The sequence below is a fragment of the Phenylobacterium sp. genome (genome assembly GCF_036264965.1).
Classification (GTDB): Bacteria; Pseudomonadota; Alphaproteobacteria; order Caulobacterales; family Caulobacteraceae; genus Phenylobacterium.
This window is the reverse complement of record NZ_DATAPY010000021.1, coordinates 1-50,149: the sequence shown is the minus strand read 5'-3', so window position 1 is coordinate 50,149 and position 50,149 is coordinate 1. Positions and strand designations below refer to the sequence as shown.

Sequence of the window (50,149 nt, the reverse complement as noted above, 5' to 3'; positions counted from 1 at the left end):
CCTTGTCCACCAGGAAGGCCGAGATCCCGCCGCGCGCCCGCTTCTCCTGGTCGGTCACCGCCATCAGGATCGTGAAATCTGCGTGGTCGGCGCGGCTTATCCAAATTTTTCTGCCGTTGATTACCCAATCATTTCCGTCTCTTACGGCCCGCGTGGTCATGCCGGCGGGGTCCGACCCCGCGCCCGGCTCCGAGATGCCGATCGCCGAGACCGTCTCGCCGGCCACGTAGGGCGCCAGATAGGCCGCCCGCTGCCGGTCGTCGACGGTCTGCATCAGCATGCGCAGGTTCGGGCTGTCCGGCGGCAGGGTGTAGGGCGTCACGCAGCGGCCCATCTCCTCCTCAACCCCGACCATGGCCACCATCGGCAGGTCCGATCCGCCGACGTCCTCCGGCGCGTCCAGGCCGAAGAGGCCGAGCTCATGGGCGATCTTGTCGAGGCGGGCGTGCTCGTCGGCGCCAACGCCCAGGCCCTTGCCGTCCGCCTCGCGGGCCAGCACGCCCGCCTCCAGCGGCATCAGCTCGTCACGGACGAAGTTGGCCACCAGGTCCTTGAGCATCCGGTGCTCTTCGGCGATCTCGAAGTCCATTGACCCTCCCGTCGCGATCCCGGCCGCGATCTTGTAGGGTGATCATAACGACCGGAAGCGGCGAGGGGAGTGCGAAGAGTGGCCAAGAAGAAGGAACTGGCGGGCAAGGCGACGGGGCCGCTGGCCGGAATCCGCATCCTGGACCTGACCAGCGTGGTCAACGGGGCCTACGGCACCCAGATCCTCGCCGACCAGGGCGCCGACGTGATCAAGCTGGAGGACCCCGGCGGCAACCGCGGCTCGGGCGGCGACATCATGCGCTGGGCGGGCCACGTGCCGGAGGGCGCGCCGCGCGACCTGGGCCCGGTGTTCCTGGCCATCAACCGCAACAAGCGGTCGATGGTGCTGGACCTGAAGAAGGAGAGCGCGCGCAAGCTGGTGCGCAAGCTGATCCTGAGCTGCGACGTGTTCGCCAGCTCCGTCCGCTACGACGGCCTCAAGCGCCTGGGCTTCGCCTATGAGGACGTGGCCGCGATCAAGCCGGACATCATCTACGCCCACGCCGCCGGCTACGGCTCCGACGGCCCCTACGCCGGCGAGCCCGCCTATGACGACCTGATCCAGTCGGCCTCGGGCCTCGCTGACGTCCTGCCGCGCACTGACGGCAACGAGACGCCGCGCATCCTGCCGACCCTGGTGGCCGACAAGGTCAGTGGCCTGTTCATGTCGCAGGCGATCACCGCGGCCCTGCTGCACAAGGCGCGCACCGGCGAGGGCCAGTTCGTCGAGGTGCCGATGCTGGAGTGCGTCACCAGCTTCCTGCTGGTCGAGCACCTCTACGACCACACCTTCGAGCCGGCGCTCGGCCAGTGGGGCTATCCGCGCGTGGTCAATCCGCACCGCAAGCCGTTCAAGACGGCGGACGGCTACATCGGCCTGCTGCCCTACACCGACAAGCAGTGGGATCAGTTCTTCGAGGTCGCCGGCTGGTCCGACAGCCTGGCCAAGGACCCGCGCTTCGCCGACTATTCCGCCCGCGCCAAGCACACCCACGAGCTCTACGGCCTGGTGGAGACCGTCACCGGGACCAAGACCACCGAAGAGTGGCTGGCGCTCCTGAAACCCCTGTCGATCCCGGTGGTGCGGACCAACCGCCTGGACGAGCTGGAGGCCGACCCGCACCTGGCGGCTGTGGGCTTCTTCGAGCAGTACGACCACCCGGACATCGGCGGCTACAAGCAGATGAAGCCGCCGGTGAAATTCACCGGCTCGCCGGCCAATATCCGCCGCCACCCGCCGCGGCTGGGCGAGCACACCGACGAAGTGCTGGCTGAGTTCGGCGTGGAGCTGGGCGAAGAGGCTTAGACCGCTCATGCGCGTCGTGGTGGTCGGCACCTCGGGCTCCGGCAAGACGACGTTTGCCCGCCACCTCGCCGACGCGCTCGGAGTCCCGCAGTTGGAGCTCGACGCGGTCAACTGGCAGGCCGATTGGCGCGACCTCAATACGCACGACCCCGCGGAGTTCGCCCGGCGCGTCGGAGACCTCGCCGCGCCCGAGGCCTGGGTCAGCGACGGCAACTATTCCAAGGTGCGGCATGTGCTTTGGCCCCGCGCCACACGGTTCGTCTGGCTGGACTATCCACGATCAGTGGTCATGCGCCGGGTAGTCTGGCGCTCGTTCAGCCGCGCCGTGACCGGCCGCGAACTCTGGGCCGGCACCGGCAATCGCGAGGAGTTCCGGCGCTGGCTCGATAAGGAGCATCCGATCCGCTGGGCGTGGGACACCTGGGCCAGGAACCGCCGGCGGTATGCCGAGGCGCTGGCCGGCCCGGAAATCGGCGAGCGCCCGGTCCACCGCCTGCGCCATCCGCGCCAGGCGAGGCCGCTGATCGAGGCTCTGGTCGCTGAGGCTCTTCCCATCTGACGGCGCAGGTCTATTCTCTAGGCAGCGCCGACCATCAAGAGCCGGCCGGAGGATGCATTGCCATGACCGCTCATTTCCCGATCCGATCCCTGACCGCTATTTCGCTGGTCCTGTCCCTGGCCGCGCCCGCCGCGATGGCCCAGACCTCATCGACCTATCACACGCCCAAGAACGGCTGGGGCCAGCCGGACCTGCAGGGCACCTACACCACTGCGACCATCACACCCCTGACCCGCGACCCGAAGCTCGGCACGCGCAACGTGCTGACCAAGGCCGAAGCCGACGCCCTGGAGCAGGCCACCCGCGACCAGATCGCCCGGGCCGACGCGCCGACGCCGCCGGAGGCGACGGTCAAGGATCTGAAGAACGCCGACTGCGGGCCGGACGGCATCTCCGGCTTCAACTGCGGCTATAACCAGGGCTGGAAGGATCCCGGCACCAAGCTGATCGACATCAACGGCGAAAAACGCGCCTCGATCATCACCTCGCCGGCCAACGGCCAGCTACCGCCCCGCGTCGCCACAGCCGGCGGCCAGCGCCGCGCGGGCCGCACGGACAATCCCGAAGGCTTCAGCCTGGGCGAGCGCTGCCTGCTCTCGTTCGGCTCGTCCGCCGGGCCGCCGATGCTGCCCCTGATGTACAACAACACCTACCAGATCGTGCAGTCGAAGGACGAGATCGCCATTGACGTCGAGATGGTCCACGACGTGCGCCACATCCGCCTGACCGGCGGTCACCTGCCGGCCAACATGAAGGTCTGGATGGGCGACTCGGTCGGCCATTGGGAAGGCGACACCCTGGTCGTCGAGACCACCAACATGCGGCCCGAACAGGGCCTGCGCGGCGGCTCGCCCAACCAGAAGGTCATCGAGAAGTTCCGGCGCATCGGGCCGAACTCGCTATCCTACCAGTTCACGGTGTCGGACCCGGACATCTACGCCGCCCCGTTCTCGGGCGAGGTGCAGATGCGCACCACCAAGGGGCAGGTCTACGAATACGCCTGCCACGAGGGCAACTACGCGCTCACCGGCATGCTGGCCGGGGCGCGGGCCGACGAGAAGAAGCAGGCCGAAGCGGGCGGCGCGGCGAAGGGCGGCGGGGAGTAGAGGCTCCAAAAACCTCCCCCGCTTGCGGGTGGAGGGGACCACGAAGTGGTGGAGGGGGCGCTGCCGTCGCACCGAGTCCGCCGCGCGGCCCCAACGCCCCCTCCGTCAGCTTCGCTGCCACCTCCCCCGCACGCTACCGCTACGGGGGAGGTTTTTGACGCTCAGGCCTCGCTCATCGTCTCCTAAACCAACCCGAACACCGGGACCGGCGGGCCGCCTTCGGTGTCCTGGAACCTCACCTTCACCCGCTGGCCGATGGCGAGCGCGTTCGGGGCCATGCCGAGGAAGTTGGTGAGGACCGCGGGGCCCTCGTCCAGGGTCACGTAGCCGATCGCATAGGGGCCAGTCGGCGAGCGGTGCATCACCGAGTAGGTGTAGATCACGCCCTCGCCCGGGCTCTCCTCCCAGACCGTCTCGGCCGAGGCGCAGAACGGGCAGATGGCGCGCGGATACCAGTGGGCTTTCTGGCACCCGACGCAGCGCTTGATCAGGAAACGGCCCTCCCTGGCCGCGTTCCAGAAGACCTGGGTCTCGACATTGACCGCCGGCGCCGGGATCGGCCGGCTCATCACTGCGTTGGGATCGCGTTGTTCCGACATCGTCTTAAGCCTCCCGTTCCAGGATCACCGTCGCCGAGCCGTGACGCGTGCCTAGCGACCCGCCGGTGCCGTGGGCGATGGCCAGGTCGCAGTTCGCCACCTGCACCTTCGGATGCGCCTCGCCGCGCAACTGGCGCACCGCCTCGATCACCTTGGTGATGCCGCCGCGGTTGGTGGGGTGGTTGTTGCAGAGCCCGCCGCCGTCAGTGTTGAACGGCAGCTTGCCGACGCCGGAGATCAGGTTCCCGTCGGCGACGAACCGGCCGCCCTGGCCCTTCTCGCAGAAGCCCAGGTCTTCGATCTGCATGAGGACGGTGATGGTGAAGCTGTCATAGATCGAGGCGTATTTGATGTCTGTGGGCTTCACCCCGGCTTCCTGGAAAGCCTTCGGTCCGGACCAGACGGCGCCCGAGTGGGTCAGGTCCAGATCGAGCCCGCCGCGCGGGCCCTTCGGCGCCTCGCCTGCGCCCATGACCCGGACCTTCGGGCGGTTCAGCGACCGGGCCACTTCCGGGCTGGTCACGATCAGCGCGCCGCCGCCGTCGGTGACCACGCAGCAGTCCAGCAGATGCAGCGGATCGGCAATCATCCGTGAGCTGACCACCTCCTCGACGGTGACCACGTTCGGCAGGAAGGCGTGAGGGTTCCACTGGGCGTGGTGGCTGGCGGCGACCTTGATCCAGGCCAGCTGCTCGGACGTGGTGCCGTACTCGTACATGTGGCGCATGGCGCACATGCCGTAGGTGTTGTGGGTCGAGCCGCCGTAGATGTTCTCGAATCCGGCCTCCGGCGCGGGCTCGCCGAAGCCGCCGCCGCGTCCGCCGCCGCCCCGCGCCTGCCGCGGTCGCCCCGCGAGAGTGATCAGCGCCACCGAGCACTTGCCCGCCGCGATGGCTTCGGCCGCGTGACCCACGTGGACGATGTAGGACGACCCGCCGGTCTCGGTGGAGTCGAGGTGGCGGACGTTCTTCAATCCCATGTAGTCGATCATCGACAGTCCGCCGAACCCTGGCGCGTCGCCGGCGCAGAAATAGCCATCGACGTCGTCGAAGCTGAGGCCCGCATCGGCCAGGGCGCCGCGCGCGCACTCGGCATGCAGTTGCGGCGTGGAGGTGTTCGGCGCGTCGCGGAGCGGATGCTCGAACGCGCCCATGACATAGGCCTTGCCCCGGATGCTCATGGTTCTAGATCCACCTTCAGCCGCGCGTCGCGCAGGGCGCTGCGCCGCACCTTGCCCGCGTCGTCCCGTAGCGGCTCGTCCACGAACTCGTAGCTGCGCGGCTGCTTGTAGCTGACCAGCAGGTCCGCCAGGTGCGCCTTCAGGTCGTCGGGGGTCACCGTCCCCTTGGCCTGGACGATGGCGTGGATGCGGTTGCCCAGGTCGTCGTCGGGCAGGCCGATCACCGCCACCGACTGCACCTGCGGATGCTCCTCCAGCGCCGCCTCGATCTCCGCCGGATAGACGTTGGAGCCGCCCACCAGGATCATGTCGGTCCGACGGTCGGCCAGGTAGAGATAGCCGTCCTCGTCGAACCAGCCGATGTCGCCCAGGCTCTCCCAGCCGCCGTCCATCACCTTGGCCACAGCCCCGCGGTACTGGTAGGTCGGCGGCGCGCCTTCGGGGCGGCGCATGTAGATCTCGCCGACCTCGCGGGGCGGCAGGTCGCGACCGTCCTCGCCCACCGCCTTCATCTCGCCCAGAGTCACCTTGCCCACCGAGCCGCGGTGCTCCAGCCACTCGGCGCCGGAGATGATGGTCACGGCCTGGGCCTCGGTGCCGGCGTAGAGCTCCATCACCACCTCGGGCCCGATCCAGCGGATGAAGGCCTCCTTCAGGAAGGCCGGGCACGGCGCGGCCAGGTGCCAGAGGGTCTCCAGGCTGGAGAGGTCGTACTTCTCCCGCGTCGCGTCGGGCAGATGCCAGATGCGGTTCATCATGGTGGGGACGACGTAGACCCAGGTCGCGCGGCGTTTCTCTATCTCCGCCAATGTCGCCTCGGGATCGAAGCGCGGCATCACCACCAGGTGGCAGCCCTGGCTCATCGCCGCCATCATCATGCCGAAGCCGGCGTTGTGGTAGAGCGGCGCCGGCAGGACGGCGATGCTATCGGCCTTCAGCCGCCAGCCGCCGATCTCCGGCGTCTCCTTCAGCGTCACCCCCGGCTGGCCCGCCAGGATCAGCTTCGGCCGGCCGGTCGAGCCGCCGGATGTCGGGGCCTTGGAGATCGGCGCGGTGGCGTCCGGCAGGTCCGAGTCATCGTCGGCCCCTCCTTGACTTGCATGGGCCGCGATGTCGGCGACGGTGACCAGCGGCCGGTCGATCTGGTGTTGGAAGTCAGCGATGACGATCGGCGTCTGGGCCAGCTCGATGATCGCCTCCAGCTCGCCCTTGGGCAGGCGGAAGGAGACCGGCTGCGGCGTCGCGCCCAGCTTCCAGATCGCATAGCAGGCCTCGACGAAGCCGATGCCGTTGGGCAGGCCCAGCGTCACGAGGTCGCCGTGCTTCACGCCGAGCGCGGCCAGGCCGCGCGCCAGGCGGTTGGTTCGCCGGTGCAGCTGCGCATAGGTGAGCGTGGTCTCGCCGCTCGACACCGCCGGCGCGTTCGGCTGGAAACGGGCGTGCTGCGCGAGCTTGGCGCCCAGCGAGATCATTTCGGCGGCTTCGATCGTCCCGAAGCTGGTCGCTCCGGAACCGGGGGTCTCTTCGGCCATAACGTCGTCCCAATGTCTGGCGGGTCTTTGGCGCCCGCCCGCTCAAGAAATCTTCGCAGGCCCGCCCAATGTTGGCGGGCGGCCACCTTCCCTATCTGATGGAGGCTCGGCAAGGCGCTTTTGAGGACGCAAGGATATGATGGACGGCAACGTCGCGGCGCTGTTCCAGGAACGCCAGGAGGGCACCCTGCCCGGCGAACTGGGCATCCAGTGGGACGAGGTGGCTGCCGGCCAGGCCAGCGGCCGCCTCACCGTCGAGCAGAAGCACATGGCGCCCAACGGCTTCCTGCACGCCGCCTCAGTGATCGCCCTGGTCGACTCAGCCTGCGGCTATGCCTGCGTGGCCAGCCTGCCGGAGGGCGCCGCCGGCTTCACCACCATCGAGATCAAGACCAACTACCTGGGCACCGCCCAGATCGGCGAGACCGTCGCCTGCACGGCGCGCCTGGTCCACGGCGGCCGCATGACCCAGGTCTGGGACGCCGAGGCGGTGAACCAGACCACCGGCAAGACCATGGCCCTCTTCCGCTGCACCCAGATGGTGTTGTGGCCGCGGTAGCTCTTAGATCCTCCCCCAGGGCGGAGCCCGATTGAGGGGGAGGTGGCTCGGCGCGTGAGCGTCGAGACGGAGGGGGTTCGAGCCCACGCTCGCGTGCCGCCGCCATGTTCCGCAGTCTTTCCCGATGTCGCTCCGGAGTGGGCTGCAACCCCCTCCGTCTCGCGGCTGCGCCGCGCGCCACCTCCCCCTCAATCCCGCTTCGCGCTGGGGGGGATCTGAGGGAACCCGGCTCTTGCTTCGGCGGGGTCGGATGAGTAGGTTCCGCGCCTCGCTCAGCGGACCCCCTTTCTAGCCGGGTCCGATACCGGCTCTGGAGAGGTGGCTGAGTGGTCGAAAGCACCGCACTCGAAATGCGGCGTGCCTTTACGGGCACCGTGGGTTCGAATCCCACCCTCTCCGCCAATCGTCAACCGATGAAATTGCAGTAGGGATTTCAGAGGTTTGTCGGGATGCCGCTGCAGCTGCGTACCCCGGCGAGTACCCCAATCGCGTACCCCGATCCGCCAGTTAGCGCTCCCCTCACTGGAGGTCGAACACCACACCGGCCGCCTGGAGAACTGCGGCCAGGGCGGCGAACCCAGCGGCCCTGCGGTTCCAGACAGCCTGAGCGCGCAGGTGACCAAGCTGGTCCGCCGTGTTGATCGTAAAGAAGCCCCCGGTGACCTCGGGTAGATTAAGGGGCGGCGGGACTTGGCGCGCTGACCTCCACCAGCAGAAACCTGCGCAAAGTCCAACCACTGTGGCGGCGACGTAGCATCCCATGCTGATCTTCATTGATGGCTTCCCTGGTCGGGCGAATGGGGCCGCCCGCAGCCGAGCGACCCCGTCCAACTCATCTGCTGCTCGACCGGATTTTCTGTTCGGCCTGGGCGAGCGCGGCCTTGGCCTCCATCAAAGCCTGGACCGCCTCCACCGCAGCCCGGCCGCTCAGGTAGGGCCCCACAGGAGGAAGGTCCGCCGCCGCCGCCGGGACAATGTGGTGGAAGGCGTATCCGTTGAGGACCTCGGCGACCCGGCCCGGATTGACCCCGAACCACGAGGCGATGTCATGCTGCCGGTCGCCCCGCAGTCGCATCCCCTTGATGATGGCGGCGTCGCTGCCCGTGAGATGGACGCCGCTCGGCTCGGCGCGGCGACGATAGGTTTCCCGCCCAGCCATCACGCGGCCGCCTTCTCAAGGGAGCGCTGTTCGGCGTCCGTCAGAGACATCCCCAGCTTGCTCTTGATGAACGTCTTGGTCGCGGAGCGGGCTTGGCGGTTGGAGACCACCGAGTTCGCCACGATGCAGACGTTCTGCCACTCCTTGTTTTGCTTGGACCAGTCGATTTCCTGGAGCGCGGCCAGCCGCTCTTTCCAGTTCGGATCGGCGGCCATGAGGTCAGCGCCAAGGCCGCCAAGCGCGCGGAGAACCGTGGAGTGCGAAGAGATGTGGGCGGCGCGAAGCTCCTGCGCGGACTTCTGGCCGTTCAGGACCTTTCGCCAATCCACCATGTTCTCGGCGACGGCCGACCAGTACTCTACCAGAAGCGTGGCGTTGGCCGCCTGCGTGGCGGCGCGCCTTTGGCGCGGCCTTGAGTTGCCCGGAGCGCCAAGCAAACTGGCTGCCATGAGATTTAAGCCGCCCTCTGCCGGGTCAACCCTTCCTCAACACCACTCAGACCAGTTCGATCTGCGCGTGGTGGTCGGCGGCTGCGGCCAGGCGTCGGTCGCGGGTCAACAGTGGCGCGTCGAGCGCCTCGGCCAGCGCAACATAGGTGGCATCATAGGCCGTCAGATTGTTCCGCAGATCCCAGATGCGCTGCAAAAGGAAGTCGTGCGGATATCGCCGTAGGGGCAGGTCCGCGAGGTCGGCGAGCGCCATACGGCCACGCTCGCCGTCGATGTCGCCGTTCGCGGCGTAGCGTCGGATCACCTGGGCGACTTCCACATCAAGCAGGTGCGGCGCGTGGAGCGTTTGCCCGGGGGCGAACAGGCGATCTTCCACGGCTTTTCCCGCCGGCGTGCGGAGCAGGGCTTCAAGCAGGGCCGAAGCGTCGACGACGATCACCCGCGGTCGCGCTCGGCTCGAACCGCTTCGGCCGGCGGCAGGGAAGGGGCCGTTTCCGAGCGGCTGCGCAAGCGCGCCCGCAATTCATCGATCGTCGGCCGTTCCGCCACCTGCCGGATCTCACTGAGCAGATAGTCGGACAGCGACATGCCGGCCAAGGCGGCGCGCGATTTGAGCTGGCGATGCAGCGCCTCAGGGACATTACGGATTTGGACCATCGATCCCATGTGCTGAGCATGCAAGCATGTGCCACACATGTCAACGCAAAGACCGCGCCCCGACCGGGCCAGCGCCCTCAGCGCGCCTCGGGCGCCTGTGAGTTGGCGACGGCTTCCAGCGCGGCCAGTTCATCGGCCGTCAGGCAGGCGGCGATGGACTCGATGGCGCGGTAGCGGTCGATGATCTCTCGCCCGAACGCGGTCAGCCGTGCGCCGCCCCCGTTGGAGCCGCCGACATGCGCCGCGATGACTGGGGTCTTGAACATGCGGTTGAGCTCGTCGAGCACCGTCCAGGCCCGCCGGAAGGTGAGGCCGTGCGCGCGGCCGGCGGCGCTGATCGAGCCTTTGGTCTCGATGAGTTCGAGCAGCCGGATGGCGTCGCCGCCGATGCGGGCCTCGGAGTCCAGCTCGATGCGAACGATGAGGCGCGCCACAGCGGGCTACTGAGGTTTGGGCTTGTCGGGCGCCGCCGAGGCCACGGCCCGCGTGGAGGGCAGGTCGTTCGAGGTCCAGCCGCCGCCCAGCGCGCGGACCAGGTTGACGCTGGCCTGCAGGCGGCGGTCCTCGACCTCAATGCCGACCCGCTGGGCCTGCAGGTCGGCGGCCTGGGCCGTGACCACGTCGAGATAGTTGGTGGCGCCCTCCTCGTAGCGGGCCAGCGCGGCGTCTTCGGTGCGCTTGGCGGCCAGAATCGCCGCGGACTGGTGGTTGGCTTCGACCGCCAGGTTGTTGAGGACCGCCAGGCTGTCCTCCACATCCTGGAAAGCGCGCAACACCTGGGCGCGGTAGGCGGCGCTGGCCTCGGACAGCTGGGCGCGGGCCGCCTCGACGCGGGCCTTGCGCAGGCCGCCGTCGAACAGGGTGAGGGCCGCCTCCGGCCCCAGCAGCCAGAAGGTGTTGCCGGGCGCCAGCAGGTTGGTGAAGGCGGTGTTCTGCCAGCCGCCGTCGGCCGCCAGGTCGATGCGCGGGAAGAAGGCCGCCCGCGCCACGCCGATGCGGGCGTTGGCCGCCGCCGCGCGCCGCTCGGCCGCCGCCACGTCCGGACGCCGCTGAAGCAGGGTCGAGGGCAGGCCGGTGGGTGTGTTCGGCAGGTTCAGGGCCACGGTCGCAGCTGGGATGGAGAAGCTCGACGCCGGCGTGCCGACCAGGCTGGCGATGGCGTGCTCCACCAGGGCGCGCTGGGCGGCGAGGTCGGAGACCTGCGCCTGGGTCGACTGCAGCTGGGTCTCGGCGCGGCTGACGTCGAGGTCGGAGACGAGGCCCTCGGTGAAGCGGTCGTGGGTGATGCCGTAGGCCTTGTCGTAGGCGACCACCGCGTCGTTCAGCAGGGCCGCTTCGGCGTCGAGGCTGCGCAGGCGCACATAGTCGTCGGCCAGGGTCGCCTGCAGGCTGAGGCGCACCGACTCCAGGTCCGCGGCGCTGGCCTGGGCCTCGGCGCGGCCGGCGGCGACCAGGTTGCGGACCCGGCCCCAGAGGTCCAGCTCATAGTCGGCGGCCAGGCCGATGGTGTCCCCCGAATAGATGTCCGGCTGGTTGGAGCCGCGCAGCGGACGATTGTTGGACTGGCGGTTGCGGGTGATCTCGACCCCGGCGCCCAGGGTCGGCAGCGACGCGGCGTCGGCCTGGCGGGCCAGCGCGCGGGCGGTGTCATAGCGCGCCACCGCCTCGGCCAGGGTCGGGCTCTCGGTCTCAAGCTGGGTTTCGTAGCGGTCGAGCAGCGGATCGCCATAGCCCTGCCACCAGGCGCCGCGGCGCAGCTGGTCGGCGGGGGTCGCCTGGGTCCAGGGGCCGGTCTCCTTGAAGGCGGTCGGCACGGTCACGGCGGGCGGGCGGTAGTCCGGGGCAAGCGAACAGGCAGCCAGCCCGGCCGCCGCTGTCAAAGCCAGGGCTGTGCGCAGTGGCCTCATCCCCGGCCGGCCTTGGCCGGCGCGGCGACGCGCACCTTCTCGCCGTCTTCCAGGGAGTCCGGCGGGTTGTTGATCACGCGCTCGCCAGGGCTCAGGCCGGTGGCGATCTCGACGCTGGCGCCGAGGTCGTGGCGGATGGTGATGTAGCGCAGGTGGGCGCGGCCCTGGGCGTCGACGACGCCGACCGCCATGCCCTTCTGCCGGAACATCAGCGCGCTCGCGGGCAGGCGCAGGGTCCCTTGCGCGGAAGGCGCGAGCTTGAAGGTCGCCTGGGCGTAGTCGCCGGGCTTCAACGCCTGGTCCGGATTGTCGATCTGCAGCTCGGCGGTGAGCGCGCCGGACTGGGCCCCGACCGCCTCCGAGGTGCTGGCGAGCTTTGCGTTGAACACGCGGCCGGGGAATTCCGGAACGGTGACGCTGGCCTCCATGCCCGGCGTGAGCTGGGAGGAATAGGCCTGCGGCACGTGGACATAGATGCGCAGGCGATGGACGTCGGCGACGGTGAAGAGGCCCGGGTCGTTGGGGGTCCCGGCGGCGACCAGGGCGCCGACGTGGGCGGTGCGCGCCGTCACCACGCCATCGAAGGGCGCGACGATCCGCTTGAAGGATTCCAGGGCCTGCAGGCGGTCGACGTCGGCCTTGGCGGCCTGCACGTCGGCGCTGCGCTCGACGAAGTCGCCGGTCTTCTCGTCGGTCTCCTGCTGGGAGACGGCGTTCTTGGCCAGCAGGCGGGCCCAGCGGTCGGCGGAGGTCTTGGCGACGCCCTGCTTGGCGGTGGCGGTGGCCAGCGCCGCCTTGGCCTGGGCGAGTTGCTGGTCGAGGTCCGGGGTGTCGATGTCGGCGAGCAGTTGGCCGGTCTTCACATGGGCGCCGATGTCCACGTCCCACTTGCGGATGTAGCCGCTGACCCGCGGATGGATGGCGGCGACGTCGTTGGCCTGGACGTCGGCGGGCAGCACCAGGGGCTCGGCGGCGGTGTCGGCAGCGGGCGCGATCAGCTCGACGGTCGGGATCGCCGAGACGGCGGCCGTAGTCTTCAGGCTGGCGCTGGCGACGCCGCGGGTAATGACGCCGCCGATCACCGCGAGGGCGGCGATCGCGACGGCTGCGACGCCCGCCGGCTTCAGCCAACGCTGGGCGCCGCGATGCAGCACCTCGGGCGTGTAGTGGTCGTTCGCAGCCGCTTCGCCGGCGGGACGCGCTGGCGGGTCAGACGGCATAGGCTTCTCCTGGATCGGGGTTGTGGTCCGGGGCGGGATTCGGCGCCGCGGCGGCGGCCTTGCGGTGGACGAGGCTGAAGACGACGGGCACGAACAGCAGGCTGGCGACGGTGGCGAACATCAGCCCGCCGATCACCGCGCGGCCCAGGGGCGCGTTCTGCTCGCCGCCTTCGCCGAGCCCCAAGGCCATGGGCGCCATGCCGATGATCATCGCCAGCGCCGTCATCAGGACGGGCCGGAAGCGGGTGAAGCCGGCCTCCAGCGCGGCCACCAGGCCGTCGCCGGTGGCGGCCAGCCGCTCACGGGCGAAGCTGACCACCAGGATCGAGTTCGCCGTGGCCACGCCCATGCACATGATCGCCCCGGTCAGCGCCGGCACCGACAGCGGCGTGCCGGTGATGAACAGCATCCAGACGATGCCGGCCAAGGCCGCGGGCAGGGCCGTGATGATCACGAACGGGTCCGCCCAGGACTGGAAGTTCACGACGATCAGCAGGTAGATCAGCACGATCGCGCCCACGAGGCCGAGGCCCAGGCCAGTGAAGGCGGCGTCCATAGTGCCGACCTGGCCGCGCAGGCTGATGGTGGCGCCGTTCGGCGCATCCTTGGCGGTCTCCTTCAGGACCTTGCGGATCTCCGCCGCCACGCCGCCGAGATCGCGGCCCTGGGTCGTCGCGTAGATGTCGAACGAGGGCTGGATCGCGTAGTGCGAGACCACCGCATCGGCCTCGCCGCGGTTCAGCGTCGCCACCCCGCCCAGGATCTGCAGGTCGCCCGGCTTGCCAGAGCTCAGCGGCATGTTCTCCAGCTTGGACAGCGAATTGACGTCCTGTTGCGGGCTCTGGATGACGATCGGGTAGGAGACGCCGTTCTTGGGGTTCAGCCAGAAGGCCGGCGAGGTCTGGAAGCTGCCGGCCAGCGAGGTGACCATGGTGTTGGTGACGTCACGCTCGCTCAGGCCCAGCCTGTCGGCCTGCGAGCGGTCGACGGCGACGTTGAGCTGCGGATAGTGGGTCGACTGCTGCAGGCGCACGTCGGCCAGGCCGGGGATGGCGCGCAGCTTTTGCAGGAGCTCCCCGGCGTAGGCCTCGTTGGCCGCGCGGTCCGGCCCAGCCACCTGGACATCGATGGGGGCCGGCGCGCCGAAGTTCAGGATCTGGCTGATGATGTCGGCGGGCAGGAAGGAGAACACCGAGCCCGGGAAACGCTGCGGCAGCTCGCGGCGCAGCTGCGCCATGAAGTCCGCGGTCGGGCGGTGCTTGTGGGTGAGCGTGATGTAGATGTCGCCGTCCTGCGGGCCGATGCCGCCGGTGTTGGAATAGGCCCGATTGATGCCGCTGACCGGCAGGCCGATGTTGTCGACGATGGTCTCGAGCTGGTCCGGCGGAACGATCTGGCGGACGGCCTGCTCGACGCGGTCGAACTCGGCGGCGGTATCTTCGATGCGGGTGCCGACCGGGGCGCGGACGTGCAGGATCATCGCCCCGGAATCGATGTTCGGGAAGAAGTTGGAGCCGAGCATCGGCATCAGCAAGAACGAGGCCAGGACGACGGCCATGAAGCCGATCAGGAACCTGGGCCGGCGGCTCAGCGCCAGGGCCAGGACGCCGCGGTAGCTCTCGCGGACCTTGGAGAAGCGCGCCTCGAAGGCGTGCTGGAAGCGGACCAGCGGATTGCGCGAACCCCTGGCCGCCGCGCCGCCGTGCGACTCCATCAGATATTCCGCATGGCCGCCGTGGTGCGGCTTCAGCAGGTACATGGCCATGGTTGGGACCAGGGTCCGCGACAGGATGAACGAGGCGATCATCGCGAACATCACCGCCTCGGCCATGGGCACGAAGAGGAAGCCCGCCACACCCTGCAGGAAGAACATCGGCACGAAGACGATGCAGATGCAGAGCAGCGAGACGAAGGCCGGGGTGACGATCTGCGCGGCCCCGTCGAGGATGGCCGTCCGGACGTCCTTGCCCTGCTCCAGATGCCAGTTGATGTTCTCGATCGTAACCGTGGCGTCGTCGACCAGGATGCCGACGGCGAGCGCCAGGCCGCCCAGCGTCATGATGTTCAGGGTCTGGCCCAGCGCCGACAGCGCGGCGATCGACGACAGGATCGCCAGCGGGATCGAGGTGGCGATGATCACCGTCGAGCGCCAGGACCCCAGGAACAGCAGGATCATCAGGCTGGTGAGCGCCGCGGCGACCACGCCCTCCTTCACGACGCCGGAGATCGCCGCCTTCACGAACAGGGACTGGTCGTTGAGGAGCGCGATATGCAGCGACGGCGGCAGCGCGGCCTGCAGCTTGGGCAGCAGCGCCTTCACCCCGGAGATGATCGACAGCGTCGAGGCCGAGCCGCTCTTCAAGACGCTCATCAGCACCGAGCGGCGGCCGTCCACGCGCACCTCGTTACGCTGCGGCGGATAGCCGTCGCGGACGTGGGCGACGTCGCGGATGTAGATGGTGGCGCCGTCCACGGACTTGATCGGCAGGTCGTTCAGGGCGTCGACCGCCTCGGGGCTGTTGTTGAGTTTCACGAAATATTCGAAGGACCCGACCTTGGCCGTGCCCGCCGGGATGATCTGGTTCTGGGCGGCGAGCGCATTGGCCACATCCTGCGCCGACAGGCCCTTGGACTGCAGGGCGGTCGGATCGAGGTCGATCTGGATCTGGCGTTCCTTGCCGCCGTAGGGCGAGGGGATCGAGGTGCCGGCCACCGACGCCAGCGCCGGGCGGATCAGGTTCTGGCCGGTGTCGAACAGCGCCTGCTCGCCCATCGTCGGGCTGGACAGGGCGAGCTGCAGGATGGGGACGGTGGAGGCGTTGTAGTTGAGGATCTGCGGCGGGGTGATGCCAGGCGGCAGCTGCTTCAGCACCGTCTGCGACAGCGAGGTCACCTGGGCGGTGGCGGTGCGGATATCGACCGTCGGCTGGAAGAAGATCTTCACAATGCCGATGCCGGGCAACGACTGGCTCTCGATATGCTCGATGTCGTTGACCGACGAGGAGAGCTACCGCTCGTAGTAGTAGATCACCCGGCCGGACATGTCGTCGGGCGGCAGGCCGCGATAGGTCCAGACCACCGCGATCACCGGGATGCGGATTTCCGGGAAGATGTCAGTGGGCGTGCGCAGGGCCGCCAGCGGGCCCAGCAGCAGGATCAGGATCGCCAGCACGACGAAAGTGTAGGGACGCCGTAAAGCGAGCCGCACGATCGCCAGCATCCAGGAAACTCCGCGCTTGGACACATCGATCCCCGCCAGCGGAGGGGTCCGCTGGCCAAGGGTCTGATATGCTGCGGAACCTAGTGGGACGGACGCCCTGATCGAGTGAATAAAATTTCACCGCTGAGCGGCGTAAATTACTTCTCTAAAACAGAGGCTTAGTACGACGGTCGACACTCGATGACCACCCGCAATCCAGGCTCGGATTCCTGCAGTTCCAGCCGGAAGCGATGCAGCCGCACGATCGCCGCGACGATGCTCAGGCCCAGGCCCGAGCCTGGCGTCAGCCGGTCCCGCTCGCTGCGGTAGAAACGTTGCAACACTGCCGTGCGTTCGCCGGGCGGCACGCCCGGGCCATTGTCCTGCACGATGATCCGCGGCCCAGCGCCGCCGGCCTCCAGCTCCAGACGGACCCGGCCGCCCTCGCCGGTGAACTTGATGGCGTTGTCGAGCAGGTTGCTCACCGCCTCGAACAGCAGCTTGGGATCCGCCTCGACGATGGCGGGGTGCGGCGCCGAAACCGACAGCTGCACGCCGGCCTCCTCCGCGAGCGGCTGGTAGAGCTCACCGGCCTGCTCGAGGATCCTGCCCAGCTCGGTCGCCGTGAAACCGGCGCTGCGCGCGCGGGTCTCAAGCTCGGAGATGCGCAGGATGGCGATGAATCGCTCCAGCACCTCGTCGAGCTCGGCGGTGACGCGACCGATGTCGGCGGGATCGACCTTGGGGGATTGCGCCAACCGGTGAAGCTGGGCGCGGGCGCGGGTCAGCGGCGTACGCAGGTCGTGGGCGATGGTGTCGCTGGAGGTCTTCACCTCGGCCATCAGCCGTTCGACCTCGCCCAGCATGTAGTTCACCGTGCCCGCGAACATGTCGAGCTCGTCGCCCTGGCCGCTGAAGGGCATGCGCCGTCGCAAGTCCCCGGCGGCGATGTCGTGGCTCGCCGCCTGCAGCAGCCGCAGCCGCCGCAACGGGCCGAGGCTCAGCGCGACGCCGCAGGCGAGGCCCGCGACGACGATGAGGACCCCGCTCCAGATCAAGGCCGAGGCGATGATCCGCCGGATTTCCCGCAGTTGGCTGATATCGCGCCCCACCACCAGCACCTCGCCCGACGGCAGGCGGCGGGCGAGCAGGCGGGTCGCCGCCGGGAAGTCGGCGGAGGCCGCCGCCTCGATCGGCCGTCCGCCCGGCTGCAGGGCCGCGGGCAAGACGCGCAGGTTGCCGGTGATCTTCGATCCGTCGGCGGCGAACAGCGCGAAGACGCTGGCCCGGCCGTTGACGAGCAGGGCGTCGTTGATGGTCTGGCGCAGCGCCGAGGGCGGCAGGGTCATCTCGGCGCTGGCCTGGGCGTCGAGGATCCGGTCGACCCGCTGAGTCAGATAGACAGCCGAGCGCACATAGACGAGGGCCAGGAGGGCGACGGCGCCGACCGTGAACAGCAGGCCGTAAAGCAGCGAGAGCCGGAAGGTCGAAGTCCGCCAGACCTCGCTAAGGCGCATACAGCATATAGCCCTGGCCCCGCTCGGTGCGGATCAGAGGCAGGAGGCCGGGGCCGTCGATCTTCCTGCGCAACTTGCCGACATGGACGTTGATCAGATTGGTGCCGGGGTCGAAATAGTACTCCCAGACCTTCTCGAAGATCATACGCCTTGTAAGCAGCTGGCCGGCGTTGCGCATCATGAATTCCAGAAGCTGGAACTCCATGGGCAGGAGCTCGATGCGCCGCTCGCCGCGGACCGCCTCGTGCTTGACCAGGTCCAGTTCCAGGTCGGCGACGCGCAGGCGCACTTCGGCGCCCGAGGTGCGGTGGCGGCGCAGCAGCACCTCCAGGCGCGCGACCAGCTCCTTGGGCGCGAACGGCTTGATCAGATAGTCGTCGCCGCCGGCGCGCAGGCCGTCGACACGGTCGTCCACATCGCTGAGCGCGCTGACCATCAGGACCGGGGCGTCCGAGCCCGCATCGCGCAGGGCCTTGATCAGAGCCAGACCGTCGAGGCCCGGCAACATGCGGTCGAGCGTGATCGCGTCGAATTGCTCGGTCATGGCCGCTTCCAGCCCGGCCGGCCCGTCGAACCGCCTCAGTGACTCGAACCCGCTGGCGGCCAGGCAGGCCGTGATCTCTTCGGCGGTCTGCGGATCGTCCTCGATCACCAGGATTCTAGGCATGGCCTAGCCGAATCTGAGGCTGGCGATGTCGAGGACATGCATGACGCGGCGGTGGCCTCCTGCCCCATGCGCGGTCGCCGGGGCTCATTGCATGACATGCTGTGACGCGAAGAGGGCCGAATCCAGGCTGGCCACGCATTTCGCGAAACTGCCGTTGATCGGATCGTACCCCACGCGCGCGCAGGCCATCTGTTCGCGCCGGCGGACCTCGTCGAAGGAGGCGTTGAAATAGGACCTAGCGGGCGGCGTCAGGCCCGCGGTGTCGATCCGCGCGATCGCGGCGTCGGCCGCGGGCGCCCCGTGGTCGGAGACCGTCGACAGTTCGCAGACCGGAAGGCCGGGGTCGCCGGCGGCCAGCCCCTTGCCGAGGCAGGCGCGACGGGCCTCGTCCAGCGCCACGCCATGGGCGCGGCCCTGGCTCAGGGTCACGGCGGAGCTCGAAAGGTTGGCGACGCAATCGGCGGAGAGGCCAAGTCCATCCGGAATGCCCATGACCGAGCGGCAGATCTGATGCACCTGCGCCAGCTGCGCGGGAGCCAGGCGCAGGGGGTTATAGGGGCCCGCGGTGGCGCAGCCCGCAATCGCGGCGATGGAGACAACGCCGATCAACAGGCCGGCCGCGACGCGACCGCCTGATAGGGATGAGAGTTTGGCAGGTTTGGGCATGATCGCGCCGCCGGTCTGAGGTGACTCAATCGGCGAGCGAGGCCGTCGAGCGGCCTGAAAACTATCGCTCGATCAGAGGCGAGCCAGTGAAATAAGTTTCACCGCCGTGATCCCCACCTCAGGCGAACGGCAGCCTGAACCCCGGCCCATAGATCCAGCCTTCAGCGATATAGAAGCCCGTTTCCACGCTGGGGGCGCCGACCGGGCCCCAGATCCAGCCGCCCGCAACCCAATGCTGGGTGTCCATGTCGGCCGCGCCGTCCGGGCCCCAGATCCAGTTGTCAGCGATCCAGAACTTGCCGTTCTGCTCGGACTGGCTGCTGTAGATCCAGCCGTCCTGGATCCAGGCGACGGGGACGATCTTCGCGTTTCGCGTCACCTGGGTCTCACTCGCACCTTCACCTGGCCAGTTCCCCCAGGATAGCCGCCGCGCCGGAGCCGGGACAGCGCCGAGGATGACGGCGGCGCGGCTCAAGCCCTAAGGTCGGCTGCAGGTCGGGGAGAACTTCAGCGATGGGCAAGGAACGGCTGACGGCGTTCACCGATGGGGTGGTGGCGATCATCATCACCATCATGGTGCTGGAGCTGAAGGTTCCGCACGGGACGGCGCTGACCGACCTTATCTCCATCCTGCCGGTGTTCCTCAGCTATGTGCTGAGCTTCATCTACGTCGGCATCTACTGGAACAACCACCACCATATGCTGACCCTCTGCCGGACGGTCACCGGGCCGATCCTGTGGGCCAACATGTATCTGCTGCTCTGGCTCTCGCTGGTGCCCTTCGCCACGGCCTGGATGGGCGAGAATCAGCTCTCGGCCGGTCCGGTGGCGCTCTATGGCGGCGTGCTGATCATGAACGCGTTGGCCTACACCATGCTGATGACGATGCTGATCCGCCACGAGGGGCCGGACTCGGCCCTGGCGCAGGCCATGGGCCGCGATTTCAAAGGCAAGGTCTCGCTCGTCGCCTACGCCGCCGCCCTGGTGCTGGCCTTCGTCCAGCCGATCGCCTCGGTGGCGATCTATGTGATCGTGGCCGCCGTCTGGTTCATTCCCGACCGCCGGGTGGAGCGGACGCTGGGCGCATCCTGAAGCAGCGCGCTCCACCGCCACATCGCAGTCAAATTCTGATGATTTCAGGATGTGTAGCAGCGCGTCCGTCCCGATCGATGTCGTGACGCCGCACTGAAACGGCTCCCCTCGGCATTGGAATGTGTATCCGGCGATGAAAGTTCCAGGCGTGCTTCCGGCTAAGCTTAATCGACTCGTCGAAAAGCGCGATTCACCGCCGAGAAGCTTGGCTGTTCTGGCTGTCGCCGTCCTGTCCGCCGCCATTTCACTGGGCATCGCCGAGGCCGCGGTGCGCGCCGAGAGCCACGGTCCGGGCCCACATACCCTCGCCGCCAGCCTGACCTCCGGTTCCTCGCCGGCCCAGCTGACCGTCAGGACCCGCCTGGTCTGGGAAGGCGCGGACCTCGACGGCGACGGCCAGGCCGACATCGCCAATCCCACCGGCCAGGCGCCGCGCGGCGAGGACGCCTATGGCGAGGGCCGCTTCCATGCCTCGCGCGACGGCGGCGAGCGCGAGCACGAAGGCGTCGACTACGTCGCCACCGCCGGTCAGAGCGTGGCCGCGCCGATCAGCGGCTATGTCTCGAAGATCGGCCTCGCCTACCCCGACGACCAGACGCTGAAGTTCGTCGAGATCGAAAACCCCGCCCTGCACCTGACGGCGCGCGCCTTCTACGTCGATCCGGATGTGGCGGTGGGCGACGCGGTGGCGGTGGGCCAGCCGATCGGCCACGCCCACAGCTTGCAGCAGCGCTATCCCCTGGGCATCACCGATCACGTCCACCTGGAGATCGCCGAGAAGGGCCGCAAGATGGACGCCGCCACCCTGATCACAGCGCACGCCGAAACCGACCGGACGGCGGCCGACTGACTCCCGCGCGCTTCGCTTGTCAGCCGGTCCGGAACATCGTTCAGTGACCGCGGGGCGAGTTCGGGGGAACGGCGTGGCGGCGATCGATCTGAAGGCGGCCCCTCGGCCGGTGACGTTCGGCAACGGCGTCGTGGCGCTGTTGGCGCTGGCGATCTTCATCAACTACGTCGACCGCGGAAACCTGGCCACCGCCGCGCCGCTGATCAAGGACGAGCTTCATCTGTCGGCCAGCAGGATCGGCCTGCTGCTCTCGGTGTTCTTCTGGACCTATGTGCCGGGCCAGATCCTGGCGGGCTGGCTGGTCGAGAAGATCAACGCCTACCGCACCTATGCGCTGGGCCTGGCGCTCTGGTCGATCGCCACCGCGCTGACCGGCGTGGCGAGCGGCTTTTCGATGCTGATCGCGCTGCGCCTGCTACTGGGGGTCGGCGAGAGCGTGGCCTTCCCCTGCTCGTCGCAGCTGATCGCCCAGCACCTGCCGCAACACCGCCTGGGCGTGGCCAACGGCCTGACGGCCATGGGCCTGTCGCTGGGGCCTGCGTTCGGCACCTTCGCGGGCGGCCTCTTCATGGCCCACTACGGCTGGCGGAACCTGTTCCTGTTCTTCGGCCTCGCCTCGCTCTTGTGGCTCTGGCCGTGGCTCGCCTCGACGCGCCACCTGTCCAAGGCCCACGACGACGCGCCGAGGATCGACCGCGCCCCGCCGTTCCGCGAAATCCTTAGGAAACGCGAGGCGTGGGGCGCCGGGATCGGCCATTTCTGCAACAACTACGCCTTCTATTTCGTGATCTCCTGGCTGCCGCTCTACCTGGTGAAGGCCCGCGGCTTCACCGTGCCGCAGATGGCCGAGCTGGGCGGGCTGATCTACGTCACCTACGCGGCCAGCTCGATGGTCGCCGGCTGGCTATCGGACCGCTGGCTGGCGGCGGGCGGATCGGTAACCCTGGTGCGCAAGACCATCATCGTCAGCGGCCACGCGACCATCGCAATCGCCATGCTGGGCTGCATGTTGGGCAGCGCGCCTGTGGCCACCGCCAGCCTGTTCCTGGCCGGCGTCGCCTTCGGCTTCAATGCGCCGTCGCTCTACGCCATCGGCCAGACGCTGGGCGGCAAGGTCGGCGGCGGCAAGTGGATCGCCTTCCAGAACTGCATTGGCAACTTGGCGGGCATCGTCGCGCCGATCGTCACCGGCTTTGTCGTCGACCGCACCGGCCAGTTCACCTGGGCCTTCGCGGTCGCCGGCGCCGTGGCCTTCGGCGGGGTGATCTGCTGGGGGCTGGTGGTGGGCAAGATCGCGCCGCTCGCCTGGGCCGCAGCGCCCGCCGCGGTCTGACGCCACGCTCGCATAAGCGTCGCCTTGGCGACATAAGGGGTAGCCTCGGATGCAACCTTTGCCGTGGCGGCGGGTTTAGTGCCGAGCGTGTCCGCGACCCTTAGGAGATATCTCGTGCGCAACAAATTTCTCGCGGCCCTGGTGTGCTCGGCGCTCGCCGTGAGCGCCGTCGTCCCCACCGTCGCCCAGGCCGAACGCCACCGGGTGAAGGTCTGCCGTGATGTGAGCAGCCGGGGCGCGCGCAACACCGGCACCGTCGTCGGCGCCGTCGCCGGCGGTCTCGCGGGCAACGCGCTCTCGCACGGCGGCGGCAAGACCGGCGGAACGATCATCGGCGCGGGCCTTGGCGCCGTCGCCGGCCACCAGATCGCCAAGCACAACGACACCCACGTCCGGTGCCACTGGGAATACCGCGGCTAGAGCTTTTGTCTAGTCGCTCTTCCTGATCGCCTGACTTGATCCAAGTCAGGCGGGAAACGCTCGCTAGCGCTGGCGGCAGAGCCAGCGGGCCCGGTGGTTGTTCAGCGGATTGTCGACCCAGCCGGTGATCCTCGGGTTCACCAGGCTGCGACTGACGCTGAAACCCACCGGCGCCATGCCCTCATCGTCCAGCATCAGCTGTTCGGCCCGCTTCAGGATTTGGGCGCGACGGCCGGCGTCGGCCTCATGGTCGGCCTGTAGCAGGAGCGCGTCGTAGACGGGGTTCTTATAGTCGCCGTAGTTCTGCGCGCCGGTGTCGGATTTCAGCAGGCCCAAGAAGGTCATCGGGTCGTTGAAGTCGGCGTACCAGCTCATGTAGCCCACCTGGAAATCCCGGTCGCGATAGGCGGCGAAGGCGATCTGGCCCTCGTTCTGGGCGATCGTCGCCTCGACGCCGATGGCGCGCCAATCGGCCTGGATGGCCTCGGTGACCAGCAGGGTCTCGCTGGCGTTGGCGACCTTGATCTCCAGCTTCAGCGGATGGGCGGGCGTGAAGCCGGCCTGGGCCAGCAGGGCCTTGGCCTCGATCTGCCGTTGGGCCAGCGGCTCGCTCGCCCAGCGCGCCGCGGCGCCATAGGCGTAGTTGTGCACCCCGGGCGGCACGAAGCTGTAGGCCGGGACCTGACCGGCCCGTTGCAGCTTGCCGGTGATGAAGTCGCGGTCGATCGCCTCCGACAGCGCCCGGCGCACCCGGATATCCTGCAGGGATTTCACGTCGCGGGTGTTGAACGACAGATAGTAGGTGGCCAGCACCAGGGCCGGGCGCGCATAGCCCGGCATGACCGCCTGGATGTGCTGCAACCGGTTCGACTGGAAGGTGGTGTTGATGTCCAGCTCGCCGCGCTGCACCCGCCGCTCGGCCGAGACCACGTCGGCGGTGGGGTAGTAGTTGATCCGGTCGACGCAGACGTGGGCCGCATCGAAGAACTGCGGGTTCTTGGCCAGACGGACGTAGTCGCCGAGCCGCCAGGCCGCGAGCGTGTAGGGGCCGTCCGAGACATAGGTTCCTGGGGTCACCCACCTGTCGCCGGCCTTCTCCACCACATGCCGCGGCACGGGATAGAAGCTCTGGTGCATCAAGAGTTCCGGCAGATAGGGCGCCGGATGCTCCAGGGTGAGTTCGAGGGTGTGGGCGTCGATCGCCCGGACGCCCACCGCCGACAGCGGCGCCTTGCCGTCGTTCACCGCCTGGCCGTTCTTCAGCAGCGTGACGAGGTAGGCATAGATCGAGGCGGTCTTCGGATCGAGGATCCGGCGATAGGAATAGACGAAATCGTCGGCGGTCAGGGGAACACCGTCCGACCACTTCGCGTCGCGGAGCCTGAACGTCCAGGTCAGGCCGTCGGGGCTGGTCGTCCAGGACTGCGCCACCCCCGGCTGCGGCGAGCCGTCCGCCGCCTCGGTGGTCAGGCCCACCATCAGGTCGCCGATGATCCGGCCCTCGGTGATCAGGTTGGCGGTCTGCGGATCGAGGGTGAGCGGCTCGGTCTCGTTGCCGTACTCCAGGCAGACCTGACCGGCCGGACAGGCGGGCCGCTGGACCTTGCCCTGGCAGCCGGCCAGCGCCAGCGCCGCGACGACGAACAAGAGCAACGGCATGCGCAAGAGGCGGCGTCTCCCCAGACCTGGCGCCATCACGCCATCGCGCCGGGAGAAATGTCGAGGCGCCTCAGTGCAGGCGGAATTCGCCGTCCAGAGCGCGCAGCTCCGCCGGCTTGATCAGCCGGCAGTGGCCCACCGTGACCTTGAACAGCGGGCCGTCGAGGGTGCGGATCCAGAAATCCAGGAAACCCTTGAGCTGCGGAAACTCCGGGAACAGGTCGTAGTCCTGCCAGAGATAGCTCTGCAGCAGCGCCGGATGGTCGGGCATGCGGTAGAGGATCTCGGCGGTGGTCAGGCCGTAGCCTTCCATCTGCCTGCGGAACTCCGGTGACGCTTGCATGCGACTGCTCCGAAACGCTCTCTACACGCCCCAAGCGTAAGCATGATTCGAAGATAAGGTTCCGAAAAAACAGTATCTTAGCACTCACCAAGCGGGACTGCTGCTTAGGGCTTGGGGATCAACCTGACCGGGATCGGCGGTGCAATCGGCGTCCAGGCCAGCGCGGCAATGACGTCATTGCTCTCCCGCGCCTCGCGGCCTTCCGCCAGCGACCAGGTGATGTGGAAGGTCCCACCATCCGGCCGCGAGGGACCGCCGCCGATGGCCACCACCAAGGCCTGGACGCCCACGCCATCGTCCGCCACGCCGACGATCTCGCCCAACGTTTCGGCCGGCGGCGCGGCGGCGGCGCCGAACTTCAGCGTCACGTGATGGGCCACGACGACTGGATAGCGCGGCGGGATGCGGGCAAGCAAAACCTCGCGTGCAGCCGGGTCGACCAGCCAGCCGGTGTAGACATGGGTCGGGTCGGCCATGGGTGTCGAATCGCGGTTGGCGCCTGTCGCTTCCGGGTTATCGTCGTTCAGATGACCGCCCAGCAAGCCTGACCATAGGTCAGGCTCAGGTTGGAAAACAGGCGAACCCAATCCATAGCGGATTGGGTTCGTGGGGCGGCGTCCGGAGGATGGCCCATGAAGTTCACCTGGTTCAACCTGATGCCGTGGCCCTATCTGCCGGACGACTTCCGGGAGAAGAACCGCTCGGTCTGGGTGGATATCGACCAGAAGCTGTTCGACCCGGCCAAGAGCCACGAGGTCTACAACACCTACATGGACCTGCTGGAATACGCCGACGCCCTGGGCTTCGACGGCGTGGGGGTGAACGAGCACCATCAGAACGGCTACGGCATCATGCCCAGCCCCAATATCATCGCCGCCGGCCTGGCGCGCCGCACGAAGGACGCGGCCATCGTGGTGCTGGGCAATTCCATCGCGCTCTACAACCCGCCGATCCGCGTGGCCGAGGAGTTCGCCATGCTGGACTGCATTTCCGGCGGGCGGCTGGTGGCGGGGTTCCCAGTCGGGACCTCGATGGACACCAATTATTGCTACGGCCAGATCCCCGGCCTGACGCGGGAGAAATATCAGGAAGCCCACGACCTGATCATCAAGGCCTGGACGACGCGCGAGCCCTTCGCCTGGAACGGCCGCTACTCGAAGCTGCGGCACGTCAACATCTGGCCGCGCCCGATCCAACAGCCGCATCCGCCGGTGCATATCCCCGGCGGCGGATCGGTGGAGACCTACGACTTCTGCATCGACAACACCTATAGCTACTCCTACCTCAGCTTCTCCGGCTACCTGCGGGCCCAGGCGCTGATGAGCGGCTACTGGAAGCGGGTGGAAGAGCGCGGGGTCGACAAGAGCCCCTATCGCGCCGGCTTCGCCCAGACGATCCTGGTGGCCGACACCGATGAAGAGGCCGAGCGGCTCTATGCCGAGCACGTCAGCTATTTCTACAACCGCTGCCTGCACGTCTATCCGGGCTTCGCCGACGCGCCCGGCTACCGCACCATCAAGACCATCCAGTCGGGCGCGCTCAGCCAGTACGCCCCGCCGCGCGGCGGCTATGCGACGCTGAGCTGGAAGGATCTGGTGGAGGGCGGCCACGTGATCGCCGGGTCGCCGGAGACGGTGCGCCAGCGGATGGAGGCGCTCTGCAAGGGCCTCAACGTCGGCAACATCTTCTGCCTGATGCACGTGGGGAACATGCCGGCCGACAAGTGCATGTATTCCACGAAGCTGTTCGCCGAGAAGGTGATGCCGAAGCTGCGCGGCATGTTCCCCGATTGGGCCGACGACAACCGCTTCTGGACCACGCCGCTGGACAAGCGGGTGACCGCCGGGCGGCTGCCGAAGGAAGCGCCGAGCGCCGCCGATCTCCGCAAGACCTATGCTCTGGAGGCGGGGGAATGATCGAGCTCAAGACCGTCCAGACGGCCCACGTTCCGGTCCGCTATTTCGAGGGCGGCTCAGGCCCCGATCTCGTCTTCCTGCACGGCGCCGGCGGGGTGACGGCCGAGGATCCGTTCCTGAACGCCCTCGCCGCCAAGCACCACGTCTACGCCCCGCTGATCCCGGGCTACGGCGACTCGGAGGAAGCGCCCGAGATCCGCGACATGCTGGATTTCACCCTGCACAGTTGGGATGTGGTCGAAGCGTTGGGGTGCAAGGACCCGATCCTGGTCGGCCACTCCATGGGCGGGATGATCGCCGCGGAGATGGCCGCCGTCGCGCCGAACGACCTGACGCGCCTGGCGCTGATCGCCCCGGCCGGCCTATGGGACGACGATCATCCGGTGGTCGACATGTTCTCGACCCTGCCGTTCGAGATGCCGCAGCTGCTGTTCCATGACGCCGAGGCCGGCGCGGCCATCCTGACCGCCGGGCGCAACGTCGAGGACCCGGGCTTCCTGCAGGCCTATCTGGTGACCAACGCGCGCCAGCTCGGCATGGCCGGGCGGATCCTGTTCCCGATCCCGGAACGTGGGCTCAGCCAGCGCCTCTACCGGATCAAGGCCAGGACGGTGATCGTCTGGGGCGACTCGGACCGGATGATCCCGCCCACCTACGCCCACGCCTTCAAGAAGGGCATCGCCGGCGCCCAGCTGGTCTCGATCCCCGAGGCCGGCCACATGATCATCGTCGAGAAGACGGCGGCGGTGGTGGAGGCGATTTCGACCCTCGGCTAGCCCGACCCACGATCGTCATCCTCCGGGCAGCCGCAGGCTGATCCGGGGGACCCAAGCCGAGTTGCAGAACGGGCGAGGCCGCATGGGTCCCCCGGATCGCCTCTTCGGGCGACCGGAGGATGACGAGGCTTTTGTGGGAAGCCGGCGCTTATTCTGCCTTCGGCTTTTTCAGCCTGCGCTTGTTGATGTGCGCCGCCGGCGCCGGGCCGCCGCGTTCGGGAGGCGCGCCGCGGAAGTAGTGGCGTTGCCAGGATTCCTTAAGCGTCTCCGCGTCGCCCTCGTTGAGCTTGCGATTGAACTCGCTGCGTGAGGTCGACCAGGCCTCGTACTGCGCCTTGAGGTCCGGCTCGGAGTCGAGGGTGCGGACCACCGGGACGACGGCGTCCGCCCGGCTGTGCTCGACCACATTGATGAAGCAGAAGGGCTCGTCCTTCTCGAACCGCACCCGGCCGGGCGCCGTGAACAGCCAGTTCATCGTGAAGGGGAACGGCAGCCAGTCGGTCTCCACCAGCCCGTCCAGGGCCTGGATGCCATGCTTGATGTGGTTGGGTGGTCCCGACACCGAGAGCGCCCAGCCCGGCGGGGTTCGGAACAGGTAGCCGGTGTGGAAGGTGAGCGTCGCATAGGCGAAGTGCGACATGACGAAGCCGGCGGTCTCCTGCCCCGGTTTGTCCGGGACGATCGCGATGTCGGTGGTGGCGTCGCCGCCGTTCCACTCGGCGGTGAAGCCGAAGGGGCAGAGGATCTGCCAGCCGGTGGTGTTGGCCATGGTCAGCGGCAGGCAGCGGTAGGGCGTGCGCCCGCCAAAGGCGTCCATCCACGGCCGGTCCGGCTCGCCGGGGACGAGCCTGGGCGGGTTGTCGCCGGTGGTGAAGCATTCGAGCTGCATGGCGCCATCAACGCCGGATGCGGAGCGTCGTGGCAAGGAGTCTCGGATGCGCTGCCGGCGCACTACATGGGAGCCATGTCCGCCGCCCTTCAACCGACCCTGTTCGATCTCAAGCCACAGCCGAAGCTGCCCGCAGGCTTCTCCCACCAGCCCGAGTTCCTGTCGGCGCAGGAGGAGGCCGAACTCGCCGGCTGGCTCGCGACCCTGCCCTTCGAGGCGTTCCAGTTCCGCGGCTATGAGGGCAAGCGCCGCGTGGTCTCCTTCGGCTGGAAGTACGATTTCACCCGCAGCCACCTGACCCGCGCCGACGATATGCCGGCCGAGCTGTTGGCCGTGCGCGAGCGCGCCGCGGCTTTCGTCGGGCTGGAGGCGGAGGACCTGCAACAGTGCCTGTTGAACGAGTACCTGCCCGGCGCGCCGATCGGCTGGCACCGCGACCGGCCGATGTTCGAGAAGGTGGTGGGCATCTCCCTGCTCAGCCCTTGCAACTTCCGCCTCCGCCACGCGGTGGGGGACAGCTTCGAACGCACCGCGGTCCAGCTCGAACCCCGCTCGATCTACGGCATCACCGGCGAGGCGCGCACCGCCTGGGAGCATTCGATTCCGCCGGTGAAAGCCCACCGGTACTCGATCACCTTCCGCAACTTCCGCGACGAAGCGCCCCAAGCTGGCCATTGATTGCCGCTGCGGGAGCGGTCCATACGAAGTTGAACGGCGCGTCACGTTGCCGGATTTCGGAGGAGCCCCGCATGAAGGGTTTGCTGATCACCACAGCGGCAGCCGCGCTGCTGGTCGGCCAGGCTGAGGCCAAGGTTCTGACCGTCACCCCAGGCGGCGACGCCCAGGAGAAGATCCAGACCGCCCTGCTGGACGCCAAGCCCGGCGACACGGTGATGATCGCCGCCGGCCGCTATGAGCTGACCGACGGCCTATCGCTGGACGTGGCCGGGGTGACGGTGAAGGGCGCGGGACCCGCGGCGACGATCCTCTCCTTCGACGGCCAGAAGAGCTCCGGCGAGGGCTTCCTGGTCACCTCCAACCGCGTGACGATCCGCGACCTGGGCGTCGAGAACTGCAAGGGCGACGGGATCAAGTCCAAGGGCGTGGACCAGATCACCTTCAAGAACCTGCGCGTCGAGTGGACCGCGGGGCCCAAGTCGACCAATGGCGCCTACGGCGTCTATCCGGTGGCCTCGACCAATGTGCTGATCGACGGCGTGGTGGTGAAGGGCGCGTCGGACGCCGGCATCTATGTCGGGCAGTCGAAGAACATCATCGTCCGCAACAGCGAGGCCCAGTTCAACGTGGCCGGCATCGAGATCGAGAACTCAATGAACGCCGACGTGCATGACAATCTTTCGGCCCACAACGCGGGCGGCATCCTGGTCTTCGACCTGCCGAACCTGCCGCAGATGGGCGGCCGCTCGACGCGGGTCTTCCACAACCGCGTGGTCCAGAACGACACCAAGAACTTCGCCAGGAAGGGCGCGATCGTCGGCGACGTGCCCACCGGCACCGGGGTCATGGTGATGGCCAACCGCGACATCCATGTCTTCGACAACGAGATCGACCAGAACCAGACCGCCGCGGTGATGATCGTCAGCTACACCCAGAACTACGACGACCTGACCTACAACCCGTTGCCGCGCGACATCGTCGTGCGCGACAACCGGATCGGCAAGAACGGCTGGGCGCCGCTGTTCCCCGGCGGCGATATCATCGCCAAGGCGATGGGCGGGACGATCCCGCCGGTGGTCTGGGACGGGGTCACCAACTTCACGCCCAAGGGCATGACCGCACCGGTGGCGGTGCATGTCCACCTCACCGACGGGCCGGTGGCCAACCTGCACTTCGCCGCGCCGGGCAACGTCTTCAGCGCCAAGCCGCAGGTGACGCCGACCATCGACGACGGCGCCATCGCCGAGCCGAAGGCGGTCGTGCTGCCCAAGGCGCAAGCCGCCCTATGAGGACCCTGCTCGCCGCGCTTGCGGCGGTGCTCTGCCTGGGCGCCGCGCCCGCGCCGGAGGTTGGCGTGGCGCTGGGCGCGCTGATGTCCGCGACGCCGGCCCCGACGCTCAGCGCCTATCGCCTGTTCGTCGGCGAGGGCGTCGACCATCCGAACGCTGGCCTGACGCCCTATGCGCTGAACACACCGCTGTTCAGCGACTACGCCGAGAAGGCCCGCCTGCTCTACCTGCCGCCCGGAACCCACGCCGCCTATCGGCCGACCGGCGCGCTGGAGCTGCCGGTGGGCGCGACCCTGGTGAAGACCTTCGCCTATCCGGCCGACCTGCGCCGGCCCGGTGAGAAGGTCCGCCTGATCGAGACCCGTTTGCTGATCCATCGCCGCTCCGGCTGGGTGGCGCTGACCTATGTCTGGAACAACGAACGCACCGAGGCGCGGCTGAAGCGAGCCGGCGCGCGGCTCGACGTCAACTTCATCGACACCCACGGCCAGAGCCGCCAGGTCGACTATCACGTGCCCAACCAGAACCAGTGCAAGGAGTGCCACTCGCTCTCCGGCCGCATCGCCCCGATCGGCGTCAAGGCGCGCAACCTGAACGGCGACTTCGCCTATCCGGAAGGAACAGAGAACCAGCTCGCCCACTGGACGCAGACCGGCCTGCTCACCGGCGCGCCGACGCCGGACAAGGCGCCGCGCACCGCCGTCTGGGACAACCCCGCCGAGCCGCTGGACGCCCGCGCCCGGGCCTACCTCGACGGCAACTGCGGCCACTGCCACAACCCGCGCGGCGAGGCCTCCAACACCGGCCTGTTCCTCAACCTGGAAGAGGCGCGGCCGGCGAAGTTCGGGATCGGCAAGCGGCCAGTGGCGGCGGGCAAGGGCTCCGGCGACCTGGAGACCGACCTGGTCCCCGGGCATCCGGATGCGTCGATCACCGCCTACCGCATGGCCTCCACCGATCCGGGCGTGATGATGCCGGAGCTGGGCCGCTCGGTGGTGCACGACGAGGGCCTGGCCCTGGTGCGCGACTACATCGCCAAGATGCAGACTCGCTGACTCTAGAATTTCCGTTTCGGAAATAGTCTTGGGCCGATCCGGTCGATTATCATTCGAGTGACCCAGCGTTACCTCAGCGCTGCGCGGTCGGAACCCGATGGCGCACCCGTCATTCGTCCATCCAACCGGAAGGCCCGTATCGTGCGCAATCTCTACAAATCCGCCGCCTTCGCCGCGGCCGTGCTGGCGTTCTCCGCCGCCGGCGCCGCCCAGGCGCAGCTCACCACCTCGCCCGCCGCCGTTCAGGCCGGGACCTACAAACTCGATCCTAACCACAGCAAGATCACCTGGTCGGTGACCCACTTCGGCTTCTCGACCTATATTGGCCAGTTCGGCCACGTGGACGGGACGCTGAAGGTCGACCCGAAGGCGGTCGGCGCCACGGCGCTGGACGTCACCGTCGACGCCAATTCCCTGGGCACCCTGAATGCGGCGCTCGACACCCACGTCAAGTCGAAGGACTTCCTGGATGTCGCGACCTTCCCGACCGCGACCTTCAAGGCCAGCAAGGTCACCCCGACCGGCGAGAAGACCGCCGACATCGCCGGCGACCTGACGCTGCACGGCGTCACCAAGCCCGTCGTGGTCCACGCAGTGTTCAACCAGGGCGGCGTCAATCCGCTCGACAAGAAGTACTCGCTGGGCTTCGCCGGAACCGCCGAGATCGTTCGCTCGGACTTCGGCATCAAGTCCTACGTCCCGGCGATCAGCGACAAGGTCACCCTCACCATCGAGGCCGAGTTCAAGGCCGGCTAAGGCCGCCCAAGAGCGCTCCTCCCCCCATAGGTCTCGATGAGGCGAAAGGGCCGCTCCCCTCCGGGCGACCCTTTCTGCTGTCCGGAACAGATCGCCAGGCGGCCTGGGCCTTACGGCCGGACCTCGAAGATCAGATTGAACGGCGTCTCCGTGGCGCGGCGGAAGCGGGTGAAGCCGGCTTCCGCCGTGACCGCCCGCAGCCTGGCCTCTCCCGCTTGGGCGCCCAGACCCAGGCCCACGTCCTGACTGAGCGACGCCGGGGTGCACAGCATGGTCGAGGCCGAATAGAAGAGCCGGCCCACCGGGTTGAGGTTGTCGGCCATGTCGTCGTGCGCGAACGGTTCGACGAGCAGCCACGTCCCGTCGGGCTTAAGGGTCTTGCGGATATGCCGCGCCGCGCCGACCGGGTCGCCCATGTCGTGCAGGGCGTCGAAGATGCAGACAAGGTCATAGCCTTCGCCGGGATAGCTGTCAGCGGCCGCGGTCTGGAAGTCCGTCCGTCCGGCCACCCCGGCTTCGGCCGCCAGAGCCTGCGCGCGCTCGATCGACGGGCCGTGGTAGTCGAAGCCGATGAAGCGCGACTTCGGATAGGCCTTGGCCATCAGGATGGTTGAGGCGCCGTGGCCGCAGCCAACGTCGGCGACCCTCGCGCCCATGGCCAGCTTCTCGGCCACGCCGTCCAGGGCCGGAATCCAGTTGCTGACCAGATTGGCGTTGTAGCCGGGCCGGAAGAACCGCTCGGTCCCTCGGAACAGGCAGACATCGTGCTCATGCCAGCCGAAACCGGCGCCAGCCTTGAACGCCTTGGAGAGCTTGGGCTCGTCCTTGAACATCGCCGCGATGATCTCATAGCCGCCGGCCATGAAGGCCGGGCTCTCTTCGTCGGCGAAGACGGTCGCCTGCTCCGGCGACATGAAGAAGCGACCGCTCTTGGCGTCATAGGTCACATATTCCGACGCCGCCTGGGCGGCCAGCCATTCGCGGGCGTAGCGCTCCTTTATGCCGGCGGCTTCGGCCAACTCGGCGGAGGTCGAAGGTCCCCGCTCGGCCAGGGCTTTGTAGAGGCCCAGGCGGTCGCCCAGCACAACCAGGGCGCCGGAGATCGCCGCGCCCATGTCGCCGACCATCTTGCCCATGAAGTCGTTGAGCTTGTCCGGGTCCGGGGCCGCCCGAGGCGGCGCGAGGGGTTCGAGGGTTTCGGAAGCCATGCCGCATCTCCTGATGAGGCGATCGGCGGCCCACATGCGTACGGCCCCGCATCGCCGGTTTGGATACACGCTGGAACTGAGCGGACCGAAGCCTACGTCCTCAGAACACCGGGCGCCCCACACGTTCTCGCGAGGGCGCCGCGCGCCCTAGAGCAGATCGCCACCGGCTGCGGCCGCGGTCGTGCCGTCCTTCTGAAAGGCCTTGATGACGTTGCGGCCGACGGTCCAGCGGTGGACCTCATCGGGTCCGTCCACCAGCCGCTGCGAGCGGATGTGGGTGTACCAGGCGGCGAGCGGGGTATCGCGGCTGTAGCCCAGTGCGCCGTGCAGCTGGATGGCGGTGTCGACCACGTGGTGGACCATGTGCGCCAGATAGACCTTGGCGATGGAGTTCTCCTGCCGAAGGTCCAGGCCCTTCTCCGCCTTGTAGGCGATGTGCAGCAACATCAGGCGCGAGATGTAGAGTTGGGTCGCGCACTCGGCCATCATGAACTGGACGGCCTGGCGGTCGGAGAGCAGCGAGCCGAAGGTCTTGCGGTCGGTGATCCGGGCCGCGGCCATGTCCAGCGCGCGTTGCGCCAGCGCGACGTTGTGCATGCCGTGGCGCAGGCGGCCATAGGCCAGGCGATGCTGGCCCATGTTGAAGCCGTTGCCCTCGCCGCCCAGCAGGTTCTCCGCCGGCACCTTCAGATCGTTGATCTCGATCTCGGCGTGGCCGCCGCCCATGATGTGGCTGAGCGGACCCTCGAGGGCCATGGTCGGGATGTCGCGCTTGATCTTGTAGCCGGGGTCCGGCAGCTCGACGATGAAGGTGGAATAGCGCTGGTGACGCGGGGCGTCGGGATCGGTCATGGCCATGACCAGGGCCAGGTCCGCGGCGCTGGCGGCCGAGGAGAACCACTTCTCGCCGTTCAGGATGTAGTTCTCGTTGCCGTCCTTGACCGCGCGGGTCTGCATGCCGGTGGCGTCGGCGCCGGAGGCCTTTTCGGTCATCGAGTAGCAGACGCGCTTTTCGCCGTTCAGCAGCGGCTTGAGGAATTTCTCCTTCTGGTAGTCGGTGCCGTGCGCCAGCAGGGTCAGGATGGTGGCGTCATCCGGCCCCTGGCTGTTCATGGACAGAGCGCCCAGATGGCTCTCGCCGAGCTCCATCTGAACCAGCGCATTGGCCAGCGGGCCCAGGCCCATGCCGCCGTGCTCCTTGGGCACGAACGGCAGCCACAGGCCCTGGGCACGGGCCTTGCCGCGCAGCTCGGCCAGTACAGTCTTGTAGCTGTCCTTGTCTGTCACCCGCGTCTCGGCAGGGATGCATTCGTCGTGCACCCATTGGCGCACGCGCTCGCGCACGGCCTTGGCGTCCGGCGGGATCTCGAAGTCGATGGACATGGCGTTTCCCTCTTGCCTGGCGTTGGTTGGCGCAAGCTAAGGGTCGGCCATGGGCCGGCGGCAAGCCTCCGTTCGGCCGCCGCCGGAAAAACTGCGGCTAGCGTTCGTCCATGTGGCCGCGTTCGTCGGCTTCCTTGCGCGCCTTCTCCAGGTCTGCGCCTTCCGGGCCTTCGAGCGCGGCCTCGGCATCCTTGGCCTTCTGTTCGATGCCGCCCTTCTTCACGAAGGCGCGCTCTTCCTTGTCGAATTTTCGCGCGGCGTCGTAGTTGCCCTCGCCCTGGATTTTCGACTTGTCGGTCATGGCCACGCTCCTCTGCCTCTGGAGGGCGTAACCGCAGGTCTCGGTCCGAGGTTCCGAATAGATCTCATCTATCTTATCAATAGAAATAAACGATTAGCTCTATTGTCCTCGAAGGCGATAGTGAGCCATTGGAAGCACCTCGCCGCCGGCGCCGGCCGGCGGACCGCCAACACAGGGAGACGACGATGAGCCTCGCCAGCAGCAAGACCCTCGACAACCTCAAGGCCGCCTTCGCGGGCGAGAGCCAGGCGAACCGCCGCTACCTCTACTTCGCGCAAAAGGCCGACGTGGAAGGCTACAACGACGTCGCCGCCGTGTTCCGCTCGACGGCGGAAGGCGAGACCGGCCACGCCCACGGCCACCTGGAGTTCATGGAAGCCGTCGGCGACCCCGCCACGGGCCTGCCGATCGGCGGCACCTCACTGAACCTGAAGGCCGCCATCGCCGGCGAAACCCACGAATACACCGACATGTATCCGGGCATGGCGCGCACCGCGCGCGAAGAGAACTTCGACGAGATCGCCGACTGGTTCGAGACCCTGGCCAAGGCCGAGAAGTCCCACGCCGGCCGCTTCCAGCGCGCCCTCGACACGCTGGACTGATCTTCTTCTCAACAAAGCTCGTCATCCCGGACGGCCTGACAAGGCCGATCCGGGATGACGGGAATCTTCGGGCGGTGACCGGTGAGTGACGACGTGAACAGCTCGGCAGGTCCGCCGCGCGAGGGTAGCCTCGACGCGCCGTTCCGGCATCCGATCGCCTGGCAGGACGAGGCCTACTATGACCTCGCCAAGGTCGAGGCGGAGATGGAGCGGCAGTTCGACGTCTGTCACACATGCCGCCGCTGCTTCAATCTGTGCGACAGCTTCCCGCGGCTGTTCGACCTGATCGACGAGAGCAAGACCGGCGAGCTGGATAGCGTGGCGAAGGCTGACTACGCCAAGGTCGATGAGGCCTGCACGCTCTGCGACATGTGCTTCCTGACGAAGTGCCCCTATGTCCCGCCGCACCCCTTCGACATCGACATCCCGCACCTGATCCTGCGCTACCGGGCGGCCAAGCGGAAAGCCGGCCACCGCGAGTTCGTCCGCGACCAGCTGGGCAAGACCGACCGTAATGGCAAGCTCGCCAAGCCCTTCGCCGGCGTCGTCAACGCCATGAGCGCGCGCAAGAACACGCCGCTGCGCAAGCTCCTGGAAGCGATCGCCCAGATCGACGCCGAGGCCGAGCTGCCGACCTATCATTCGAAGACCGCCACCGACCGGCTGAAGGGCCCGCTGGCGCCGAACCCGGACGGCCCGGCCTTCGGCCAGCGCAAGGTCGCGCTCTATGCGACCTGCTTCGTCGACTACAACGAGCCGGACACTGCGGTCGCCGCCGCCCGCGTGCTGGCGCTCCAGGGCTGCGAGGTGACGCTGGTCTATCCGGAATGCTGCGGCATGCCGCAACTGGAAGGCGGCGACCTGAAGGACGTGGCCGGGCGCGCGGAGCGGGTGTCGAAGGTCTTCGCGCCCTACATCACCGAGGGCTACGACGTCGTGGCGCTGACTGCCTCCTGCGGCCTGATGATGAAGTTCGAGTGGCCGCTGATCGAGCCTGAGAACAAGGAGGTCGTGGCCCTGTCGGCGGCCACCAGGGACATCTGCGAATATGTCGTCGAGCTGCAGAAGGCCCATGGCCTGACCGAGGGGCTGACGCCGGTCGAAGGCGGGATCACCCTGCACCACGCCTGCCACGCCCGGGCCCAGAACATGGGCGCGAAGTCCGCCGAGATGCTGCGCCTGATCCCCGACACCCGCGTGGAGCTGGTGGAGCGCTGCTCCGGCCACGGCGGCACCTTCGGGGTGATGAAGGCCACCCACCAGGTCGCCAACAAGGTGGGTCGGCCCACGGCCCGCCAGGTGGCGAGCAAGGGGACCGAGACGCTGTGCTCGGACTGCCCGCTGGCCTGCAAGCACCTGGGCCAACTGCTCAGCGCCGAGACCCAGCCCGAGGCCCACGCCGCCCCGCGCCAGGCCCATCCCATCGAGATCTTCGCCCGCGCCTACGGCGCGTTCTGAGAAAGCCAGACCCGTGCCCGCCAGCGCCCGCCAGATCACCCCCGCCGACCTGATCCCTGACGCGGACTACGCCAAGGAACGCCGCGAGCGCCGCGCCGCTCTGCTGCCGGTCAAGCGCCTGCGCCGCGTCGCGCTCGGGCCGATCTGCACTTTGATTTTCGAAAGTTACGACACCATGCTGTTCCAGGTGCAGGAGATGCTGCTCACCGAAAAGGGCGGCGCCGAGCAGGTCCCCGACGAACTGGCCGCCTACAATCCGCTGATCCCTCAGGGCGCCGAGCTGGTCGCCACGGTGATGTTCGAGATCGTCGACGAGGTGCGCCGCGAGCAGACGCTCGCCCGCCTCGGTGGCGTCGAGGACACCTTCTTCATCCAGGTCGGCGACGAGAAGGCGCGCGGAGCGCCCGAGGGCGATGTCGAGCGCACGCGGGAGGATGGCAAGACCTCGTCGGTCCATTTCCTGCGCTTCCCGCTGACCGCCGACCATATCGCCCGTTTCCGCGATCCGGCCACCCAGATCCTGATCGGCTGCGGCCACGAGGGCTACAGCCACCTCGCCGGCCTGACGCCCGCCACGCGCGCCGAACTGGCCAAGGACTTCGCCTAGGAGCGCTCTTGTAAGCGCCGGCCGTTCGCGGTCATCTGCGCCCTCCAAACCCGCCGCCAGAGCGGGCTGCTTCGGGAGGGCGAGAGCTTGAGTACGATTTCCGCCGCGCCAGTCCCGGCGAGCCCCTCAGGCCTGCGCAAAGTCATCCTGGCCAGCATGATCGGCACCACCATCGAGTGGTACGATTTCTTCCTCTACGGCACCGCCTCGGCGCTGGTGTTCGGCAAGCTGTTCTTCCCGAAGGCCGACCCCCTGACCGGGACCATGCTGGCCTTCACCACCTATGCGCTGGGGTTCGTGGCGCGGCCGCTTGGCGGGCTGGTGTTCGGCCATTTCGGCGACCGCATCGGGCGCAAGCAGCTCCTGATGCTCAGCCTGGTCATGATGGGCGGCTCAACCTTCCTGATCGGGCTTCTGCCGATCTTCCTGCAGATCGGCCTCTTCGCACCGCTCGGGCTCGTCCTGCTACGGCTCGTCCAGGGCTTCGCTGTCGGCGGCGAATGGGGCGGCGCGGTGCTGATGGTTTGCGAGTTCGGCGACGCCAAGAACCGCGGCTTCTGGGCCGGTTGGCCACAGGCGGGCGTGCCGGCAGGCAACCTGCTGGCCGCCGCGGTGCTGGCGATCATGTCGGCGGTGCAGAGCGACCACGACTTCCTGGCCTGGGGCTGGCGGGTGCCGTTCCTGCTGTCGGCGGTGCTGATCGTGATCGGCTATTGGGTGCGCTCGACGCTGGCCGAAAGCCCGGTCTTCGAGAAGGCCATCGCCGACAAGGGCGTCGAGGCGGCGCCGGTCCTGGAGGCGATCAAGCGCCGGCCGGGCGGCATCGGCATCGGCATGGGCCTGCGGATCGGCGAGAACACCACCTACTACGTCATCACCGCCTTCTCGATCACCTACATCACCGAGGTCGTGCACTTGAGCCGTGGCATGGCGTTGAATGCGCTCCTGGCCGGCGCGGCGGTGGAGGTTTGCCTGATCCCGGTCTTCGCCTGGCTCTCCGACAGGATAGGACGACGGCCGATCCTCTTCCTGGGCTCGGCGGGGATGGCGCTGTTCGGGTTCGCCTTCTTCCGCATGCTGGACACCGGGGCGACGCCCATCGTGCTCGCCGCGGTGATCATCGGCCTGATCCTGCACGGCGCCATGTACGCCCCGCAGGCGGCCTTCATCGCCGAGCTGTTCCCCACGCGTTTCCGCTATTCCGGCGCGTCGCTGGCCTATCAGGCGACCTCGATCTTTGCCGGATCCCTGGCGCCCATCGTCGCGCTGGCGCTGTTCAAGACCTACCATTCGGCCACGCCGATCGCGGTCTACATGCTGATCTCCGGCGCCATCGGCGCCTTCGCCGCCTGGCGGGCGCGGGAGACTAAGGGCATGACCTTCGCCGAGATCGACAAGGGATTCTAGGATCGCGCGCCCGGTTTTACCGTCACCGCTGAGGGGGAGGCCACGAGACGCGCCGCCTCCACGCGGCAATCGTAGGGAAGCGTCGGCTCCGAACAGAACTCCGGCCAGACGTTGCGGGTTCGCCAATAGCTGACCAATCCCATGGACTGCGCCACGGTCCAGAACCGGCGGTCACGGCGGAGCGCCGCCGCTTCGGGCTCGAAGAGGAAGCCATCAGGCTCGAAATCCAGCCCGGGCGTGGTGAGAATCTCGAACGCGGCGTCCAGGTCGCCCAGAGTGGCGGCGCAGAGCACGAGATATCGCGGCGGAAGGCGGCCGGCCTTCATCATCCGCCGAGCCTCATCCAGGAACCGGTGCGCATCGACCGGATCGTGAGTCCGGCGCGCCCGGAGAAACAGCTCCGCCAAGGCAACGTGGTCGGCTTGCCAGTCCTGCGGGCGCAGCTTGTCGTCCCGGATGCGACGGAGCGCCTCGTCCGGATCCTCGCTGAACAGCGCCATCTCCGCGCGCCGGGTCCGCGCATTGAGACTGTCGGGATGGAACCGTAGCGCGGTCGCCAACTCGTCGCGCGCAAGGTCGAGGTCACCATCGACGTAAAGCGCGTGCGCGTAGGGCGGATGGAACGGCGTCCCCAGAGGTCGAAGGGCGATCGCCCGCTGGCAATAGGTTATCGCATCCCGCGCCCGGCCGACCTCGACCAGCAGCTCGCACTCCCGCACATGCAAGAAGGGCGCGAGCGGCGCCTTGGCGGCTCCCGCCAGGAGCTCGTCCTCCAGCCGCACGAGATCGGTTGGCGCGGCATACCGATCCAGGCGGGAGAGCGCCTCGAATGCGCCCCCGGCCGCACGAGCGTCATCGGCGATGGCCTTAAGGGCTTCGCCCCGGACACGCGCGATCGCCTCGGTCCGGGCGGGTCCCTTCGGTTCCTGGGTCGCGGGCAGCGCCTCCAGCAGCGCCAGCATCGATCGCGCGGCGACGAATTTCGGGTTCCGTGCGACGGCGGCGCGGTAGGCCTGGGAGGCTTCCTCCCCCCGCAATGCGTCCGGCTCGGTGAAAGCCCAGGTGCCTTTCACGTAGAGGGCGAGTGTCTGGGGATCGAGTTGGAGGCCCTTCTGCTGGTAGGGTTCGAGGGCGATGGATGCGGCTTCGGTGACTGCGCCGGCGACCTCGTCGCGCACGACGGCGGCGGCCTCGACCGATCCGGCGAAGCTTTCAGACCAGAGAATGTAGCCGCTGCGCGCGTCGAGCAGATAGGCGCGAACCCGAAGTTGGTCGCCCTCCAGGGCCATGGCGGCGCCCACGAGGATATCGGCCCTCGGCCCGCCCGTTCCGACCGGCATGGCGCCGACGTGGGTCTGATTGAGTACGCCGGCGATGTCATCGGAGAGAACGGCGGCCAACTCTTTCAGCCGTGCGTCGCCGCCAAGCAGGGTCACGGGCTGAATGGCGATGCGCGGTTCTTCCGGCGCCGCCGTTCGCCAGGGTCCCATCCGCCAGACCAGCGCACCGGCTAGGGCGAGGACCGCCAGGACCAGCGCCAGCGCCACGAGGCCGGGCCGGAGGCGAGGTGCGCGGCGAGGGCCGGCGGGCTCGGTCAAGCGGTAGCCGACGCGGGTGATCGTCTCGACCTCGAAACCGCCGACGCGCTCGCTGAGCCGCCGCAGTTGGCCGATGCATCGATTGATGGCGTCGTCGCCCACCACGCGGCCGCCCCAGCAGAGCAGGGTAAGGCCGTCGCGGGAGACAACCTCACCAGGCTGGCGGGCCAGCACGACCAGCACCTGCATGACGCGAGGTTCGAGCACCTCGCGCTGGTTCGCCCAGACCACCTCCCGAGTCGCCGGCCGCACCTCGGCCACGCCCAGCCGAAAGGCCGTCTCGCGCGCCAGATCGATCGGTCTCGGCGGAATATCGGCGTTCATCGGCGCTTCATCGGCAGCCCATCGGCAGCCGGCCATGTTTCATCGGCGACCGGGGTCGTTTGCTGGGGGTGCGGCCAATGGGGTCGTGAAAACAGGAACTTAGGCCCATTCGAACCTGGCTCCGACATTTTGAGCCGTCGTGGCGAAAGCCGCCCCGACTCTCAGAGAGCATTGCTATCGCAAATTGCGATCGCACGCAGCCAGTCACGGTTGGCCTCAGAACGGAGAACACAGCTATGACCAAGTTCTATCCGGCGACCGTCCTGGCCGCCCTGATGCTCTCGACCTCGGCGATCGCGTTCGCAGCGCCAGCTGCCGACTTCAGCGATCCGCCGGCGCGGATGGTCGTGTCCTACGCGGATCTCGACCTTCACCGCCAGGCCGATGCGCAGAAGTTGCTGGCGCGGCTCACGAGAGCGGCGAGCACAGTCTGCGAAGGCCAGCGCGAAGGTCGCCGTGAGCTCAAGGCCGAGCAGGCCTATCGCGCCTGTCGCGACACCGCGCTGCAAACCAGCGTCGCCTCGATCGGATCGCCGCGGCTCAACACCGCCTACGCGGCCCGGTCGCCTGACGAGATCGTCCTCGCCGGGCGGCGCTGATGCCACCCAAATCCAAGGAGACTGTCATGACTATCAAGTGCATTGGTTTGGCCATCGTAGCGGTTCTGACCGCGGGGTCCGTCCGGGCCGAAGATGGCGTCGTTCGGGTTCACATCGGCGATCTGGATCTGGCCCGTCCGTCGGACCTGAGGACCGCCCACGATCGGATCCAAATGGCGGCGGAGAACTACTGCGTCGCCCGGTCGAGCTATCCGATCGGCAGCCACTCGCAGAGCTGTCGGCGGGAGATCGTCGAAAAAGCGACGAACCAACTGATGGAGCGGCAGGCCCAGCTGGCGTCGCGGCTCGCCAGCCGCTAGCAGCTTCGCCCAAGTCAAAAGGGCCGCCCTCGCGGGCGGCCCTTTCTTTGTGGCCGGATCGCTTTCGATTCAGAATATCTCGAACAGACCTGCCGCGCCCATGCCGCCGCCGATGCACATGGTGACGACGCCCAGCTTGGCGCCGCGGCGCTTGCCTTCGTACAGCAGGTGCGCCGTGCAGCGGGCGCCGGTCATGCCGTAGGGGTGGCCGATGGAGATCGAGCCGCCGGAGACGTTGTACTTCGCCGGGTCGATGCCCAGCTTGTCGCGGCAATAGAGCGCCTGGGACGCGAACGCTTCGTTCAATTCCCAAATGTCGATGTCATCGATCTTCAGGCCGTTGCGCTCCAGAAGCTTCGGGATCGCGAACACCGGGCCGATGCCCATTTCTTCCGGACCGCAGCCGGCGACCGCCATGCCGCGATAGGCGCCCAGCGCCTCCAAGCCGCGCTTCTCGGCTTCCTTGCGTTCCATCATCAGCACAGCCGCCGCGCCGTCCGACAGCTGCGAGGCGTTGCCGGCGGTGACGAACTTGCCTTCCTTGACATAGCGGCCGCCCTTGAACACCGGCTGCAGCTTCTTCAGGTCCTCGATGGTGGTCTGCGGGCGGTTGCCCTCGTCGGCGGAGATGGTGATCTCCTTGTCGGCGGTCTCGCCGGTCTCCTTGTTGACCAGCACCTTCATGATCGTGGTCATCGGCGCGATCTCGCGGTCGAAGCGGCCTTCCGACTGGGCCTGGGCGGTGCGCTGCTGCGACTGCAAGGCGTATTCGTCCTGATACTCGCGGCTGACGCCGTAGCGCTCGGCCACCACCTCGGCGGTCTCGATCATCGAGGTGCCGAGTTCCGGCACGTTCTCCTTCAGCCACGGATCGACGGCCATGAAGCCATTGATGTGGCCGTTCTGCACGAGGCTGATCGACTCGATGCCGGCGCCCATGGCGATCGGCGCGCCGTCGGCGATGATGTACTTGGCCGCGGTGGCCACACCCATCAGGCCGGAGGAGCACTGGCGGTCGATGGTCATGCCCGAGACGGTGTTGGGCAGACCGGCGCGCAGGGCCGCCTGGCGGGCGATGTTGTTGCCCGTGGTCCCCTGCTGCAAGGCGCAGCCCATGGCGATGTCATCGATCTCGCCCGGGTCGATGCCGGCCTGCTCGACGGCGGCGGAGATAGCGTGGGCGCCCAGCGTCGCGCCGTAGGTGTTGTTGAACGCGCCGCGGTAGGCCTTGCCGATGGGGGTCCGACGGGCGGCGACGATGATGGCTTCACGCATGGGTTCGGGTCCTTGGGTTAGGTTCGATCTCTATTCCGCTCATCCCGGCGAAGGCCGGGACCCAGATCGCGAAACGCCGAAGTGGATCGGATTTCAACCGAGCCCATCGAGCCCACATCTGAGTCATTCCATCTGGGTCCCGGCCTTCGCCGGGATGAGCGGTATTCAAATAGTCAGGCCTTGATGTCGGAGAACTTCTTGCCCTCGGCGACCAGCTTTTCCAGGAGGGCGGAGGGCTTGAACGCGTCGCCCATGGTGGCCTGGAATTCCTTCATCTTGGCCAGCACCTTGTCGGCGCCGACCTGGTCGCCATAATGCATCGGGCCGCCGCGGTAGACCGGCCAGCCATAGCCGTTGACCCAGACCACATCGACGTCGGAGGCGCGGATCGCCTTGCCCTCTTCAAGAATCTTCGCGCCCTCGTTGATCATCGGATAGACGCAGCGCTCGAGGATCTCCTCATCGCTGATCTTGCGCGGATTGGCGCCGGTCTTGACGATGAAGTCGTTGATGATCTTCTCGGTGACGGGGCTCGGCTTGGCGTTGCGGTTTTCGTCGTAGTCGTAGTAGCCGGCGCCGGTCTTCTGGCCGCGGCGGTCGGCTTCGCAAAGCACGTCGCGGATGGTCTCGCCCTTGGAGTTCTCCTTCACCCAGCCGATGTCCAGGCCGGCCAGATCGCTCATGGCGAAGGGGCCCATGGGGAAGCCGAAGTCGTAGAGCACCCGGTCGATGTCCCAGGGCATGGCCCCTTCCATCACCAGCTTTTGCGCCTCGCGCTGGCGCTGGGAGAGCATGCGGTTGCCGATGAAGCCGGGGCAGACGCCGGCCAGGACGGCGATCTTGCCGATCTGCTTGGCCAGCTTCATCGAGGTGGCGATGACGTCCTTGGCGGTCTTCTCGCCGCGGATGACTTCCAGCAGCTTCATGACGTTGGCCGGCGAGAAGAAGTGCAGGCCGATGACGTCCTGCGGCCGGCCGGTCACCGAGGCGATCTCGTCGATATCGAGGTAACTGGTGTTGGAGGCCAGGATGGCGCCGGGTTTGGCCACCTTGTCGAGGCGGGCGAAGATGTCCTTCTTGATGTCCATCCGCTCGAAGACGGCTTCAACGATCAGGTCGCAATCGGCGAGCTTGTCGAAATCGAGAGAGCCGGACAGCAGCGCCATCCGCGCCTCGGTCTCCTCGGGCTTGGCGGTGCGGGAGCGCTCGTAGTTCTTGCGGATCGTGGAGAGGCCACGCTCCAGGGCGGCTTCCTGCACCTCGACGATGGTCACCGGGATGCCGGCGTTCAGGAAGTTCATGGCGATGCCGCCGCCCATGGTGCCGGCGCCGAGAATCCCAACTTGCTTGATCGGGCGGACCGGGGTGTCGTCCGGCACGTCGGGGATCTTGTTCGCCTGCCGCTCGGCGAAGAAATAGTAGCGCTGGGCCGCCGACTGGGCGCCCATCATCAGCTCGCCGAACAGCTGGCGCTCGGCCTTCAGGCCTTCGTCGAAGCTGGCGGAATTCACCGCGGCCTCGACCGCCTTGATGTTGTTCTCCGGCGCGATGAAGCCGCGGAACTTGCGCGCATTGGCCTTGCGGAAATCGGCGAAGATTTCGGGTTGGCCTTTGGCCGCTTCGAGCTTGGTATTGTTATCGCGGACCTTCACCAGGGGCTTGTTCTCCGCCACCGCTTTGCGGGCGAAAGCGAGCGCGCCTTCTTTGAGCTTGCCCTCCTCGACGAGCTCGTCGACCAGGCCCATGCCTAGCGCCTGCTTGGCCGGGACGTGGCGGCCGGAGGTCACCATGTCGAGGGCGGCTTCCACGCCGACAATGCGCGGCAGCCGCTGGGTGCCGCCGGCGCCGGGCAAAAGGCCGAGCGCCACTTCCGGCAGACCGACGCGGGCCGACGGAACCGCGACGCGGTAGTGGGCGCAGAGTGCGACCTCCAGGCCGCCGCCCAGGGCCGTGCCATGGATGGCGGCGATCACCGGCTTCGGCGAGCCTTCCATCATGTCCTGCACCTCGAACAGGCTGGGCCCGGCCATAGCGCCGCCGAACTCGCTGATGTCGGCGCCGGCGATGAAGGTGCGGCCTTCGCAGATCAGCACGATGGCCTTGGCGTCCGAGGCGTTCGCCGCCTTGAAGCCTTCGAAGAGACCCTCACGCACCTTGGCCGAGAGCGCGTTCACCGGCGGCGAATTGAGCGTGATGATCGCGACGTCGCCGTCGCGGGTCAGCGTGGCCACCGAATTGATCTCGGTCATGAGGAGGCATCCCTATGGCTGGCGGGCCGCTCATGCAGATGGGGTGGCGGCCCCGAAATTCAAACGCTTGTTACAGGCCGCGCTGGACCCTTCCAAGTCAAATGTGCGAGGGGATTTATCGAGGCAAAAGCGGCGCTGGCCGCATCCATAAAAGGGGAAGCGCCCATGATGCTCGACATGTTCTCTCTGAAGGGCCGGACGGCCATCGTCACCGGCGGCTCGCGCGGCATCGGCAAGATGATCGCCCGAGGCTTCCTCGAGGCCGGCGCCTCGAAGGTCTACATCACCTCGCGCAAGCCCGCGCAGTGCGACGAGACCGCCGCCGAGCTGGGCTCCAACTGCATTTCCCTGCCGCAGGACCTGTCGACCAACGACGGCATCAAGTCCTTCGTCGGCCGCTATCTGGAGCACGAGGACAAGCTCGATATCCTGGTCAATAACGCCGGCGCCGCCTGGGGCGCAGCCTTCGACGAGTTCCCGGAGAGCGGCTGGGACAAGGTCCTGAACCTGAACCTGAAGTCGCCCTTCTTCCTGACCCAGGCCCTGCACGGCGCGCTGAAGAAGGCCGGGACCCACGAACGGCCCGCCAAGGTGATCAACATCGCCTCGATCGACGGCATCCGCCTCAATCCGCAGGAGACCTACAGCTATCACGCCTCCAAGGCCGGGCTGATCTATCTGACCCGCCGCATGGCGGCGACGTTGATCGCCGACCACATTGCCGTCACCGCCATCGCGCCCGGCGCCTTCGCCTCGGAGATGAACCGGGTGGCCCGCGACCAGGGCGAGGAAGTCGCCAGGCGCATCCCGTCCCGCCGCATCGGCAGGGACGAGGACATGGCCTGCGCGGCCATCTATCTGGCCAGCGCGGCCGGCGACTATGTGGTCGGCGACACTATCGCGGTCGACGGCGGCGTGGCGCTGGCGATGGCCGGCGGGCTTTAAGACGTCCTTCTCCGTGGGGAGAAGGTGTCGGCCGAAAGCTGACGGATGAGGGGTCGCTCGGCGGGGCCAGCGGCCCTTTTTCCTGTTCGACGCTAACCCCTCATCCGACCTGCTTCGCAGGCCACCTTCTCCCGCGAAGCGAGAAGGGAACCTATCCTTTGGCCAGCTCCGCCTTCCGCTCGCGCCGGCGGCGGGTGAGGATGTGCTCGGTGTAGCCGTTCGGCTGAACGCGGCCTTCGAAGATCAGGTCGGTGGCCGCCTGGAAGGCGACGCTGGCCGCGGGGTCGGGGCTCATCGGGCTGTAGGCCGGATCGCCGGCGTTCTGGGCGTCGACCACCTTGGCCATCCGCAGCAGGGTCTCGCGCACCTGGGCCTCGGTGCAGATGCCGTGAAGCAGCCAGTTGGCGATGTGCTGGCTGGAGATCCGCAGGGTCGCGCGGTCCTCCATCAGCCCGACGTCGTGGATGTCGGGGACCTTGGAGCAGCCGATGCCCTGGTCGATCCAACGGACCACATAGCCCAGGATCCCCTGGCAGTTGTTGTCCAGCTCCTGCTGCACGTCGGCGGCGTTCCAGTTGGACTTGGCCAGCGGCGGGGTCAGCAGGTCGTCGAGGCCGGTCGCCGTCGCCTGGACGATCATCCGCGCCTGCAGGGTCGGGACGTCGACCTCGTGATAGTGCAGGGCGTGCAGCACCGCGGCGGTGGGCGACGGCACCCAGGCAGTGTTCGCCCCGGACTTCGGATGGCCGATCTTGGCCGCCAGCATGGCGTGCATCTGGTCAGGCGCGGCCCACATGCCCTTGCCGATCTGGGCGCGGCCTGGGAAGCCGGTGGCCAGACCGATCTCGACGTTGCGCTTCTCGTAGGCCGGCAGCCAGGGCTCGGCTTTGATGGCCTCCTTGCGCACGACGGGACCCGCCTCCATGGCGGTGTGGATCTCGTCGCCGGTGCGGTCGAGGAAGCCGGTGTTGATGAACACCACCCGCTCGCGGGCGGCGTGGATGCAGGCCTTGAGGTTGGCGCTGGTGCGCCGTTCCTCGTCCATGATGCCGATCTTGACAGTGTTGCGCTCAAGACCCAGGCCTTCTTCCACCAGGTCGAACAGCCGCACGGCCAGGGCGACCTCGTCGGGCCCGTGCATCTTGGGCTTCACCACATAGACCGAGCCGGCGCGGCTGTTGCGGCGCGCGCCTTTGAGGTCATGGATGGCGGCGGCCACGGTGATCAGGGCGTCGACGGCGGTCTCATAGGCCGGCTGGCCCTGGTAGCGGACCATGTCGGTCAGCATGTGGTGGCCGACGTTGCGCACCAGCATCAGGCTGCGGCCGTTGAGGGTCAGCTCGCCGCCCGCCGCGGCCTGGTAGGTGCGGTCGGCGTCCAGGCGGCGGGTCTCGGTCTGGCCGCCCTTCGCAAAGGTGGCGGCAAGGTCGCCGCGCATCAGGCCCAGCCAGTTGCGATAGACGCCCGTCTTGTCCTCGGCGTCCACCGCCGCGACCGAGTCCTCGCAGTCCTGGATGGCGGTCAGCGCGGCTTCCACCAGCACGTCGGCGACGCCGGCCGCGTCGTCCTTGCCGATGGCGTGCTCGCGGTCGATCAGGATTTCGACGTGCAGGCTGTTGTGGCGCAGCAGGACGCCCTCCGGCGCTTCGGCGGATCCGCGCCAGCCGATGAACTGCTCCGGCGTCGCAAGTCCGGTCTGGGTTCCGTCGCGCAGGCTCACCACGAGCCGCCCGCCCGCCGTCGCATAGGCGTTCGCCTCGGTGTGCGAGCCGTTGGCAAGCGGGACGATGCGGTCGAGGAAGGCGCGGGCGTAGGCGACCACCTTGGCGCCGCGCACCGGGTCATAGCCCTTGGCGCCGGTCGGGGGCTCCAGGGCATCGGTGCCGTAGAGCGCATCATAGAGGCTGCCCCAGCGGGCATTGGCGGCGTTCAGCGCGAAGCGGCCGTTGGAAACCGGCACGACCAGCTGCGGCCCCGCCAGGCGCGCGATCTCGGGGTCGACATTCTCGGTGGCGATCCGGAAGCCCGCGGGCTCCGGCTGAAGGTAGCCGATCTGGCGCAGGAAGGCGGTCTCCTCGGCCAGGTCTAGGGGCTTGCCGCGGCGCGCGCGCCACCAGGCGTCGATCTGCGCCTGCAGTTCGTCGCGTCGCGCCAGCAGGGCCGCGTTGGCCGGGGTGAAGGCCGCCAGGATCGTTTCCAGCGCCGACCAGAAGGCGGCCGGCGACACGCCCGCCTCCGGAAGCAGCTCGCCCTCGACGAAGGCGTGCAGGATGTCGTCGACCGAGAGGTTGGGTGAGATTTCCATGGCGGGACCATGCCGGGGCTTGAGGAAAAAGAAAGGCCCCCGCCCTGAGGCGGGAGCCAAGGTCCTTGTGCGGTCGGTTCGCGGCCGTCGGGCCCTTTAAGCGAACTGACCCATGGTGTTGTGGACGCCGCCGGCCTTCAGGGCCGCTTCGCCAGCGAAATATTCCTTGTGGTCGTCGCCCAGGTCAGAGCCCGACATGTTCTGGTGCTTCACGCAGGCGATGCCTTCGCGGATCTCCTTGCGCTGGACGTTCTTGACGTAGCCCAACATCGCCTGGCTGCCGAAGTATTCCTTGGCCAAGTTGTCCGTGGAGAGCGCGGCGGTGTGATAGGTCGGCAGCGTGATCAGGTGGTGGAAGATGCCCGCCCGCCTGGCGCTGTCGGCCTGGAAGGTGCGGATGCGCTCGTCGGCTTCCGCCGCCAGATCGGTCGTGTCGTAGTCGACGCTCATCAGCTTTTCGCGGTCGTAGGCCGAGACGTCCTTGCCGGCGGCCTTGTAGGCGTCGAACACCTGCTGGCGGAAGTTCAGCGTCCAGTTGAAGGACGGCGAGTTGTTGTAGGCGAGCTTGGCGTTGGGGACGACTTCGCGGATGCGGTCGACCATGCTGGCGATCTGCTCGATGTGCGGCTTCTCGGTCTCGATCCACAGCAGGTCCGCGCCGTTCTGCAGCGAGGTGATGCAGTCGAGCACGCAGCGGTCGGCGCCGGTGCCTTCGCGGAACTGGAAGAGGTTCGAGGGCAGGCGCTTGGGCCGCAGGAGCTTGCCGCCGCGGTTCAGCACCACGTCGCCGTTCTTCATATCGGCCGGCGAGATCTCCTCGCAGTCGAGGAAGGAGTTGTACTGGTCGCCGATGTCGCCCGGCGTGTGGCTGACGGCGATCTGCTTGGTCAGGCCCGCGCCCAGGCTGTCGGTGCGGGTGACGATGATGCCGTTGTCGACGCCGAGTTCCAGGAAGGCGTAGCGGCAGGCGCGCACCTTGGCGAGGAAGTCCTCATGCGGGACCGTGACCTTACCGTCCTGGTGGCCGCACTGCTTTTCGTCGGAAACCTGGTTTTCGATCTGCAGGGCGCAGGCGCCGGCCTCGATCATCTTCTTGGCCAGCAGATAGGTGGCTTCCGCATTGCCGAAGCCCGCGTCGATGTCGGCGATGATCGGCACCACGTGGGTCTGGAAGTTGTCGACGGCGTCGATCAGCTTTTCTTCCCTCGCCTTGTCGCCGGCGGCGCGGGCGGCGTCGAGGTCGCGGAAGATCATGCCGAGCTCACGGGCGTCGGCCTGCTTCAGGAAGGTGTAGATCTCTTCGATCAGCGCCGGCACCGAGGTCTTCTCGTGCATCGACTGGTCGGGCAGCGGCCCAAAGTCCGAACGCAGCGCCGCGACCATCCAGCCGGAGAGGTAGATGTAGCGGCGGTTGGTGGTGCCGAAGTGCTTCTTGACCGAGATCATCTTCTGCTGGGCGACGAAGCCGTGCCAGCACCCCAGCGACTGGGTGTAGTTGGCCGGATCGGCGTCATAGGCCGCCATGTCCTCGCGCATGATGCCGGCGGTGTACTTGGAGATCTCGAGCCCGGTCTTGAAGCGGTTCTGCAGCCGCATCCGCGCCACGGCCTCGGGATTGATCCCGTCCCACGTCCCGCCCTTG

48 protein-coding genes, 1 tRNA gene and 1 pseudogene are annotated in these 50,149 nt (G+C 67.8%); 22 read left to right on the top strand and 28 right to left on the bottom strand.

Translation table 11 applies throughout. From position 1 onward, the window contains the following. The coding region (locus VHS75_RS02055; RefSeq protein ID WP_329636937.1) for an acyl-CoA dehydrogenase family protein at window positions 1-589 on the bottom strand (589 nt) is incomplete at its 3' end. Window positions 590-667: 78 nt separating this feature from the next. Between VHS75_RS02055 and VHS75_RS02050 the strand changes: the two genes are divergently transcribed. From VHS75_RS02050 to VHS75_RS02040, 3 genes are all read left to right on the top strand, one after another. Further along, complete coding sequence (locus VHS75_RS02050; RefSeq protein ID WP_329636936.1) at window positions 668-1,894, top strand: CoA transferase; 1,227 nt, start codon at window positions 668-670, stop codon at window positions 1,892-1,894. A 7-nt stretch (window positions 1,895-1,901) separates the two neighbouring features. Next, window positions 1,902-2,453: a hypothetical protein gene (locus tag VHS75_RS02045; protein WP_329636935.1), complete on the top strand. Its 552-nt coding sequence runs from the start codon at window positions 1,902-1,904 to the stop codon at window positions 2,451-2,453. A gap of 62 nt (window positions 2,454-2,515) precedes the next feature. Next, the gene (locus tag VHS75_RS02040; RefSeq protein WP_329636934.1) at window positions 2,516-3,559 is read left to right on the top strand and encodes a hypothetical protein; all 1,044 of its coding nucleotides are present in this window, start codon (window positions 2,516-2,518) and stop codon (window positions 3,557-3,559) included. Between the two features lie 182 nt (window positions 3,560-3,741). On the opposite strand, the gene VHS75_RS02035 is transcribed toward VHS75_RS02040, so the two are convergent. Genes VHS75_RS02035 through VHS75_RS02025 form a run of 3 tightly spaced genes read right to left on the bottom strand, consistent with a single transcriptional unit; the run spans window position 3,742 to window position 6,870 of the window. Continuing rightward, the gene (locus VHS75_RS02035; RefSeq protein ID WP_329636933.1) at window positions 3,742-4,158 is read right to left on the bottom strand and encodes a Zn-ribbon domain-containing OB-fold protein; all 417 of its coding nucleotides are present in this window, start codon (window positions 4,156-4,158) and stop codon (window positions 3,742-3,744) included. Window positions 4,159-4,162: 4 nt separating this feature from the next. Beyond that, window positions 4,163-5,338: a thiolase domain-containing protein gene (locus VHS75_RS02030; protein WP_329636932.1), complete on the bottom strand. Its 1,176-nt coding sequence runs from the start codon at window positions 5,336-5,338 to the stop codon at window positions 4,163-4,165. Continuing rightward, window positions 5,335-6,870: an AMP-binding protein gene (locus tag VHS75_RS02025; protein WP_329636931.1), complete on the bottom strand. Its 1,536-nt coding sequence runs from the start codon at window positions 6,868-6,870 to the stop codon at window positions 5,335-5,337. The genes VHS75_RS02030 and VHS75_RS02025 overlap by 4 nt, the downstream gene beginning before the upstream one ends. 136 nt (window positions 6,871-7,006) lie before the next feature. On the opposite strand from VHS75_RS02025, the gene VHS75_RS02020 reads away from it, so the two are divergent. Together VHS75_RS02020 and VHS75_RS02015 are read left to right on the top strand one after the other, a co-directional pair. Then, window positions 7,007-7,429: a PaaI family thioesterase gene (locus tag VHS75_RS02020; RefSeq protein ID WP_329636930.1), complete on the top strand. Its 423-nt coding sequence runs from the start codon at window positions 7,007-7,009 to the stop codon at window positions 7,427-7,429. 312 nt (window positions 7,430-7,741) lie between these two features. Next, window positions 7,742-7,831 (top strand) — tRNA-Ser (locus VHS75_RS02015). Between the two features lie 430 nt (window positions 7,832-8,261). Here the strand turns inward: VHS75_RS02015 and VHS75_RS02010 are convergent. From VHS75_RS02010 to VHS75_RS01955, 12 genes and pseudogenes are all read right to left on the bottom strand, one after another. Further along, complete coding sequence (locus tag VHS75_RS02010; protein ID WP_329636929.1) at window positions 8,262-8,588, bottom strand: hypothetical protein; 327 nt, start codon at window positions 8,586-8,588, stop codon at window positions 8,262-8,264. Further along, window positions 8,588-9,037: a DNA sulfur modification protein DndB gene (locus VHS75_RS02005; RefSeq protein ID WP_329636928.1), complete on the bottom strand. Its 450-nt coding sequence runs from the start codon at window positions 9,035-9,037 to the stop codon at window positions 8,588-8,590. Before VHS75_RS02005 ends, VHS75_RS02010 begins: the two co-directional genes overlap by 1 nt. A gap of 46 nt (window positions 9,038-9,083) precedes the next feature. Continuing rightward, window positions 9,084-9,476 (bottom strand): type II toxin-antitoxin system VapC family toxin, encoded by a 393-nt coding sequence (locus tag VHS75_RS02000; RefSeq protein WP_329636927.1) that lies wholly within the window; start codon window positions 9,474-9,476, stop codon window positions 9,084-9,086. After that, entirely contained in the window at window positions 9,473-9,703 is a 231-nt protein-coding gene (locus VHS75_RS01995) for a FitA-like ribbon-helix-helix domain-containing protein (protein WP_329636926.1), read from the bottom strand. Before VHS75_RS01995 ends, VHS75_RS02000 begins: the two co-directional genes overlap by 4 nt. Window positions 9,704-9,771: 68 nt before the next feature. Continuing rightward, a complete protein-coding gene (locus VHS75_RS01990) occupies window positions 9,772-10,128 on the bottom strand; it encodes a LysR family transcriptional regulator (RefSeq protein WP_329636925.1) in 357 nt (118 codons plus the stop codon). Window positions 10,129-10,134: 6 nt separating this feature from the next. Continuing rightward, window positions 10,135-11,601, bottom strand: a complete 1,467-nt coding sequence (locus VHS75_RS01985; RefSeq protein WP_329636924.1) for an efflux transporter outer membrane subunit — start codon at window positions 11,599-11,601, stop codon at window positions 10,135-10,137. Further along, window positions 11,598-12,821 (bottom strand): efflux RND transporter periplasmic adaptor subunit, encoded by a 1,224-nt coding sequence (locus VHS75_RS01980; RefSeq protein WP_329636923.1) that lies wholly within the window; start codon window positions 12,819-12,821, stop codon window positions 11,598-11,600. The genes VHS75_RS01985 and VHS75_RS01980 overlap by 4 nt, the downstream gene beginning before the upstream one ends. Beyond that, window positions 12,811-16,041 (bottom strand): annotated as a pseudogene (locus VHS75_RS01975) (efflux RND transporter permease subunit). Before VHS75_RS01975 ends, VHS75_RS01980 begins: the two are co-directional and overlap by 11 nt. Before the next feature lie 158 nt (window positions 16,042-16,199). Then, complete coding sequence (locus VHS75_RS01970) at window positions 16,200-17,537, bottom strand: HAMP domain-containing sensor histidine kinase (RefSeq protein WP_329636922.1); 1,338 nt, start codon at window positions 17,535-17,537, stop codon at window positions 16,200-16,202. Next, window positions 17,527-18,204 carry a response regulator transcription factor gene (locus VHS75_RS01965; RefSeq protein ID WP_329636921.1) on the bottom strand — a complete coding sequence of 226 codons (678 nt, stop codon included), beginning with the start codon at window positions 18,202-18,204 and terminating at the stop codon, window positions 17,527-17,529. Before VHS75_RS01965 ends, VHS75_RS01970 begins: the two co-directional genes overlap by 11 nt. 84 nt (window positions 18,205-18,288) lie before the next feature. After that, window positions 18,289-18,870, bottom strand: a complete 582-nt coding sequence (locus VHS75_RS01960; protein ID WP_329636920.1) for a hypothetical protein — start codon at window positions 18,868-18,870, stop codon at window positions 18,289-18,291. Between the two features lie 118 nt (window positions 18,871-18,988). Further along, the gene (locus VHS75_RS01955; RefSeq protein WP_329636919.1) at window positions 18,989-19,249 is read right to left on the bottom strand and encodes a hypothetical protein; all 261 of its coding nucleotides are present in this window, start codon (window positions 19,247-19,249) and stop codon (window positions 18,989-18,991) included. Window positions 19,250-19,383: 134 nt separating this feature from the next. Here VHS75_RS01955 and VHS75_RS01950 point away from each other — a divergent pair, with 134 nt between their 5' ends. The 4 genes from VHS75_RS01950 to VHS75_RS01935 all read left to right on the top strand — a co-directional run bounded on the left by VHS75_RS01950 (window position 19,384) and on the right by VHS75_RS01935 (window position 22,565). After that, entirely contained in the window at window positions 19,384-19,962 is a 579-nt protein-coding gene (locus tag VHS75_RS01950; protein WP_329636918.1) for a TMEM175 family protein, read from the top strand. A gap of 205 nt (window positions 19,963-20,167) precedes the next feature. Then, window positions 20,168-20,812 carry a M23 family metallopeptidase gene (locus tag VHS75_RS01945; RefSeq protein WP_329636917.1) on the top strand — a complete coding sequence of 215 codons (645 nt, stop codon included), beginning with the start codon at window positions 20,168-20,170 and terminating at the stop codon, window positions 20,810-20,812. A 73-nt stretch (window positions 20,813-20,885) separates the two neighbouring features. Further along, the gene (locus VHS75_RS01940) at window positions 20,886-22,145 is read left to right on the top strand and encodes an MFS transporter (RefSeq protein WP_329636916.1); all 1,260 of its coding nucleotides are present in this window, start codon (window positions 20,886-20,888) and stop codon (window positions 22,143-22,145) included. Between the two features lie 114 nt (window positions 22,146-22,259). Continuing rightward, window positions 22,260-22,565 (top strand): glycine zipper 2TM domain-containing protein, encoded by a 306-nt coding sequence (locus VHS75_RS01935; RefSeq protein ID WP_329636915.1) that lies wholly within the window; start codon window positions 22,260-22,262, stop codon window positions 22,563-22,565. A gap of 63 nt (window positions 22,566-22,628) precedes the next feature. On the opposite strand, the gene VHS75_RS01930 is transcribed toward VHS75_RS01935, so the two are convergent. The 3 genes from VHS75_RS01930 to VHS75_RS01920 all read right to left on the bottom strand — a co-directional run bounded on the left by VHS75_RS01930 (window position 22,629) and on the right by VHS75_RS01920 (window position 25,043). Then, a complete protein-coding gene (locus tag VHS75_RS01930; RefSeq protein ID WP_329636938.1) occupies window positions 22,629-24,224 on the bottom strand; it encodes a peptide ABC transporter substrate-binding protein in 1,596 nt (531 codons plus the stop codon). Window positions 24,225-24,294: 70 nt separating this feature from the next. Beyond that, window positions 24,295-24,567 (bottom strand): usg protein, encoded by a 273-nt coding sequence (locus VHS75_RS01925; protein ID WP_329636914.1) that lies wholly within the window; start codon window positions 24,565-24,567, stop codon window positions 24,295-24,297. A gap of 104 nt (window positions 24,568-24,671) precedes the next feature. After that, a complete protein-coding gene (locus tag VHS75_RS01920; RefSeq protein ID WP_329636913.1) occupies window positions 24,672-25,043 on the bottom strand; it encodes a hypothetical protein in 372 nt (123 codons plus the stop codon). 156 nt (window positions 25,044-25,199) lie between these two features. Between VHS75_RS01920 and VHS75_RS01915 the strand changes: the two genes are divergently transcribed. Beyond that, window positions 25,200-26,483 carry an LLM class flavin-dependent oxidoreductase gene (locus VHS75_RS01915; protein ID WP_329636912.1) on the top strand — a complete coding sequence of 428 codons (1,284 nt, stop codon included), beginning with the start codon at window positions 25,200-25,202 and terminating at the stop codon, window positions 26,481-26,483. Beyond that, a complete protein-coding gene (locus tag VHS75_RS01910) occupies window positions 26,480-27,259 on the top strand; it encodes an alpha/beta fold hydrolase (protein ID WP_329636911.1) in 780 nt (259 codons plus the stop codon). Before VHS75_RS01915 ends, VHS75_RS01910 begins: the two co-directional genes overlap by 4 nt. A gap of 148 nt (window positions 27,260-27,407) precedes the next feature. Here VHS75_RS01910 and VHS75_RS01905 read toward each other — a convergent pair whose 3' ends face one another. After that, window positions 27,408-28,148: a DUF6065 family protein gene (locus VHS75_RS01905; RefSeq protein ID WP_329636910.1), complete on the bottom strand. Its 741-nt coding sequence runs from the start codon at window positions 28,146-28,148 to the stop codon at window positions 27,408-27,410. Window positions 28,149-28,223: 75 nt separating this feature from the next. Between VHS75_RS01905 and VHS75_RS01900 the strand changes: the two genes are divergently transcribed. From VHS75_RS01900 to VHS75_RS01885, 4 genes are all read left to right on the top strand, one after another. Continuing rightward, entirely contained in the window at window positions 28,224-28,826 is a 603-nt protein-coding gene (locus tag VHS75_RS01900) for an alpha-ketoglutarate-dependent dioxygenase AlkB (RefSeq protein ID WP_329636909.1), read from the top strand. 71 nt (window positions 28,827-28,897) lie between these two features. Then, complete coding sequence (locus VHS75_RS01895) at window positions 28,898-30,115, top strand: parallel beta-helix domain-containing protein (protein ID WP_329636908.1); 1,218 nt, start codon at window positions 28,898-28,900, stop codon at window positions 30,113-30,115. Then, window positions 30,112-31,170, top strand: a complete 1,059-nt coding sequence (locus tag VHS75_RS01890; RefSeq protein ID WP_329636907.1) for an SO2930 family diheme c-type cytochrome — start codon at window positions 30,112-30,114, stop codon at window positions 31,168-31,170. The genes VHS75_RS01895 and VHS75_RS01890 overlap by 4 nt, the downstream gene beginning before the upstream one ends. Window positions 31,171-31,311: 141 nt before the next feature. Beyond that, window positions 31,312-31,926 carry a YceI family protein gene (locus VHS75_RS01885; protein WP_329636906.1) on the top strand — a complete coding sequence of 205 codons (615 nt, stop codon included), beginning with the start codon at window positions 31,312-31,314 and terminating at the stop codon, window positions 31,924-31,926. Window positions 31,927-32,036: 110 nt separating this feature from the next. Here VHS75_RS01885 and VHS75_RS01880 read toward each other — a convergent pair whose 3' ends face one another. The 3 genes from VHS75_RS01880 to VHS75_RS01870 all read right to left on the bottom strand — a co-directional run bounded on the left by VHS75_RS01880 (window position 32,037) and on the right by VHS75_RS01870 (window position 34,818). Beyond that, window positions 32,037-33,134: a class I SAM-dependent methyltransferase gene (locus tag VHS75_RS01880; protein ID WP_329636905.1), complete on the bottom strand. Its 1,098-nt coding sequence runs from the start codon at window positions 33,132-33,134 to the stop codon at window positions 32,037-32,039. A gap of 147 nt (window positions 33,135-33,281) precedes the next feature. Beyond that, window positions 33,282-34,517 (bottom strand): acyl-CoA dehydrogenase family protein, encoded by a 1,236-nt coding sequence (locus VHS75_RS01875; protein WP_329636904.1) that lies wholly within the window; start codon window positions 34,515-34,517, stop codon window positions 33,282-33,284. Between the two features lie 97 nt (window positions 34,518-34,614). Beyond that, entirely contained in the window at window positions 34,615-34,818 is a 204-nt protein-coding gene (locus tag VHS75_RS01870; RefSeq protein ID WP_329636903.1) for a hypothetical protein, read from the bottom strand. 185 nt (window positions 34,819-35,003) lie between these two features. Here VHS75_RS01870 and VHS75_RS01865 point away from each other — a divergent pair, with 185 nt between their 5' ends. From VHS75_RS01865 to VHS75_RS01850, 4 genes are all read left to right on the top strand, one after another. Further along, window positions 35,004-35,420, top strand: coding sequence for a rubrerythrin family protein (locus VHS75_RS01865; protein ID WP_325557272.1), 417 nt, complete (start codon window positions 35,004-35,006; stop codon window positions 35,418-35,420). A gap of 81 nt (window positions 35,421-35,501) precedes the next feature. Further along, window positions 35,502-36,878: a heterodisulfide reductase-related iron-sulfur binding cluster gene (locus VHS75_RS01860; protein ID WP_329636902.1), complete on the top strand. Its 1,377-nt coding sequence runs from the start codon at window positions 35,502-35,504 to the stop codon at window positions 36,876-36,878. 13 nt (window positions 36,879-36,891) lie between these two features. Beyond that, the gene (locus VHS75_RS01855; RefSeq protein ID WP_329636901.1) at window positions 36,892-37,485 is read left to right on the top strand and encodes a DUF3501 family protein; all 594 of its coding nucleotides are present in this window, start codon (window positions 36,892-36,894) and stop codon (window positions 37,483-37,485) included. An 87-nt stretch (window positions 37,486-37,572) separates the two neighbouring features. Next, the gene (locus VHS75_RS01850; protein WP_329636900.1) at window positions 37,573-38,892 is read left to right on the top strand and encodes an MFS transporter; all 1,320 of its coding nucleotides are present in this window, start codon (window positions 37,573-37,575) and stop codon (window positions 38,890-38,892) included. Here VHS75_RS01850 and VHS75_RS01845 read toward each other — a convergent pair. Next, window positions 38,889-40,751: a winged helix-turn-helix domain-containing protein gene (locus tag VHS75_RS01845; protein WP_329636899.1), complete on the bottom strand. Its 1,863-nt coding sequence runs from the start codon at window positions 40,749-40,751 to the stop codon at window positions 38,889-38,891. The genes VHS75_RS01850 and VHS75_RS01845 overlap by 4 nt on opposite strands. Before the next feature lie 299 nt (window positions 40,752-41,050). Here VHS75_RS01845 and VHS75_RS01840 point away from each other — a divergent pair, with 299 nt between their 5' ends. Then, on the top strand, window positions 41,051-41,413 hold the full coding sequence (locus VHS75_RS01840) for a UrcA family protein (protein WP_329636898.1): 363 nt from the start codon (window positions 41,051-41,053) through the stop codon (window positions 41,411-41,413). A gap of 26 nt (window positions 41,414-41,439) precedes the next feature. After that, window positions 41,440-41,733, top strand: a complete 294-nt coding sequence (locus VHS75_RS01835; RefSeq protein ID WP_329636897.1) for a UrcA family protein — start codon at window positions 41,440-41,442, stop codon at window positions 41,731-41,733. A 69-nt stretch (window positions 41,734-41,802) separates the two neighbouring features. Here the strand turns inward: VHS75_RS01835 and VHS75_RS01830 are convergent, their stop codons facing one another. Then, complete coding sequence (locus VHS75_RS01830; protein WP_329636896.1) at window positions 41,803-43,008, bottom strand: acetyl-CoA C-acyltransferase; 1,206 nt, start codon at window positions 43,006-43,008, stop codon at window positions 41,803-41,805. A gap of 173 nt (window positions 43,009-43,181) precedes the next feature. Next, window positions 43,182-45,257, bottom strand: coding sequence for a 3-hydroxyacyl-CoA dehydrogenase NAD-binding domain-containing protein (locus VHS75_RS01825; protein ID WP_329636895.1), 2,076 nt, complete (start codon window positions 45,255-45,257; stop codon window positions 43,182-43,184). A 165-nt stretch (window positions 45,258-45,422) separates the two neighbouring features. Between VHS75_RS01825 and VHS75_RS01820 the strand changes: the two genes are divergently transcribed. Beyond that, window positions 45,423-46,202: an SDR family oxidoreductase gene (locus VHS75_RS01820; protein ID WP_329636894.1), complete on the top strand. Its 780-nt coding sequence runs from the start codon at window positions 45,423-45,425 to the stop codon at window positions 46,200-46,202. A 151-nt stretch (window positions 46,203-46,353) separates the two neighbouring features. On the opposite strand, the gene VHS75_RS01815 is transcribed toward VHS75_RS01820, so the two are convergent. Further along, window positions 46,354-48,507, bottom strand: coding sequence for a malate synthase G (locus VHS75_RS01815; protein ID WP_329636893.1), 2,154 nt, complete (start codon window positions 48,505-48,507; stop codon window positions 46,354-46,356). Between the two features lie 96 nt (window positions 48,508-48,603). Next, a partial coding sequence (locus VHS75_RS01810; protein WP_329636892.1) for an isocitrate lyase occupies window positions 48,604-50,149 on the bottom strand: 1,546 nt, incomplete at its 5' end.

What these genes read in the sequence shown, in the direction of transcription:
- VHS75_RS01930 (WP_329636938.1), bottom strand. Translation starts at nt 24,224, where the DNA reads ATGCCGTTGCTCTTGTTCGTCGTCGCGGCGCTGGCGCTGGCCGGCTGC.
- VHS75_RS01820 (WP_329636894.1), top strand. Translation starts at nt 45,423, where the DNA reads ATGATGCTCGACATGTTCTCTCTGAAGGGCCGGACGGCCATCGTCACC.
- VHS75_RS01920 (WP_329636913.1), bottom strand. Translation starts at nt 25,043, where the DNA reads ATGGCCGACCCGACCCATGTCTACACCGGCTGGCTGGTCGACCCGGCT.
- VHS75_RS01815 (WP_329636893.1), bottom strand. Translation starts at nt 48,507, where the DNA reads ATGGAAATCTCACCCAACCTCTCGGTCGACGACATCCTGCACGCCTTC.
- VHS75_RS02030 (WP_329636932.1), bottom strand. Translation starts at nt 5,338, where the DNA reads ATGAGCATCCGGGGCAAGGCCTATGTCATGGGCGCGTTCGAGCATCCG.
- VHS75_RS01830 (WP_329636896.1), bottom strand. Translation starts at nt 43,008, where the DNA reads ATGCGTGAAGCCATCATCGTCGCCGCCCGTCGGACCCCCATCGGCAAG.
- VHS75_RS01980 (WP_329636923.1), bottom strand. Translation starts at nt 12,821, where the DNA reads ATGCCGTCTGACCCGCCAGCGCGTCCCGCCGGCGAAGCGGCTGCGAAC.
- VHS75_RS02045 (WP_329636935.1), top strand. Translation starts at nt 1,902, where the DNA reads ATGCGCGTCGTGGTGGTCGGCACCTCGGGCTCCGGCAAGACGACGTTT.
- VHS75_RS01915 (WP_329636912.1), top strand. Translation starts at nt 25,200, where the DNA reads ATGAAGTTCACCTGGTTCAACCTGATGCCGTGGCCCTATCTGCCGGAC.
- VHS75_RS02025 (WP_329636931.1), bottom strand. Translation starts at nt 6,870, where the DNA reads ATGGCCGAAGAGACCCCCGGTTCCGGAGCGACCAGCTTCGGGACGATC.
- VHS75_RS02020 (WP_329636930.1), top strand. Translation starts at nt 7,007, where the DNA reads ATGATGGACGGCAACGTCGCGGCGCTGTTCCAGGAACGCCAGGAGGGC.
- VHS75_RS01840 (WP_329636898.1), top strand. Translation starts at nt 41,051, where the DNA reads ATGACCAAGTTCTATCCGGCGACCGTCCTGGCCGCCCTGATGCTCTCG.
- VHS75_RS02010 (WP_329636929.1), bottom strand. Translation starts at nt 8,588, where the DNA reads ATGGCTGGGCGGGAAACCTATCGTCGCCGCGCCGAGCCGAGCGGCGTC.
- VHS75_RS01950 (WP_329636918.1), top strand. Translation starts at nt 19,384, where the DNA reads ATGGGCAAGGAACGGCTGACGGCGTTCACCGATGGGGTGGTGGCGATC.
- VHS75_RS01895 (WP_329636908.1), top strand. Translation starts at nt 28,898, where the DNA reads ATGAAGGGTTTGCTGATCACCACAGCGGCAGCCGCGCTGCTGGTCGGC.
- VHS75_RS01970 (WP_329636922.1), bottom strand. Translation starts at nt 17,537, where the DNA reads ATGCGCCTTAGCGAGGTCTGGCGGACTTCGACCTTCCGGCTCTCGCTG.
- VHS75_RS01825 (WP_329636895.1), bottom strand. Translation starts at nt 45,257, where the DNA reads ATGACCGAGATCAATTCGGTGGCCACGCTGACCCGCGACGGCGACGTC.
- VHS75_RS01875 (WP_329636904.1), bottom strand. Translation starts at nt 34,517, where the DNA reads ATGTCCATCGACTTCGAGATCCCGCCGGACGCCAAGGCCGTGCGCGAG.
- VHS75_RS01870 (WP_329636903.1), bottom strand. Translation starts at nt 34,818, where the DNA reads ATGACCGACAAGTCGAAAATCCAGGGCGAGGGCAACTACGACGCCGCG.
- VHS75_RS01865 (WP_325557272.1), top strand. Translation starts at nt 35,004, where the DNA reads ATGAGCCTCGCCAGCAGCAAGACCCTCGACAACCTCAAGGCCGCCTTC.
- VHS75_RS01890 (WP_329636907.1), top strand. Translation starts at nt 30,112, where the DNA reads ATGAGGACCCTGCTCGCCGCGCTTGCGGCGGTGCTCTGCCTGGGCGCC.
- VHS75_RS01880 (WP_329636905.1), bottom strand. Translation starts at nt 33,134, where the DNA reads ATGGCTTCCGAAACCCTCGAACCCCTCGCGCCGCCTCGGGCGGCCCCG.
- VHS75_RS01905 (WP_329636910.1), bottom strand. Translation starts at nt 28,148, where the DNA reads ATGCAGCTCGAATGCTTCACCACCGGCGACAACCCGCCCAGGCTCGTC.
- VHS75_RS01910 (WP_329636911.1), top strand. Translation starts at nt 26,480, where the DNA reads ATGATCGAGCTCAAGACCGTCCAGACGGCCCACGTTCCGGTCCGCTAT.
- VHS75_RS01835 (WP_329636897.1), top strand. Translation starts at nt 41,440, where the DNA reads ATGACTATCAAGTGCATTGGTTTGGCCATCGTAGCGGTTCTGACCGCG.
- VHS75_RS01960 (WP_329636920.1), bottom strand. Translation starts at nt 18,870, where the DNA reads ATGCCCAAACCTGCCAAACTCTCATCCCTATCAGGCGGTCGCGTCGCG.
- VHS75_RS02040 (WP_329636934.1), top strand. Translation starts at nt 2,516, where the DNA reads ATGACCGCTCATTTCCCGATCCGATCCCTGACCGCTATTTCGCTGGTC.
- VHS75_RS01925 (WP_329636914.1), bottom strand. Translation starts at nt 24,567, where the DNA reads ATGCAAGCGTCACCGGAGTTCCGCAGGCAGATGGAAGGCTACGGCCTG.
- VHS75_RS02035 (WP_329636933.1), bottom strand. Translation starts at nt 4,158, where the DNA reads ATGTCGGAACAACGCGATCCCAACGCAGTGATGAGCCGGCCGATCCCG.
- VHS75_RS01985 (WP_329636924.1), bottom strand. Translation starts at nt 11,601, where the DNA reads ATGAGGCCACTGCGCACAGCCCTGGCTTTGACAGCGGCGGCCGGGCTG.
- VHS75_RS01995 (WP_329636926.1), bottom strand. Translation starts at nt 9,703, where the DNA reads ATGGGATCGATGGTCCAAATCCGTAATGTCCCTGAGGCGCTGCATCGC.
- VHS75_RS02005 (WP_329636928.1), bottom strand. Translation starts at nt 9,037, where the DNA reads ATGGCAGCCAGTTTGCTTGGCGCTCCGGGCAACTCAAGGCCGCGCCAA.
- VHS75_RS01965 (WP_329636921.1), bottom strand. Translation starts at nt 18,204, where the DNA reads ATGCCTAGAATCCTGGTGATCGAGGACGATCCGCAGACCGCCGAAGAG.
- VHS75_RS01900 (WP_329636909.1), top strand. Translation starts at nt 28,224, where the DNA reads ATGTCCGCCGCCCTTCAACCGACCCTGTTCGATCTCAAGCCACAGCCG.